This is a genomic window from Shewanella benthica KT99 (assembly GCF_000172075.1).
GTDB lineage: Bacteria > Pseudomonadota > Gammaproteobacteria > Enterobacterales > Shewanellaceae > Shewanella > Shewanella benthica_A.
In genome coordinates this window covers 1-51,996 of the sequence record NZ_ABIC01000031.1, presented here as the reverse complement: position 1 = coordinate 51,996, position 51,996 = coordinate 1, and the positions used below count along the sequence as shown (strand labels likewise).

Genomic DNA, 51,996 nt, shown 5'->3' with positions numbered 1-51,996 from the left:
TAGACGCGATCGCTGTTGCTGGAAAGCGCATGGTCTGCAAATCTAGATGGACAGGTCTTTGCTTTTTCACGTTCTGCTCACTCTGCTCTATTGAGCTATATTTTTGTTATACGAACCACTTTTGTTCAAACATCGAACCGAGAATGGTTCACACTTCGATGCTGTTACAAAAGAAAAGTTTAAACAGACACTTAACGTTTTAAAGACAAGTTATCAAGTTATCGATCAACTGCTCTCTAAACGGCAATATCTGCGGCTCTTCTGAGCCGAAGCAAGTATACCCGCGGCAAATGTCAAATACAAACATCACATTATGCAAATATTGTTTTTTTGGTAAAAAATCTGCCAAGTACCTGTTCTGTTATGGGGTTTAGGCTAAATAAGACCATGGTCTAAGAAATTTAAACGCTTATTTAAATTGAAATGTGATCTGGATTCACTGTAAAGTGTTGGCGTTTGATAAGCCGCACTCACATAAGAATGAAGTAAGGAGAACGGGTATGGCTGAAAATATAGCCAAGTTGGAACTGCCAGGAAATGACTCAATCGATCTGCCAATAAAAAAAGGAACGGCAGGCTTCGATGTCATCGACATCAGCAAATTAGGTAGTACAGGTTACTTTACCTTCGATCTAGGATTTCTCGCGACAGCCTCCTGCGAATCTGCGATTACCTATATCGACGGCGCACAAGGAATACTGCTTCACCGCGGATACCCTATTGGTGAATTAGCCGTAAATTCAGATTATTTAGATCTGTGTTATTTGCTGCTGTATGGAGAGCTACCAACCAAAACTCAGTACGAACAGTTTGTTCATACAGTTAAGAACCACACCATGGTTAACGAGCAACTAGTCGCCTTCTTTAAAGGCTTCAGACGTGATGCTCACCCCATGGCTATGTTATGTGGTATTACTGGTGCACTTTCTGCATTTTACCAAGATTCACTAGATGTTAACGATGAGCGTCACCGCGAAATCGCCGCTTTCCGTCTAATCTCTAAGATGCCGACAATTGCCGCCATGTGTTACAAGTACTCGATCGGCCAGCCATTCGTGTATCCACGTAATGACTTGAGCTACGTGGGTAACTTCCTCAGCATGATGTTTGCTGTGCCCTGTGAAGAATACGAGGTTAACCCGATTGTTGAACGTGCCATGGATCGCATCTTTATTCTGCATGCAGATCATGAGCAAAACGCATCGACATCGACAGTACGTATGGCCGGCTCTTCAGGTGCTAACCCATTTGCATGTATTGCAGCGGGTATTGCATCACTTTGGGGACCGGCTCACGGCGGCGCTAACGAAGCGTGTCTGACCATGCTCGAAGAGATCGGCACAGTGGATCGTATCCCTGAGTTCATCGCTCGCGCTAAAGACAAGGAAGATCCTTTCCGTCTGATGGGCTTCGGACATCGCGTCTATAAGAACTTCGACCCTCGCGCTAAAGTTATGCGTGAAACCTGTCATGAAGTCCTTAAAGAGCTTAATGTTAACGACCCACTGCTCGATGTTGCCATGGAACTCGAACGTATCGCCCTTGAAGATGATTATTTCGTCTCTAAGAAGCTATATCCAAACGTCGACTTCTACTCAGGCATCATCATGAAGGCTATCGGTATACCGACTAGCATGTTCACTGTACTGTTCGCTTTAGCGCGCACAGTGGGTTGGATTGCTCATTGGAAAGAGATGTTGGATCAACCTGGTCATAAGATCAGTCGTCCACGTCAATTGTATACCGGTGCACCTGAGCGCTCTTTTGTCCCACAAGACAAACGTGAATCTTAACGTCTCGGCACTAGGTTCTAGAACCTAGTGAGCAGGAACTAAAAAAAGGCACTCATCGAGTGCCTTTTTTTATATTATTAATTTGGTAAGCTTCTATCAACTGCAATACTCTTGTATCAAATGACGTTTGAATTGTCACAAGATTAATCGTTAAATTCCTCTTAGTCAAAAACATCAACCTTTAAACCTTTTCGCTACATAATATTTAGCCATTTTAACCAGAGCAAAAACATAAGCACTAAACCACTGTATTTAAGACGTTCATTATTTGGAATATTTTGTGCTTATTTAATCACAATTGCAACAAACAACTTAGGTGTTTTACATGGACTCTTTAAATACACTCGCTAACAGTCAAGTCATTCACTCACAAAAATCTAGCATTCAAACTCGCCCACTCAATGGTTTCAAGTTTGCACTTCCTCTCCTCATAGTATCTGTACTCTCAGCGTGTAGCGGTGAAGAGCCTCCTAAAGAAGAGGAGAAGTATGCCGTCCCTGTCGAAACGACGACCGTGATTCAGGGGGATGTCTCTTCTTTCTACAGCACAACTGCCACACTGGAAGCTCCGGAAGAAGCCAAGGTGGTCACTCGCATCTCAGGCTTGATTGAAATCATCAAGGTGGAAGAGGGTGACAGAGTCACTAAGGGTCAATTACTGGCGGTGATCGATGCTAAGAGACAGAGAAAAAATTGATGCCGTGAGACACCTGCTGCCAAAAGATGTTGAGCGGGTCTTTATCAGGCAGTTCTCAACCGCAGATATGCCAGTGCTAAATTTAAGAATATCCAGTGACCGTGAGCTATCCGGCGCATTTGACCTACTCGATAAGCAGCTTAAACGTCCTTTGGAGCGAGTCGAAGGTGTTTGATATCTCTCATTATCTTGGCATCCACAGCCCTGCCCTGCCCTTGAGCATGGTCAATCAAGATCAAGCCGATGGTGAGGGCAACAATAAACTCTACATCAACTACCAGGTTGAAGGACGACACAATCTCAACGTCACCGAGGCGATGATCACTAAGATGGAGACCTATCTCTACGCCAATAAAGATAAATTTTATATCGACTCGGTATGCTCCCGACCGCGGCCAATCTACCCTGTTCCTTAAGCAAGATACTCAAATTGACATGAAGGAGTTAAAGAAAATTATACGTGAAGGCTTCCCTAAATTCTCCATCGCCAAGCCTCAATTTGGTTGGGGCGGCGGTAACAATGGCCTAAGAGTGACCCTGACCGGACGCTCCACCAGTGATCTTATCGAAATAAGTCACCGAGTGATCCCGCTGCTGTCTGAGATTGAAGCCTTAACGGATGTGAGATCTGAGCTCAGCGGTGCTCAGCAGGAGGTGGTGATCCAGATTGACAGGCAGATGGCCGCCAGACTCGATCTCAAGCTCAATGAAATCGCTTCCAGTATCTCTATGGCCTTAAGAGGCAGCCAACTTAGATCTTTTCGTCATGATCCCAATGGCGAGTTACGCATCGAGATGTCCTTCGAACGAGAATGGCGCTTGTCGCTAGAGAGATTAAAACAGCTACCGGTGATCAGAATCGCTAACCGGGTGTATACCTTAGATAGCTTAGCGACTATCACCATCTCGCCAAGGTTCGATACCATTCGCCACTATGACAGACAGACGGCCTTGTCTATCGGCGCAAACTTAGATGATCTCACCACAGAAGATGCACAGGAAAAGATAACTCGAGTGATGGAGACGGTGAATTTTCCTGCGGGATATGGCTATTCACTCAGAGGAGGCTTCGAGAAACAAGATGAAGATCAGGCCGTAATGGCGACCAACATGCTACTGGCCTTAGCCATGATCTACATAGTGATGGCGGCTCTGTTCGAATCTTTATTGCTACCGACGGCGATTATCACCTCGATCCTATTTTCCATCACAGGCGTATTTTGGGGCTTGCTATTTACCGGCACGCCCATGGGCGTCATGGTCATGATCGGCATATTGATCTTAATGGGAATTGTGGTGAACAACGGCATAGTGCTGGTGGATCAGATAAACCAGAAACAGCCAGCACTCGACAAGCTGTCGGGAGAAATCAGTCCGGTGTGTATTTCACGTCTTCGCCCTGTGCTTATGACTGTCGGCACCACAGTACTCGGTTTACTGCCACTGGCACTGGGTAACACTCAGCTCGGTGGAGGGGGTCCATCATATTCACCCATTGCCATTGCCATCATAAGCGGCTTAACATTCTCTACCGTAACCAGTCTTTATCTGGTGCCCCTGTGTTATCAGGCCCTGTATCGAATGCGCTACAACGCAGCCGTACGCTTAGGTCGTGCAAATAGTCTTTCGAGAAGACTTATGCCTTGGGCATATTGAGCAAACTATTGAGACAATGATATTTGCTGGGTAACTTTGAATGAGGGGCTGCAATTGCAGCCCCCTCACAAGATATTGATACGTCTTATCGGAAGATTTCAACTCTACTCAACATCTATCGAGGCATAAACCGCCAAACCCCAGAGAGATTGAGTTTCAATGCCTAATAGACACAGAGAACGTAACACAATAAAACTTGCAAAAACCAACATCCATCCTAAAATTTGTATACTCAATAACATTAACGCGCATTCGATATAAACGTCAGAAATGACTAAGAGATCGATATGGAAAAACCAATAAAGTTTAGTCCGGCAAAAAAACGATCTGTGTTATTACTCAACTTAAATAATGAAGAATGCCATTGGGAAGCTCAATTTAGCGCTTTTAACTGGCATTGCATTCACGCGACGAGTGTGGCGCAAACCATTAAACACATACACAAATACGATATCGATGTCGCCATAGCGCTGATATCAGCACCCTATCAACATATTGTTTTTAAAGCACTAACCAGACTGCGTGAAGTAAAAAGCAGCATCCTGTGGATCGCCATATCCAGCGATAATCAATTTACTCAATATCCACAGACTCATCAGTTCCCAAGCTATTTTATCGACTATCATCATCAGCCTCTAGACTGGCCTAAGCTAAGTCATACCTTAGGCCACGCCCACGGCATGGCGGCATTGCAACTCGAGAAAGCGGCGGAGCTAAATAACCCACAGAATAATCACGTCATACTAGGAAAATCGGCTACCATAAGACGATTTAAAACTTCACTCGAAAAAATTGCCCGTGCTGAGGGTGCCGTGCTTATCAGCGGTGAAACCGGCACAGGTAAAGGCCTCAGTGCCCATCTTATCCACGCTAAATCCAGCCGAAAAAATGGTCCCTTCATCACCATAAACTGTGGCGCCCTACCGGCAAGCTTGATCCATTCCGAATTATTTGGTCATGAGAGAGGCGCCTTTACCGGCGCCGAAAAACTGTATATCGGCCATATAGAGAAAGCCAATAAGGGCACCCTGTTTCTCGATGAGATCGGCGACTTATCGCTGGAATCCCAGGTAAACCTGCTGCAGTTTATCGAAGATCATACTATAGAGCGTCTCGGGGGCAGCCAGACGATAACTATCGATTGCCGGATAATATTCGCATCCCACGTTAATCTGGAAGCCGCCATCGACGAGGGACGATTTCGAGAGGATCTCTATCATAGACTCAATATTTTGCGAATTCATGTACCTAGCCTGCGGGAATACCGTGAAGATATTGAGCTATTGGCGAATGCATACCTGCGGATATATCAGCAGGGCAACAACAAGCTGATATTGTCACCGGCAGCACTCGAGATCATGCTCAGATACGAGTGGCCGGGTAATGTGCGCGAACTGAAGAACCGTATCCAACGCGCCGTCGTCATGGCCGAAGGCAAACAGATATACCCAACGGATTTAGGCATTAAAATCGTTAACTATCAATCGCAACGTGACTTGGTGCAACATAGGCTAGAGATAGATACCGAAGTTTTGCTCGATGCCATCAAGCGCAACAATCACAATATATCCGCCGCCGCCAGAGATCTCAATATTTCCAGAACCACTTTCTATCGACTGATAAAGAAATGCAAAATAAAACTCTAGACCAAATGAACCACTAGCTGCTGGAGTTAGCTCAGGTAGTTAGCCAACAGCAATATTAACCATATTCGTTCACAGAGGAACCACTAATGTCGACACGACTCCTACAGATCATTGCCATCGTGCTGGGCGTCCAGCTTATTATGGCTTGTGAGCCAAACTCAAGTGCTAAATTGGAGCAGGAACTGGCGTCAATCAAGCAAGATATTAACCAGCTGAGACAAGACATCACCAAGATAGGCAGCCAGGTAACAGACATACATACCATCGCCATGAGTTCGCAACAACCGCAACACAAGACCCTGCCGACTCAGGAAAATATCGATGCCGATGGCCGCCTGCCCTCTATAGGCAGCGCCGGAGCCGAGATAGCCATCATAGAGTTCTCCGATTATCAGTGCCCCTATTGCAAACGCTTTATCGACCAAACATTTACCCAGCTGAAGCGCAAATATATCGACACTGGCAAGGTGAGATACCTGACCCGGGATTTCCCGCTAAGCTTTCACCCCAAGGCCAAGGCCGCCGCCATCGCCGCCAACTGCAGCCTACGCCAGGATGCCTACTGGCCGATGCGGGACTCGCTGTTTAACAATATGGGTCAACTCGGTGACGAGCTGTACCAACAGACAGCCTCCGAGCTAGCGTTAGATATGACCCAATTTACTGAGTGCCTCACAGACGAGAGCGTTCTGGGTAAGATTGAACAAGATATGGCCTATGGCTCCCAGTTAGGCATCCGCGGCACGCCCAGCTTCGTCATCGGCCGGGTCGAAGGCAATCGGCTCATCAGCCCCAGGCTCGTGGTCGGCGCCCAGAGCTTCGAGAGCTTCGCGGTGCTGTTAGACGAACTGCTGGCTAACGACAAGAAGTAAGGATTAATCGGCTGGCCAGTTAACCAGGCCAGTCAGTTTACGCCCCCCTCCCCCGCAAGCAACACCAGCACTTCCATCATTTTTTAATCTATCATCCTCGCCAAAAATCGACTGCTGTTATTAGCTTAGTATTAGCACCTGTATCAGCCATGGACAGTGACATAAGCTGTTACAGGCTTGCAGTTAATCACAAAAAAGATATGAATCAAACTGTTAACCAAACATAGACCCTATCCGTGTGCCACAGATGACACAGATGACACAACAAAGCCTGCCACGCCCGCCAAATTTAATTATATACCCTTATTTATCAGCATTTTACAATCATGGTGCGAAGTTTGCTTATTTAGTGTGTCAGACGCTTGGATGCGACCCTATGAAGCCGGTGATTTATAACCTGCTGCAGACGGGTAGCAAGCCAGCTCTAGCGGCGATATGCCGACAGCGGCCTACGAAGATATCGGGCCAATTATCGAAAAATCGCCCTCTACGAATCTTGCAGCTCTTAGCGGCTCGATGTAGATCTAGCGACAGATGAATCAAACAGTAATAAGCACGTTTATCCAAATTCACTTATAGGATGGTAAATATTATGAAACTTTTTCAATTTAGCCGGTTTATCGGGGCGCTGGGTATCGCCCTGATAAGCATGGCCAGCCTCTATGGTGTGACGAGCCTGACGCCGGCCAATGCCTCATTCTTCCCACAACTGAAATCTCATGCCTGTCTAGCCGAATTTTCGGGTACTCATTTAACCTGTAGAGCCAACGATATCCGGGTCAGTGAAGTCACTAATGTCACCAATCCCGACGGTTCGACCCCAGTGGAATGCGTCGAGGGTCAGATGTTCGAATTTAAGGCCGATTTCACCATCTTAACCACAGCCACCAGTCGCTACGGCTATGGCATCTGGTTACCCGAAGGCAAATGGAGTGCGCAGGATGAGAGCACAACCAACACCTGCTCAGTGTTAACCGGTAAAACAGACGGCCCGGGTGTCGACCTCGATGGTGATGTCTGCGCCGACATCAGCAAGAAGGCGGGCTTCAATCCAGAACACGTCTACGTCGGCGAAACAATCACCATGCTTTGCCGCGACGATGATAATTCAGGTAAGGCAGATTTTAACTACTGCGCCTCCTGGAACCAGCAAGAATACGGTATCTGTGACGGAAATAATCCGACACCGGCCGGTTCGCCATCGAAATGTCGTTGTGAGACCTTCGATATCGATGTATTTATTCAACCCGATCCACCCGCTATTTTCAAGACGCTAACCAGCTCATCTTCTCACAGTGAACCGGGCGGCACATTCAGTTATACCGTAAGCTTCACTAACACTAACACTTCAACCTCACTGTTTATCACCTCGCTCAGCGATGAGATAGATATCGGCGGCGAGGGTACGTTCGATGCATCCCTAGATCTATGGGGTAGCCTAGATACGGTATCGCCTTTGATAGACGGCGTCTATCTGACCGCGACCAACTGTTCACAACCCGCAGATATAGGCGATGGCCCGGGTGAAATTCTGCCTAGTGGTACATACAGTTGTGCCTTCACGGTGCATATCGTCGACAGGGACCTACCCGATGATCAGAGCCCCGAGCTTTATGATAACTTAGTGATTCTGGCACTCGAAGACAAGAATGGTGATGAAGTTCCCGACGTTCCCAACGTTCCTAGCAGCTGTGCGGCCATCCCCTATAGCATAGTCGGCGATCACTGTAGTAATGAGATAAGGGTGCAGATCACCAACTTGGCACCGACGATCACCGTGACCAAGACGGCTAATCCAACGGAAGTGTTGGAACCTGGCGCCAATGTCGAATTCACCATTACCGTCAAAAATGATGCCGCGTTCTGGGATTCACCACTGAACCTGACCATGTTGAGTGACACAGATTTCGGCGATCTTTTAGTCGACGAATGTTCCGCAGAGTCCACCAGCATAGCCTTAGGTGCGACCTATAGCTGCGTATTCACTAAGTTCATTTCTGGCGATGCCGGCGATCAGCACTCCAATACTGTGTCTGCGACGGCTAGAGATGATGAAAACGATGAGGCCACGGGTAACGACTCGGCCATGGTAGACATCCGCGATGTGCCATCGTCGATCACCCTGATTAAAACGGCGACCCCGACCAGTGTACTGGAAACCGGCGATAATCCAGAAAACTACAGCGATGTCAGCTACAACTTCGAGTTTGGAGTTAATGCTGCCGGCGTGGACGAAGTGACCTTCACCAGTCTGATTGATATCCCATTCGGAATCCTAACCGGTGATTGTTGGGTGGATATGAAGAATGGTGCCCCGATCACACCGACTGCCCTCAACGGCTTCATGCTGCTTCCAGGCGACTATGCAAGCTGTGACATCATCAAGGGACTGCGAGGTAACTCGGGCGATACCCATCTCAATACGGCCACCATCAGAGGTGTCGATGAGGACGGTCAGGACGTGGATGCGACTGATAATGCTCTGGTGACCTTCACACCGCAAGCCCCCGATACTGATATGGCTTTTGCCACCAGTATGCTAGTGGTGCTTGAGTTAACCAATGCAGGTATCGAAAATGTAACCTTAACTGAGCTCACGGTACTAGGTGTAACGGTTGCCGACGGTAACTCTGACGCTAATGATATCTTTACCATTCTGAATACCATCGGCGGTTACCATGCCGGCGTGGCATATTCAGCCTGTACTATAGGAACTGTACTGGAATACAGTAGCTCTGGCAGCGAAACCTATAGCTGTGCCTTCACCATAGAGCTCCAGCCTGGTATTGAGAATACCGACGCGATCACCTTCCTCGCAACTGGAGTTGACGGTATCGTCGCGATAGTAGAAGACGATGAAGGAGACCAAGTTGTCAATGGCGTAGCGGTTGAAGTTAATACTGTCGAGTAACTGATAGCACTCGAATGTTAACCCTGCTACAAGCTTGATATAGCAAAGAGGGCGACGGTAAATACCGCCGCCCTCTCTATATCGCAATCGATAAAAATTGATTTGCGATTAACACCATAGCACTAACTATTTTTTACCATTACCATTACCATGACCCTTGCCACCACCGCTCAAGTTTAGACTAACCGAAGCCGTTGCCGTCTTATCACCATCGCTGATGGTGTAGCTGAAGCTATCGCTGCTCTTAAAGCTCTTGGCCGGCGTGTATAACAGCTGACCACCGCTAGCGATTTGCACGCTACCCTTGGCGCCTTGGCTCACCGCGACGATAATAAGCTCATCACTTTCCGCATCGAAGTCATTGGCTAGCACATCGATAATGACCGAATTTTTAGAGGCCATACTCACACTATCATTGACCGCGACAGGCGCCGTGTTAGTGGCCGATATAACCGTATAACTGACACTGTCACTGCCTAAATAGCTTGTTTCAGTGGCATTTTGTGCATTAACTGCGATGTTAAATGAACCTGTTGCCGTAGCGGCATCAGACGTGACGCTAATATTCACCACAATACTGGCACCCGGTGCTAGGTTCACTTTGGTATTACTCGCGCTCCAGCCAGTAGGCGCATCGGCAAACACATCAAAACTGGCTGCTAAACAAGCCTCGCTATCTTGACGGGTCACAGTGGCAGTGTAATTAACCTGAGTCCCGGCTACCACTTCAGCTCCCTGAGGATTCGACACCACAATCGTAGCCGCTGCAAGCGTACATGTCGGTAGTGGGTTTACTACCGTATAACTGGCTACATCATTGCCGGTATAGCTATTGTCTAGGCGATTTTGAGCACTTAGATTGAAATCATAGATACCATCTTGAGCCACCGTGGATGACGCCACATTCAGGCTAATTTCTCGGCTTTCACCCGGTGCTAAACTCACATCAAGACTATCGGCACTCCAATCCGCAGGCACATTAGCCGTCACATCGAAATCACTGCTCGCACAGCTGCTGCTATCCTGACTGGTTATGGTGCCGCGGTAGGTTGCAACTATCCCCGGAGCCAGCTCACCACTGTTGTCGACTGACAAAATAAATCTTGGGCTCGCCATTACACAGGCCGCGACAGGAGAATCCACTACATAGCTTACGATACCTGTCTGAGCGTAATCGCTATTACTGCTGTCTGCTGCACTTATTTCGATATCATAGAAGCCATCGGCAGCGGTATCTGATGAGCTCACATTCAGCATCACCATGCCAATCATCCCGGGCGATAGACTGAGAGACTTATCTGTCGCCGTCCAGCCACTAGGCACAAACGCAGACACATCATAATCAGAGGTTGCACAATCAGCACTGTCCTTGTTGGTCACAATAGCGCTATAGATCACTGTGGTCCCAGCCTCTACCCAGGCACTCTCATTGGGCAGCAATAATAAACTTGGATTAGCCTTAATACAGCTCAGACCCGAATAGCTTACATTCACGCTAGCCCCGGTTGTATCGGCCCACTCGGTGGTAATGGTCACACCGGCATCGAGATCGGTATAACTGGTGCCAGCCAACAGAGCGGCATCATCAAAATCATTAAGGCCGCTGTTGGGTGTCATATCGAGTAACAAGTTACTCTGCATGTCGTTCTCAGTCGCCAGATGCAATACCACACCATCTGTTATACCGCTTTTGCCTTCGAGGAAACTATCGAAACCAATTGCCTGACGATACTCGAGGTAATACCACAGAGGTAGCCCTGTATCAGCATCGGTACCTCGGCGTACCTTTATTCCCTTAGCTTTACTAGCAGGCGCCGTTTCATAGGGTTCAAGTTGATAACTGCCATCACTTTCGGCAGTGATAACTTCACCCGCAGCAGACGTGATCCAACCGAGTTGTTGCTTACTAAAAGCATTGAAATGGCCTGTTACTCCAGATTTACCCATGATGTCCATGGTATCGCCATATTCAAATGACAAACAGCGACCAGCCAATACCCCATCAGAACAATCAAGATCCTTAGCATGGTGCAATCCAAGGTTGTGGCCCAACTCATGTCCAACAGTGCGGAGTGTCATTGAACCATTGATGAACGCACGCGAAGGGCTTCCACCAATTGTCCCCTGCCCCGTCCAGCCACAATCGCTGTTCTCGGGATAGATATACACCCAGCGATCGTAATTTTCAACATCGATACCACTTTCGACGACCGCTTGGCGTCCGTAATTGTCGATTGCGTTAGTACTACAAGTCGCATCAATTGGTAAGGTGAAGTAGCCTTGTACATCGCCGCTTAACCAGGTGCGGCCATAAGACGCTTCCTGGTAATAATCATTAACCGTGCCGAACACCAACTCTTGTGCCTGCGCCACAGTCCATGGCTGGCTGGTATTATCCTGAAAATTGACCAGCAAGACTAAGGTACGTTGCTCGCCCAGGGTATTGACCAAGCTAGTCGCTGTGATGGCGCTCGCGCTTATCTCGGTGCCGTCATCTGCCAGCAGCATCAGGTTTTCTGACTCATCAAAGAGCACTAACGCACTGGAGTTACTATCGTCTTGACGACTGTCGTTAAACATCCAGCCCTTGGCCTTCACCCGAGCGCCAGTCTGCCAGCTTGTGGCGTTGGCAGGAAGATGCAGCTCGACCCGTCCCGAATCGGTGATCAGGGTATGACGCAGATGACTCTGGCTGACATCTTCATAATCCACATACGCCACTTCAAGCTCGCCCTTAAGCTCACGCTTCTGGGTCAACATGGCCAGCACGTCATCCGGCATGCCGGCTCTGGCCGATATGGGTAGCACGGCGCGGACCGCCGCCGCGGGATCAGTTTTAACCAGATCGCTGAGTAATGCCTGACGCGCCCGAGTTCGTGCGATCAGTTGTTGCTTCAATGCTTGTTTATTTGATTTCACCCCATGACGATAATCAGCCATCAAGCCGGCGAGTGCCAGAGTCTGTTTCTCGGTCTCTTGCTTGTGAGCCTGTTTGGCTCTTCTGGCGCTGGCATTGTCTCTGCCTTTACCATCAGCCGCAACGCCTTGCTGGGCCGTGGCACTGGCGGCTGAATTGTGGCTCCATGGTTCGGCGGCAGAGGCGGAAGAAAAACTGATGGCGCAAAAAGCCATCAGAGCAGTGACCGAGAGCCTGAAAAAATTGGCAGCCGAGTTCGATGTCCATATGACATTTTCTTTGTTCAAAATCATTTCCCCTAAGAGTCAAACTTACAAAATTAAACCGTTCTAATGACAGATTTCAATTTTTGAATTTTCTGGTACAAGGATTATTAAATAATCGCCAGCAGAGAGTCGCAGCGCATACCCGCTCTGGACGAACCAATTAAATCAGCGGGCATATTAGCAAACAGATTGATGTAATTACAAACACTAATCGATCAAAAAGTGATCGATCGCGCGCTTTTTAACCACTTCTTCACCAAGCGCTTGAAAGTTAAATACCGGGATAATAGATAAGGCGAATTGAAACTAGCGCTCCAGCACGAACAAGAGCTCAGAGCACATATAAATGATGATACAAGTTGCAGGTAAAATAGACTCGAACAGGTCTTGCACCTCCAAGATAGAAGGATCCAAACATTATAGGGGGATTTACAAACCAGTTAGCTGCTTTTATTTTTTATAACATTAAGGAGTGCACTCATGTGCACTCCTTAATGAGCCTATATCCACTGACGTTTAGCTCAACAAGAGTAAAGTCAACTAGCTATCGACCATCCTCGGCGCGTCTGGCTTTAAAATCTGAGTCTTCGAGCCACCTAGGCCAAGCTTGATCATTAGCGAGACGAGCCAAAATATCTCCGATTAGCTGTAAATCTTGTCTTACGCCCCCAAGAGACCAAGTATTGTCATAATCATCTTGGCCTTTATGGTATTTGTGAGCGATATAGTCGGGATCAGTATCGCCTAAACTCATAAACAGCAGGCCAGGAACGCCTTGCTGAGCCAATGCAAAATGATCAGAACGATACATCAAGCCATTTTGCGGACGAGGATCGGCTTTAACATGGCGTTTCAGCGTTGCGCTGGCCTCTTTTAAGTAGTTTTCTAGTTCAGATACACCTTGGCCATAACCTAAGATGTAATCCACGCCATCGTTGACATTCATGCCATCGATATTGAGGAAGGCAACGATATTTTTAGTGGCTACCGGCGGATTTTGGGCAAAATGTTGGGCACCTATGAGTCCGGTTTCCTCTGCCGTGAAGCTGGTAAATAAAATATCTCGTCTAAAAGGCATTTTATCAGCCTTTGCCTTAAAGGCCTTGGCTAAGGCGAGTACACCGGCGACGCCAGAGGCATTATCAACAGCGCCATTAAATATCTGCTTATTTCCTTGTGCATCTAGCTTAGTGCCCAGATGATCCCAATGGGCATGCATGACAAGTGTCTCGTCTCCCTTATTGCTGCCGGGCAGTTTGGCAACAACATTGAAAGACTCGGCCATCACTAAGGTATTTTTTAGCAACAGGTTGGCTTTCATGTTGAGATCGACGGCTTCGAAACCTGGCTTACTGGCCGCTAGCTTCAAGGTTTCATAATTGAGATCTGCCTTAGCAAAAATTTGTTTGGCTACGTCATGCTGCACCCAGCCCATGACCCCGACTTGGCCCATGTTGTTGTTATCGTCAATGAGAGTAAACTTACTGCCGGTATTCGAGTTTTGCACCACCCCCCAACCATAGGCTGCCGGAGCGGTTTCATGAACGATAAACACCCCAGCGGCGCCTTGTCTGGCGGCCTCTTCATACTTGTAGGTCCAGCGGCCGTAATAGGTCATGGCATTGCCTTTAAACAAGCCGTCATCTTGAGTCGCAAAACCTGGATCATTGACTAAGACGATGACAGTTTTGCCCTTCACATCTATACCTTGATAATCATCCCAAGCATACTCGGGGGCATTAATGCCATAACCAACAAACACCAGTTCACTATTCTTGAGTTCAACTTGGTCGACTATTCTCTGGGTTCTGGCAGTAAACTGATCGCCTTGGCTAAATGTCATCCCCTCTATACTGAGAGTCATATCCACATCGGCGCGGATCTCGGCCAAGGGAACAGCTTGCAAATAACTGCCCTTATAACCCGGCTCCAATCCTATCTTCTTAAATGAGTTAACCAGATAATCTAAGGTTAAGGCCTCTCCTGCGGACAAGGGCGCCCTGCCGCCAAACTTATCGCTGGCCAACACCCGAACATCTTGTCGATACTGTACTGCGTCAAACGAGAACTCATCTTGCTGTGATATGGCCGAAAACGCTAACAAAGACGAACAACATATGGTTGCTAAAATGTATTTTTTCACCAATAGTCCCTTTTAATTTTAATAATCGGTATTATAGACAAGGTGAGTTTAGGATATCGCCCTAACCAGAACAATAGCTCAGGGCACAAATGATTAATTCAAGGAAGATTGTTGATGGGAGTGAGTTTGGGGGCTGATGACATTCCCCCTAATACTAAGCAGGGAAGCTGAGTCGGGAAATTGGGCTAGAAAACTTAAGCCGTGAAATTGAACCGGGACATTATGCTAGCTGCCTAAAGTGCCATAACAACCAGAACATGGGCCGCAGATCTTTGCCGCCGATATCTTTAAACAATCTCAAACCCGGATAAATCCACTGCCAGGGGGTGAGCCATTGTTTTGCATCTAGCCAGATAGCTTCGCCACCCGCATCACGATAGGCTTGGATAGCCGGGGTTATCATCTCGTGATCCGGTCCCATATATCGATATAGGCTATGAATATACACGAGTAGATCGCGTCTCTGCTGATAGGCGATATCTTTACTGTTCTGACTGGCTTCAAAATCGATAAAATGTACCTGACCTTCACTCCAGCTGATATCTCTCAAGGCCGGTCGACCGTGAGCGAGCCCTAACTGATGTAGATTAGCCAAAGCAGTCGCACTCGCATTTAATATCTGCTGTTTTTCATCCTGACTCAAGGTCTTATCACTGAGCCAGGCACTGATCGTCGGGCCGACATCGGCAATAACAAAATAATCTGGGGATGAACACATAAGCTGAGGAACTTGCGCACCTTTACTGGCGAGCATGACTAATGTTTCAACTTCAATCTGCAATGCCTTAGCAGGACTCTGCTTGAGAAATCGCATTGCACCCGTCAGTTTCTCCGCTTGTTTAAGCCAATAGAATTGACCTTGATGCTCAAACTTGAGAACTCTGGTCCCTTGGTTATCATTCAATATTTTTCCAACGACAGCTTCGAAAGTTTGTTCAGACACGCGGTAGCTCCAAAAAAGTGACAGATGATTATGGAGATTCGGGTTAATTAAAGCAATGTGAATTAGTGAAACTCAAGCAAACAACATCTAAACGGGCTTAGAGTAAGGGAAACGCCATAAAAAAACGCTCCATATAGGAGCGTTAATATTGCCTAGGCAATGGCTTATTTAAGTTTATGCCTCGTCCTGCCAAGGCTCAGCCTTGTTTTCCAGCAGTACAGGGATGCCATCGTTAATGGCATAGGCCAGACGGTCTGCCTTGCAGATCAACTGTTGCTTGGCTTTATCGTAATCCAGCTTTCCTTTACAAATCGGACAAGCAACAATTTCTAATAATTTTCTATCAAACGCCATCTGATTTTCCTTGTTTCTTTTTCATGGCTCCATGAACCTTATCCATGAGATCCGCTTCAAATCTTGTGGGTAGCTTGGCATCAACCGCAAGATACCACCAGTTATCTTTTGCAAAATCGCGACACTTAACTGCATCTTTCTCTGTCATCAATATGGGGTGTTCGCCCGCCACCTGCATCAGGGCATCGAGAGTAAACTGCTGATGATCCTCAAAACCATGTGTCTTAATGACGCTATACCCTTGCTCATCTAAGGTATTGAAGAAGCGTTGCGGGTTACCTATTCCAGCGACGGCAACCACGGGAGTAGGCACATAAGTATGCTTGGAAGATGGCGATACGGGAAAGATACCTTGAGGCAGGAGCTCCATCTGAAACTCATCATCCCGTGCTTGGCCGTTGACTAAGATGAAGTCAACAGACTGAGCTCGCCAGCATCCCTCTCGTAGCGGTCCCGAAGGTAACAGCATGCCATTACCAAATCTGCGCGCACCATCGAGAATAAGTAATTCTATGTCACGTCCGAGTCGATAATGCTGCAAGCCGTCATCGCTGATGATCACATCAACTTGGCTATCGGTAAGCAACTTTTTTGCCGCCATCACTCTGTCGGCCCCTATCACCATAGGCACGCCAGTTCTGGCGACTATCATGGCAGGTTCATCCCCGACTTCCGCTGCAGGCATCTGTGGCTCGACTCTTTTTACGCCGTCAAACTTAACCCCGTAGCCACGACTGATCACGCCTGGCTTTAGGCCATGTTTCCGTAGCAAGTCGATAAGATAAATGACAGTGGGCGTCTTACCACTGCCTCCCACTGTGATATTACCGACAATGATAACTGGCACAGGGAGGCTATGACTCTGTTTCAGACCCGACTTAAACAGCGAGCGCCTGATAAGGCTCACCAGCCAAAACAGTAAGGTCAATGGCAATAAAAGATACTTAAGCAGCCTAAAGACCGGATGAGCATCCTTGTCCGGATACCAAAGTTTATTGACAAATGCTTGCATGACTTAACGACTAAACTGCATTTTATACAAGTTAGCGTATACGCCATCTTGAGCTATCAGAGACTGATGATCGCCACGCTCTACTACCTCACCTTGATCTATCACTAAAATCTGATCCGCAGATTCGATAGTCGACAGTCTGTGAGCAATCACTATCGAGGTTCGGTTATGACGCAAGTTATCCAGTCCCAATTGAATGGCTTTCTCTGACTCGGTATCCAGAGCCGACGTTGCTTCATCGAGTATGAGTATCGGCGAGTTACGTAAGATAGCCCGAGCGATGGCAATTCTTTGTCGCTGACCACCGGAGAGCAAGACGCCATTCTCGCCCACTTGAGTATCTAGCCCTTCAGGCAGTAACTCGATAAACTCCATGGCGTGTGCCAGCGTTGCCGCCTCAATGATCTGCTCTTGGGTCACTTCCCCTGGGTAAGCATAGGCGATGTTATTCCCTATGGTATCGTTAAACAGGGTCACCTGCTGCGAAACCAGTGCAACTTGACTGCGAAGGTTCTTGAGCTCGAAATCATCTATGTTGACACCATCAAGCTCGATACTTCCCGCTTCGAGGCCAGTATAGAAGCGGGTGATCAGACTCGCTATCGTCGACTTACCCGAGCCGGAACGCCCGACTAAGGCGATGGTCTGGCCCTGCTTGACTGAAAAATCAATTTTATTCAGTGCAAGCTTCTCTTGATTCGGATAGCGAAAACTCACCTGATTAAAGCTAAGCTCACCTTTAACTCGCGCGACTTTATAGCTGCCATTATCGACTTCTGGTTGAGTATCTAACAGTTCAAACACTGTGGTACTCGCGGCAATACCTCGTTGAAACTCGGCATTGACACGAGTCAGACTCTTGATTGGCTGTAGCATGGCCAGCATGGCACCGAGAATGGTGGCGAATGTTCCCGCCGTTAGCTCCTCTTGCATCCCCTCGAAGCTCGCGGCATACAGAACGAAGGCCAGAGCGAAAGAGCCTATCACCATAACCAGAGGTTGGCTGATGGATTGCGCCAGAGCCAGTTTCATATTTTGATACCGGTTTTGCTCATTAACCAGAGCGAAACGCTCAGATTCAGTTTCCTGACCGCCAAAAGCCAGTACATTTTTATGACCTTTGATCATCTGCTCAGTTGCTGCGGTCACACCGCCCATCGCGGCTTGTATTCGCTTAGAGACTTTGCGAAAACGTTTACTGACGATGGAGATGATCAAACCTATGATAGGAGCGATGACAAAAATACACAGAGATAACTTCCAGGAGTAGAAGAACATGATAGCGAGCATGCCGACCACAGTGATGCTGTCTCTGACTATGCTGATCAGCGCGCTACCTGTAGCACGCGCTATCTGCTCGGTATCATAGGTGACACGGGAGATGAGATTACCTGAGTTCTCCCTATCCATGTAACTCACAGGCAGGGTGAGGTAATGCTCGAATACTTCTTGGCGCAAATCCATGATCAGGCGTGCACTCATGAAAGAGATACAGTAGGTAGATAGAAAATTAGCCAAGCCACGCAGGCTAAAAAGCACGATGACGACGATAGGCGCCATCATCAGCACATCATTCGATGCGCCAAAACCATCACTAGTACCAAGATCAATATTGGCGACAGCCGATGACGAAGTCACCTGACTGACTTGACCGCCGAAGCCGCCATCGATAAAGGGCTTAATCACGGCGATAAAGGTGGCATCGACTGCGGCATACATGAATAAGCCAAGAACGGCAAAGCCAAACACGACTTTCAATGGCTTGATATAGCCCATTAGGCGCTTAAATACGATCCAGACTTCTTGATTTGAAGAGTTTGTCATTAACGAGTCTATTCATAATTCAAAATAGGCATTCTACTCTGTATTGTTATTCTCACCAAACCTAAACAAGCTGTTGTACCAAAAAGGCGACAGATCGCCGCGGTAAGTGCTGGCACGCCGTTCATCATGGTGAAAAAGCACACTAATCTGCCCCTCACTCCCGGTCACTAACACCTGTGCGCCCGTTGACAGATAACGTTCGACAACGTCTTTCTTAGGGAAGCCATAGCGATTATTAAACCCAGCGGGAAACAAGACCAGTTGCGGGGAGACTCGATTGATAAAAGCTGCGGTGGAAGAGGTACGGCTACCGTGATGAGGAACCACTAAGACTTCACTCCGCAAAATTTGCTGGCTATCTAACAGCAAAAATTCTGCCTCTTTCTCGATATCACCGGATAACATCAATTGATGTTTACCATCACTCACTCTTAACACGCAAGAGCCATTATTGCCATCTACGGGGATCATAGGCGCCAATATCTCTAGCTTGAGCCCTTGCCATAGCAAAGACTTAGGTCGGCAGTTGAGCTGCGAGTACTCAGGCATATCAGTAATGACGCGTGCATAGGGAAAGCTATCCACCAATAGCTTAGCGCCGCCCGCATGATCGTTATCACTATGACTAAGCACCAGATAATCGACAGAATCGAGTCCTCTAAATCTCAGAAACGGCAGAATAACCCTCTCGGCATAACTGAAATTAGTGCCATAGGCAGCACCTGTGTCATATATCAGCGCCTTACCTGATTTCTCAATCACGGCGCTGAGCCCCTGCCCCACATCCAGTAGATGAAGTCGCCACTCATCCTGGGGTGGCGTGACCAGCCCAAACAGTACGCTGAGCACCAGAGGCATGCACAAGCTTATTGAGACGAGTCGCCATCTCTGCTGTGAAACCCGAAACATCAGCAGCCCCAACATAAAAAAAATCAGGCAAGCTATGGTCTGACCCGAAACGCTTATCCATGCACCAGGCAAAGATTCAATCAAGCCAAATCCCAGGCTCATGGGCATTAAACTCAGGTCTACTAAAGTAAAAATTTGCGTCAATTCCATGAAAAAAACGTGTCCACCCGCCCATATCAAGAAGCATAAAAATGAAACTGGGATAACCACCAGACTAAACCAAGGTACCAAGACAAGGTTGAACAGCAAGCCATAGGCGGAAACCCCCCCGAAGAGCAAAGCCTGGATCAGCCCTAAGCCCAAGCTTAAACGCCACTGTACGGACCAGAACATGGCGAGTTTATTCTTCACATTCAGCAGCGGGCCAGTGTCAGCCTCCTGAGCCGATTCACGCCTTGTCCATTGAGATAACGAGAGGAAAATAATCCCCAGAGCTGAAAACGACAACCAGAAGCCGGCGCTCATGCAAGCCAAAGGGTCGAAGAGTAAAATAAAAAACAGGGCGTAAAGCAGACGTTCCCAGGGAGAGGAGAAACGCTTCATCAGCCCCATGGTAAGCAAGAGGAGTAACATGATGAGGGCACGTTGTGTCGGCAGGGAGAATCCAGCGAGGTAAGCATAAAATATGGCGGCGACGGCCGAGAATAAGCCCGCTATCAATATGTTTTTCCGACTCAGGCTAGGCTTAAAACGTGTCAGTAAAAACAGAGAGAAAAAAAATACCCAGGTGGTGACGACAGAAAGATGCAGTCCAGAGATGGCAATCAGATGCCCAGAGCCTGATACTCTTAATGAGCGCCACCTTTCGCTATCGATTAGGCTCTTATCCCCGAGCAAGAGCGCTAACATCAGATCCCCATGAGCAAAATGTGCCAGCTCAGGTTTCAATTTCTTGATTATTTTACTGCGAAGGGACAAGGCCTCTCCGAGCTTAATGCCTGATTTTACACTCCCTTTCATCACTATGTGTCGACTCAGAAAACTTCGTTGCTGATTATAGCCCCCCTGATTTAATACACTGGTGATAGGCTTGGGCTTTATCACCCACTCCCATTGCTCCCCAATTGCCAGTTTAGGGGCTTGCTTCCAACTCAGTCTGAGTACTTTAGATAAAATAAATGCACTTTTTAAATTTGATTGGCGAATATCCATACTAAGCCAGTCGCCGTTTGAAGCAACTAGTGCTATGATTTCGCCCCTCACGATGATGTTTTGTACTGAGTTCGGTGGTTCATCAACCAATAAGAGTTGCACAAAAAGTGAAAACCACCCGACCGCGAGTAGTGCTCCAGCAATAACAGGAGTTCGTTTCAACACAATTAAACCCACCACAACTGAGGCTATATATACAGGTGTTGACGGTAACACCGGCCACAAGAGACTGGATAAAATGGTAATACTGAAGCCAAACATGAATCGATTCATACTGAATAAGTTAAGACAGTAATTGCAATCTATGCCAAAAAAATTCATCGAAAAGTTTATGCCTAAACCCGAGACTCTGCGGAATCACAAACACTTGCAGATGTTCGGCAAGCTGTTACATAAAGAGAATCTATGGGCCCTCAATCGTCGCTCAGCCCCAACGGCCTTCGCCGTAGGCCTTTTTGTCGCTTGGCTCCCCATGCCGTTTCAGATGGTACTGGCGGCAGCACTCGCCATTGTTTTCAATTGTAATTTACCTATCGCTGTCGCATTGGTATGGATAACTAATCCGGTTACCATGCCCTTCATGTTTTATGCAGCCTATCTGCTGGGAGCCAAGATACTCAGCCACCCGCCCCAAGAATTTGCATTCGAGGCGACCTGGCGATGGGTGGAAGCCTCCGTGTTTACCATAGGTCCGCCCTTCGTGTTAGGCTGCCTGGTATTAGGAAGTGTGTTTGCCTTAATTGGCTATTTTCTGATCAAGACGCTGTGGAAATATTCCATCTTGCTCAAATGGAAGAGCAGAAAAAGTTTGAAGTGAGCGCCATTCATTACAATCTGAGTCTGACTCGCCTTCCTATTTAACGCCCCGCCAGCGCCATTGCTGGCTGAGTCTTACTCGCCTGCCAGGCAGGGTATATAGTCGCCAGCAGGCTCATGATAAAGGCGAGCAGCAACACAGTAACCACATCTGACAAGATCAGCTCTGAAGGCAGAAAATCGATAAAGTAGACATCCGCGGACAGTAGTTTTATGCCTAATATGTTTTCGATACCTTTGGCAATTGTGCTCAGATTATCTGCGATTATGGCTCCAAACACACCGCCCAATACACAACCCAGGACACCGTTAAGGGCCCCCTGAACGATAAATATCATCATGATAGAGGCCCGTTTCATGCCCATGGTCAATAATATTGCTATCTCAGACTGCTTGTCGCGAACTGCCATCACCAGAGTCGACACTATGTTGAAACAGGCCACGGCGATAACCAGGGCAAGCACCAGATACATGACGACCCTGACTAACTGAATGTCTTGATAAAGGTTACCTTGCGTCCGTGTCCAATCGCTGAGGTAGAGATATTGGTCTTGGCTATAGCCAAGCTCTCGAATCAACCTGGGCGCTTCAAATACCTGCTCAACCTTAATTCTGACACCCGATACCCCCTGCCCCATGCCTAAAATCGAAGCTGCATACTTCATGGGAATATAGGCAGTGGTAAGATCCAGCTCACCTCCGAGTTCAAACACCCCAGCTACCACGAAACGATGACTCTTAGCCGAGGCAATCCTTGTGCTTTCTCGACTCTGATGCGAGACATCTGGCATATAGAGACTCAAGGAGTCCCCGGCACTCAGATCCAGACTGTCGGCCAAGCCCTTACCAAGCACGATATTATTTTCATCACCCTTGGCTAATTTCGACCAGGTTTCCTTAGACATAAAGTCAGAGATAACAGAGACCTTCTGTTCTTTCTCTGTGTCTATGCCTAAGATGCTCAGGCCTTGAAATCCACCGGGTTTCTGCACCAGGCCCTGGAGTCGAATGAAAGGAGCCGAGGCCAATATGCCTGGTATCTTCGCGGCATCATTGGCAATGTTCTGCCAATGAGCAATGGGCTCATTCACGCCAGTAAGCTCGCCATGAGCCACCACGCCGAGTAATCGGTTCTCTAACTCTCGCTCGAAACCATTCATCGCCGATAACACGACGATTAATACGGCAACACCTAAGGCTATTCCAGCGGTGGATGCAAAGGAGATAAAGCTGATAAAGCTATTGGATTGACGAGCGCGATAGAAGCGCCATCCCACCCAAATTGACAATAAACGATTCATGCAGCCTCACCTACGACGTGATCAGATTGACCAGCGCGATAGCAGCGCCACCCCACACAAAATAACAATAAACGATTCATGCAGCCTCACCTACGACGTGATCAGATTGACCAGCGCGATAGCAGCGCCACCCCACACAAAATAACAATAAACGATTCATGCAGCCTCACCTACGACGTGATCAGATTGACCAGCGCGATAGCAGCGCCACCCCACACAAAATAACAATAAACGATTCATGCAGCCTCACCTACGACGTGATCAGATTGACCAGCGAGATAGACACAAAATAACAATAAACGATTCATGAAGCCTCACTTGCTAGGTGATTTATGTCTAAAACGCACAAGTTGCCATCTTTCATGTGTAACTGTCGGTCCATTCTGGACGCGAGCTTACTGTCATGGGTCACCACGACAAATGCCGTGCCAAACTGAGTCGCCAATTCATGGATAAGCTCATAGACCGCCTCGCCGCTGGCGGCATCCAGATTACCTGTAGGCTCATCGGCTAACACGAGTTTGGGCTTATTGATCAAGGCTCTGGCAATGGCCGTGCGTTGTCGTTCGCCGCCAGACATCTCCGATGGTGTGTGATCTAGCCTATGGCCTAACCCCACTCGCTCGAGTAACACCTTAGCATCTTGGTGCGCCAGCTCTCGTTTCACGCCATGAATTAGCGCCGGCATGGCAACATTCTCCAATGCGGTAAATTCCGGTAGCAGGTGGTGGAACTGATAGATGAAACCTAAGTCTTGATTGCGTATCTCCGATTGTCGCCGACTCGATAATGCATAGAGGTCTTCGCCTAACATAGTCACGCTGCCACTCGTGGGGCGGTCTAAGGTTCCCATAATGTGCAGTAAGGTACTCTTACCCGAACCCGATGTGCCTACGATAGCCAGCTGCTCGCCTTTAAATACCTGTAAATCCACATTGTTAAGCACTTGAGTATCGACGCTGCCCTCTTGGTAGCGCTTAGTCACACCTTTCACTTCCAGTAATAACTCTTGCATCTTGTTCAACTCTTCAATTCATTCAAGCCACGTCATTGACTACGCGGCATCTAAGGTGTGTTAACTTGAACACCCGTGTTTACTCATGCCTTAACGCATCGGCTGGCTGTACCCCGGCAGCTCTCATCGCCGGATAGACGGTGGCAAAAAATGAGATGAGTAAGGTGCCTAAAACAATCAGACTCATCTGGCTCCATTCCAGTTGCACCGGCAGAGACTGACCCGCTCCGAGCACTGAGATGCCAAATGTATTTAAGATGGTATTGAGATTCAATGTAATTGCTATCCCCACGACCAGACCGCAGACGAGTCCTATGATGGCATTGAGCGATCCTTGGATCATAAATATCCCCATCACATCGGATGTCATCAATCCCTGAGTCTTGAGCACGGCGACGTCGCTAGTCTTGTCGACCACCATCATCACCAGGGCCGATACAATGTTAAATGCAGCGACGGCGATAATGAGGCTCAGCATAAGAGACATCATATTCTTCTCCATCTTCACCGCACCGAAAAGATGACCATAGGTTTCACGCCAATCCGAGGTGGTGACCTTCAGATTATCTTTGCTAAACTCGGCTATCACATCAGCGCTCAGATTGGCGGCATTGAAGGGATCATCGAGGTAGAACCTCAGATGCTTTACCTCACCGGGCTTTTGCCGCATCAGTCTCTGGGCATCTTCATAATGAACATAAGCCAGATTCGCATCGACTTGAGATCCCATCTCAAACACACCGGCAACCACAAAATTTCTCTGACTCGGCACCGGGCCTAAGGGAGAATAGATGACACCTTCGCCGCTCAATAGTCTCACCTTATCACCGGATGACACATCCAGGCGTCTAGCAAGCAATGAGCCTAAAACGATGCGATACTGGCCCGCTTCAAGCTGTTCGAAACTGCCGTTAAAACTGCGCTGCATAGTGGCTAAGAGATCATGTTCAAAATCCGGATAGATGCCGTAGACCTGGATTGCACTTATGTTGCTGCGGGATTGAATCATGGCCTGATTGGCTATGCTGGGAGTGACACCGATAACACCCGGGAGTTTGCTCAGTTCGGTGATCTTACTCTGCCACTGCTCGATAGGTGCAGTCGAATGCACCGTCAACTGAGGCACAGCGCCTAATATACGCTGTTTCAACTGACCTTCGAGTCCATTCATCACAGAACTGACGATGATCAATGCAGCCACACCGAGTAAGATACCGGAAACGGCAAAAAAAGTGATGAAAGAGGCGAAGCCATTAGCCTTTCTCGCATGCCAATAGCGAAAGCCTATATGTGAAGATAATGCAAGATTCATAGTGTCCTACAGGCCCAATAAATAATCAGCCTTGCTAAATCATTAAGATGCGCACGATAATAGGGGTAATAGCTATATAAAAACAAGAGGAAATCCCTTGTTCACAGACTCAACGCCCTATTTTAGTGTGCAGCATGACTTTAGCGCCTATCTTTCTCCCTGGCCAAAAGAGCAGGCTCTGCCCACAGAACACGAATTAAGAGCCATGTTACCTATAGGTTTACTGCTCATCAACGAAGTCAAAACCCTGGAATCAGACTGTTTACTGCAACTGAGACACTTAGACGACGAGGCTAAGACTGTGGTGGATTACCTTAAACTCCAGTCCCGTAAGATAGATCTGGTTCTACAATACGTATTAGAGCGTGAGCAGCATGAAGGAGAAAAATATCGAGGCGCCTACTTTGGCGGCAGTGGCATTCGGATAATCAGCGATACTCAGCTGGTTGAAAATGAGCAATTTAAGATCACTCTGCACATTAGAGATGAGTTAGTCGCCCTGTTATGCTTCGTAACAGTCACCGTCTCTGAGCCGTTAGATCCAGATGACAATCGAGCTAGCGGCCAATACATCAGCAGTCTTGAATTTACTCAAATACTGGAGACGGATGTGGAACAATTGGTCAAAGCCAGTCTAAGCGTACAACTAAAGCAGCTTAAATTGCGTAAGCAGGCGAAAAGCAGCTCATAAGTTTTCTCTAGCACAAGAGGCTGTAAGCCTCTACAATATCAGCCATCTTTGACGCTACTCTTTTGCCACATCTGAATGAAATCTTTCTCAATATTGACTCCCCCCACAGTCAAAAATGCATCAAAAGCGCAAACACTATATACATTAGGGGGTGCCTCTCAAGCCATCACCTTAGCGAACCTGGTGCAAAACCATGTAGGCATCACAGTTGCAGTGACTCACGACACACCCACGGCCCTGTTACTCGAATCTGAACTGGATTATCTGCTCAAAGGTACCGATTTTCCGGTGTGGCTTTTCCCGGACAGAGAAACCTTGCCCTATGACAGTTTCTCTCCCCACCAAGATCTGGTATCCCAAAGATTAGAGACCTTATCTCGGCTGCCCAATGCTAAACAGGGACTGGTTATCGTTCCCTTGAGCACCTTGATGGTGCGCTTACCGCCTAAATCTTTCTTAGCCGGCAATGTGCTCATGTTGAAAAAAGGCGATAATTATTGTCTTCAGGATGTCAAACAGCAACTGGTGAACACAGGCTATCATCTGGTCGAGCAAGTCTATGAACATGGTGAGTTTGCCGTCAGAGGCTCGATAATCGATCTATTTCCTATGGGCTCGGAGCAACCCTTCCGTATCGAGTTATTTGATGATGAAGTCGAGTCCATCAGACACTTCGATCCGGAGAGCCAGAGATCCAGTGGGCAAATTGATGCGATACGTTTACTGCCTGCAAAAGAATTCCCAACCGATGATCAGGCAATTGAAGGCTTTAGACAAAGATACCGTCGACGCTTCGAACGCTTGGTTAAAGAGCCTGAATCTGTCTATCAGATGGTCAGTCGAAAAATCTTTCCTGCTGGGATCGAGAGCTATCTGCCACTATTTTTCGACGAGACTGCCAGCCTGTTCGATTATCTGCCAGAACATGCGCAACTGGTCAATATCGGCGACCTTGAGGCCGCCTCTAAGGCCCATCTAGCCGAAGTGGAACTGAGATATGAAGATAAGCGCGTGGATCCTTTACGCCCATTACTGGAACCTAAAGAGCTCTATCTGCTCACGGAGCAGATGTTCGCTCATTTTAAGACCCGACCAAGGAGCCTACTCAAGATTGGCGAGGACTCGGATAAGGTCTCGGACAAGGGTCATCAGGCTAAATTGGAAAAACTGCCCGAGTTGACAGCCAATCACAAACTAAAACAGCCACTGATCCAGCTGCAAGAATATGCGACTAAAGAGACCAGCATACTCTTCAGCGCGGAATCCGAGGGGCGCCGGGAAGCCTTACTCGAGCTACTCGCTAAAATAGATATCAAGCCGAAACGATTCGACAGTTTAGAGCAGTTTACCGCCTCGAAGACTAAGCTTGGACTCATCGTCTCCCCTCTCTCTAACGGCTGCATCATAGAGAAAAGCCGAGGTGGAAAATTTAGCCTGGTCTGTGAAACCGAACTATTCGGTCATCGTATATCTCAAAAACGTCGCCGGGACAGACAGAAACAGATAAGCAGTGACGCCTTAGTCAAAAACTTAGCCGAGCTCAAAGTCGGCCAACCCATAGTCCACTTAGATCATGGAGTCGCAAAATATCAGGGACTGGAAACCTTAGATACCGGTGGCCTTGTCGCCGAATACCTCAAGTTAGAATATGCCGGCGGTGATAAACTTTATGTACCTGTGTCATCACTTCACCTTATCAGCCGTTACAGTGTGGGGCCGGACGAGGAAGCTAACTTAAACAAACTGGGCAATGAAACATGGGCCAAGGCGAAGAAGAAAGCGGTAGAGAAGATCCGCGATGTTGCCGTCGAATTGCTCGATGTCTACGCACGAAGACAGGCGAGGCCAGGCACGGCGTGTAACATCGATGAACAAGAGTATGCCCAGTTCGCCAATAGTTTTCCCTTCGAAGAGACCGTCGATCAAGAAACCACTATCAATGCTGTGTTAACTGATATGTGCTCTCCCATCTCCATGGATAGACTGGTCTGTGGCGATGTCGGCTTTGGTAAGACAGAGGTGGCAATGAGAGCCGCCTTCGTTGCGGTCAATGATGGCAAGCAAGTCGCTATTTTAGTGCCTACGACCTTACTGGCCCAACAACATTTCGAGAACTTCAAAGACAGATTTGCCGATTGGCCGGTTAAGATTGAGGTGATATCTCGCTTCAAGACGGCTAAAGAACAAAAGCTGATCATGGATGAACTCAGTAAGGGTAAAGTCGATATCATCATAGGCACCCATAAATTACTGCATTCAGAGGGTGATTTTGACAACTTAGGCTTGCTGGTCATCGATGAGGAACACAGATTCGGTGTTAGGCAGAAAGAAAAAATTAAGGCGCTGCGGGCTAATGTAGATATCTTAACCTTAACGGCGACGCCTATTCCCCGAACCCTAAATATGGCGATGTCAGGCATGCGGGATCTGTCGATTATTGCCACACCACCGGCCAAGCGGCTCGCGGTAAAGACTTTCATCAGGGAGTACGACACCACCACCATACGCGAAGCCTTACTGCGTGAAATTCTCCGTGGCGGACAAGTTTATTTTCTACATAACAAGGTCGAAACCATAGAGAAACGCGCCAACGAAATACGTGAGCTCCTGCCTGAAGCTAGAGTCGTGACGGCTCACGGACAGATGCGGGAACGCGACTTAGAAAGAGTCATGTCTGACTTTTATCATCAAAAGTTCAACGTACTCGTCTGTACCACCATTATCGAGACCGGCATCGATGTGCCCTCGGCGAACACCATAGTCATAGAGAGAGCCGATAAGTTTGGCTTAGCCCAGCTGCACCAACTGAGAGGACGTGTCGGTCGCTCCCATCATCAGGCTTATGCCTACATGATGACGCCGCATCCCAAAAGCATTTCATCCGATGCACGCAAACGTCTGGAAGCCATCGGAGCCTTAGAAGATTTAGGCGCAGGCTTTTTACTGGCCACCCAAGATCTTGAGATCCGCGGTGCCGGCGAGCTATTAGGCGATGAACAATCTGGCCATATCTCCAAGATAGGATTCACCCTCTATATGGAGATGCTGGAAGATGCGGTTAAGTCGCTTAAAGAGGGTAAAGAGCCCTCCCTCAGTCAGATGCTCAGACGTCAATGTGAGATAGAACTGCGAATTCCGGCCTTACTTCCCGATGATTTCGTCCATGACGTCAATATTCGCTTGTCTCTGTATAAACGCATTGCCAACTGTGATTCTGAGAATGCCATCGATGAACTTAAAGTCGAACTTATCGATCGCTTTGGCATGCTGCCTGACGCCACGAAGAACCTGATGGAGCTAACCCTGTACAAACATCTGGCCACCAGTCTCGGCATTAAGAAACTGGAGATGCATGCTAAGGGTGGTAGCCTGGAATTTAATGACGATCATTGCGTCGATCCGGGCTTTATTATCGGTTTACTGCAAAGTCAGCCACAAAACTATCGAATGGATGGCCCGAGTAAGTTAAAATTCCTCATTCCAGCCGAGTCATACAAGGATAGACTGGCACTGGTAAAATTGCTGTTAGGACAATTATCACAACATCGTCTTGGAGAATAATGTGTTAAAACAAACTTTTTTAATCATTGTAGGCCTACTCTCTCTGTCGCAGCAGGCTTACGCCCAGGATGAGCGTTGGTTTGAAGTTGAGGTCTATCTCTTCGAGAGAACCAATGGCCAGTCTCAAGAGCAAGCACCTGAACAAGTTTCTTTGCAAAACCCAAAGAGGATGGTGGATCTGATTTCACCCTTGTTCAGCACCAATATTACCGCTGCCAGCCTAGGTTTAGATGCTTGTTCAGCACATGATTGGGCCACTAAGGCCGATGAATGTAACCAACAACTCAGTTCATCCACCCAAATGAATCACCCTTCGCAGATCCCATGGAGTATCGCTGCCCCATCGACACAATATGGTGTACCCGATGGCGCTCCCGTACTGTTAGCCGGTGAGCAGAATCAGTTCAAAGACATCATAACGAAACTGTCCAGAGAAAGAGGCTATAAGAGTCTGTTGCACATGACCTGGCAGCAGGCGATGCAACCTAGACGCAGAGCCATACCCGTTAGAATCTTCTCGGGAAAGGATTACTCTTCACAATTTAAGCTTAATGGTCAATCGACTCTCAGCCAAACGACTCAGTCGGAGGTGCCTCAGTTTGACTTTCTCGGAGGAAGTTTTGGCGTCGTTGAACATAAGCCTGTCTGGACACTCGATGGCACAATCAACATCTACTTAGACCACTACCTTTATGTTGAAACGGCATTAAATTTAAGAGAAGAAGGCACTAAAATCTTAGACGTGATGCGGGATAACACCCGATATAATTCGAGTGAAGTCAATCTGTCTACACCCTTCCTGTATTCCTTCCCTATGAAGCAAAACAGACGGATAAGAAGCGATGAAATTCATTACTTCGATCATCCCAGAATGGGCATGATTCTGCAGATAAGAAAGATGCAGCAACCCATAGACAGGCTTAACAGCCACGCCTCGGAAAACGAATAATCTCCGGCAAACCTCACGTCAAGGAGCATAATCCCTATGGCTTCGGCTCCTTGATGTGAGATGTAATTTGTCTCATTAAGATTGAACAATCGAGAAATCTAAATAGATCTCATCGGCTTCATCTTCTTCAACAAATACTCGAGAAACATTGGATTGAGGTGAGCCTATTTTGCACCAATCGATCAGGTAATTCACCGCGGGAAATGCCCCCTGAGCTAAAATAGTGACATTACCATCATCGTCATTTGAGACATAGCCGGTTAAGCCTAAGGCTTTGGCTTTCGATAAGGCGTAACGCCTATAACAGACACCTTGCACCTTTCCTTGAACGCTAATCTTGACTCTTTTCATGCTAAAATCCTCAAGTTCCCTCTTTTGAAGATAACGCAAACCCGTCGACTAGGCAAAATACAGACAAAAAAAACAGCTAACTAAAGTTGGCTAGCTGCATCGGGCGACATACGCAAATTGGTGAGTCTTCAACAGACTAATGCTTTAATCGTATCAATTTGTATCATTTGTACTATCTCGACACTCTACACTGACAAAGATCACATTCAAACAAAAATCAGCTTTTTCATCTAACTTTCACATTAGACGTGATCAAGATCACCTAAAATAAGGAAGAAATTAGTATTTTATACCAGTTAACTATTTTGTCTGTACAACTAACCTAGCTTGAAAGCGACTATTTGTGCTAGATGGCTCGCCAATACCGGGAATTTATGAGGTTGTTCTTCATCCCAAATCACTTGGTAATACTCACTCATAACGTCACAAACCAGAGCGTTGTTATTCACATCATCCGCACGAGAGAGAATAACTAAGGCATTAGCTTCATTTTTAGATCTGAAGCTGGCAATACATTTACTGGTAATATCGGCATATTCTTCGGGCCTGTCTATCTTGCCAACCATGTCAATCTCTGGTGACAAGTTAGGGTTAATTAACACCGCTCTGAGCCTATTTAAGAATCCGATACGCTCGGCCCAAAATGCGCCTAAGCCCACCCCCATAATTAAGGGCGCGGGATCATCTGACTGTTGGAGTTGACGACTCACTTGATTGAGTAACTGCTGCATATCGTGCTTGGGATGCTGAGTGCTATAACTCACCAGACGCACATCCTTATCGATAAATTGCAATTGACGCATCTTTTCATGATTACCGGGGCTCGTCGCATCGAAGCCATGTAAATAGAGGATCATTTTGCTACCTGTAATAATGTAGAACATTCACTTTAGCTAACTTAACTCGTCAATGAGTTGAGCTATATCAAATTCTAGGAGATTGGTATAAGTTAACTTTACTGATTAAATGTTTCAGCCAAGGCTTTAGCCTTTTTCCAGCGCTCTTCTTGCTGTAATGCTTGGGCGACGATAATGGCATCGGGTTTTAACAAGTTAGCCGCTCTATGTGGCTCCTCGTTAGGCCAATCGAGTTCATTCAGTACCTCTGTTGCGCCGGCAGCATCGTTACACACCAAGATCATGTTGCAACCGGCATCTAATGCCGCTTTCGCTCTTTGTTTGTAGCCTCCGACTACGCCCGCACCTTTCATGCCGAGATCATCCGAGAAGATCACCCCTTGGAAATCCAGCTCGCCTCTCAACACTTGCTTGAGCCAGTATGATGAGAAACCTGCAGGGTTGGGATCGACTTTGGGATAGATAACATGGGCAGGCATCACGCCTTGAAGCTTCTGCTGCTCGATAAGCGTTTTAAAAGGCAGCATATCCAACGCTCGTATGTCGGTCTCACAGCGCTCATCTATCGCTTGGGCCAAGTGTGAATCTGTCTCTACACTGCCATGACCAGGAAAATGCTTGCCCACAGCAGCCATGCCGGCTTGATTTATGCCCGAAATAAAACGCTCGGCTAAACTCGTCACGATTTCCGGCTCAGAGCCAAATGCCCGTTTCCCTATGACTCTGCTTACTCTGTCCAGATCCAGTACTGGGGCGAAACTGAGATCGATATCGCAAGCCAATAGCTCAATTGCCATGAGAAAACCTAATTCAACAGCCCAGATTTTGGCCTGTTGCATATCCCCTCCGGCGTGGGACAATATATCGCCCATAGCGGGTATAAGAGTGAAACCTTGTCGAAACCGCTGCACTCGCCCGCCCTCATGATCTACGGCGATGATAAGATCGGATCTCACCTCTCTTATCGACTGTATTAACGCGATCAATTGCTCTCTATCGACAAAGTTGCGCGTAAACAGGATCAGGCCACCCACCATGGGATGCTTAAGTTGTTCAAGCTCGGCTTCACTAGCTTGGGTCGATAAAAGATCTAACATTAAATAGCTCACGCTTACTCCTCAAGGTACCTAATAACAAGAATGCCTTATCTCTCTAACCATAAGAAATAATCCAAATAAACCCAGTACAAAATGCTCAGCCGATGGTGACCAACATGAAATCATTGCCTTAGCTCAGCTAATCTGAAACTTTCGATTAAAAAAACTCATGATAAGTCATTTAGCAAAGTATGGGATACTTTCAGTGTCATGGATTTAAATTCAGAAGAATCGATTTAAACAAGCAAGAGAAGAATAACATATCAGGACTTAAATCCATTGAAACTTGATGATTCCAATGGATTTAAGACTAATATTAATAGTAGATAGTAGATAGTAGATAGTAGATAGTAGATAGTAGATAGTATTGTAAATACAACAATAACAAACAGGGTGTTAAGCATGATAAGTGTATTTGATATGTTCAAAATCGGCATTGGGCCATCTAGCTCACATACTGTGGGTCCAATGAAAGCGGGTAAGATCTTTATCGACGATCTCGATAAAGCAGGCCTGCTTGAACGTACAGATGAACTACGCTCAGAATTATTCGGCTCCCTAGGACAAACGGGCAAAGGCCACGGCACAGGTAAAGCCGTTATCTTAGGTTTAATGGGCGAAGCGCCGGCTACAGTCGATACTGATAGCATAGATGGAATATTAAAGGACGTGAGTCAAAACCAGCAACTGCTGATGGCAAATGGCAAACACGTTATTTTCAGTCGTGAATCTGGCGTTATCTACCACAGACGCAAAAGTTTACCTGCCCACGCTAACGCCATGACCCTATACGCCTATTCTGCCGGTGAATGTATCTATGAGAGAACTTACTACTCAGTGGGTGGTGGTTTCATCTTAGATCAGGATGAAATTAAAGCCCAGGATGCATCCCCAGCCCTGCCAATTGAGTCTGCACCTTTTGATTTTAACAGCGCGGATCAACTACTCGAATTTTGTAATAGCAATGGTTTGAGCATTTCAGCCTTGATGATGGAAAATGAGTTGAGTATCGCCAAAGAGGCTGATATTAGAGAGCAGTTATGGCATATCTGGCAGACGATGAAAGATTGTGTTGAACGTGGCTATCACAAAGAGGGACTACTGCCTGGCGGACTCAAACTGAGGCGCCGAGCTCCAGCCATGTATCGCAGACTTATGGCCGAAGGAAAAAACAGTGTCGATCCCCTCACGGTATTAGATTGGGTCGATCTATTTGCCTTGTCAGTTAATGAACAAAATGCGGCCGGTGATAGAGTCGTCACGGCCCCCACCAATGGAGCCGCAGGGATAATTCCGGCCGTTTTATGCTACTACGACATGTTTGTTCAAGAAGTAGATAATGATATCTGTTGCCGCTACCTGTTAACTGCTGCAGCCATAGGTATTCTCTATAAGAAGAATGCCTCTATCTCAGGTGCCGAAGTCGGCTGTCAGGGTGAAGTTGGGGTAGCCTGCTCGATGGCCGCCGCGGCATTAACCGAGATCATGGGCGGCACAGTCGAACATGTGGAAAACGCAGCGGAAATAGGCATGGAACATAACTTGGGATTGACGTGTGACCCTGTTGGCGGCCTAGTCCAGGTTCCTTGCATCGAACGTAATGCCATGGGCGCGGTAAAAGCCATTAACGCTTCTCGAATGGCGCTACGTGGCGACGGTAATCATAAGGTATCCCTGGATAAAGTGATCAAAACCATGATGGATACAGGTAAAGATATGCGCAGCAAGTATAAGGAAACCGCCAAGGGTGGCCTGGCTGTGAATATCGTTGCATGCTAAACGATTCTGAATAACTCTTCAGACATAAAAAAACTCGCTTAGGCGAGTTTTTTTATGTCTTTCATCTACTAGCCCAGGCTCAGATAAATGTTACCTTACTGGCAAGTCAATATCGGCAAACATATTTTCTATCGATTGAGGGTCCCTAAGCGCAACAGCTTTTTCGACCACCTCTTTAGTCAAATGAGGAGCGAAGCGCTCGATGAACTCATACATATACGTTCTTAAGAAGTTGCCCTTTCTGAAACCAATCTTAGTGGTGCTATGTCCAAAAAGATGGCTGGCATCGATAGCCACTAAGTCTTTGTCCATAATAGGATCGATGGCCATAGAAGCAATCACACCGACTCCCAAACCGAGTCTCACATAAGTCTTCAACACGTCGGCACTGGTTGCACTAAACACCACTCTAGGCTCTAATCCCGCGTGCTTGAATGATTTTTCAATTTCAGATTCGCGATCGAAACCAAAAACATAAGTCACTAAAGGAAAACGGCCAAGATCTTCAATGGTAATATTACTGCGAGTGGCTAACGGATGATCTCTATTCACTACAATCGAGCGATTCCAATGGTAACAAGGTAACATGATCAGATCGGAATAAAGATGCATACCTTCGGTCGCAATAGCGAAATCGGCAGCTCCTCTCGCCGCCAGCTCACTGATTTGAGAAGGCGTCCCTTGGTGCATGTGCAAATTAACCTTAGGAAAACGGTCAATAAATCCGCGAATTATTTTAGGCAGCGCATATCTCGCCTGGGTATCTGTCGTTGCGATATTCAACTCACCCTCATCAGGCTTAGTGTACTCTTCCGCAACCTTCTTGATGCTCTCAACTTTACCTAAAATATTATTTGCTATACTTATGACCTTCTCGCCAGCCGGAGTCACATGAGTTAAATGTTTGCCGCTACGGCCAAAAATTTGTATACCAAGTTCATCTTCCAACATGCGAACTTGTTTACTGATCCCTGGCTGAGATGTATAGAGGTTTTCAGCGGTAGCCGAAACGTTGAGGTTATGATTTACCACCTCTGCAATGTATCTGAGTTGCTGCAGCTTCATCTTTTATCCTTCAATTCGACCTCTGTTTAATACTTTTAATGGGTCTTGAATGTGAGATTAAGTATAAGAAATAGTTATAGTACAACGTGAATATTAAATCAATATGGAATATAACATATAGTTCACACCATTCACACGACATTAGTGAAAAGCTAGTTTAAGAAAACTATGCTAGAGTGTTGATTTATAGTAGTATTAATAGAATTGTATAATTAACGGTAGCCCTATGACATTTACTTTGGTTCTGATCTGTATTGGCGCACTCTTATTACTCGTAATCGGAATTAATGTCATACAGCAGCAGAAAGAACGGGCCGAAGCAGAGCGCAGAACTGAACTAGCCAGACAAAGAGCCATTATAGATGAAACCGAAGAAGTTCTTTCTCACACAGGTATGTTTCCCTGCTCCTCGCAGATAATTCTGGTGTTATATAAGCGTGTCGAAGATGCCTTGAGCTTAGCCGTTAACTATGCCGCCAATCAAGCCGGTGATTACCAAAGAAGACAAGCCGACATCAGTACTCAGGTCAAAAACTTAGCTTCGAGCCCTAAACTGGCTCCTTCAATAGAAAGCTTCCGTCTGCCCGATAACGATAAGCAAATATTAACCTTGGTACGGGTACTCAAGAAGCTAAAAGCCATTCTTCGCGCAGAACATAACAAGGGCAAGGTCGACCCCACAATATTCAGTGAAGAGGAAGGCAGAATAGATAGCCTCCAATTAAGGATTAATGTTGACTCCATGCTATCCAGAGCAAGAGCAGCCTGTTTTATGAAGCAATACGGCTCCTCGAAGCAGATGGTGACTAAGGCCCTTTCGACCTTACATGCCATCAAGGCTCAAACCCCTAATGACCCTTTTATCGCTAGAAAAGTCGATGAAGCAAAAGCTATGTTAGATGAGATCATGGACGCACAGAAACTGTCATATCCAGTCGTTAAACAAGCAAAAGAAGAGGAAGATATTGACGTACTATTCCAGCCGAAGAAGAAATGGTAATAGCACAAGAATCCTCGCTGGCATTTGCTACATACTCCAACAAGGCTCTTACATAATATATGAGAGATTTTTTGTCTTAAGCTGACCTGATTACCCACTATCGTCAGCCATTGTTATACTGTAAGTAATCCCAGTTGTGTTTGAGGTGCAAAATGGCCAAAAACAAAGTGCAGTTCCAAAAAGGGTATAGCTTAATTGAGCTATTTAAAAACTACGGCTCAGAAGAACAATGCTCCGCCGCCTTGTTCAACTGGAAGTGGCCACATGGCTTTCAATGCCCGGATTGTGGGTCTTCAAAATACTGCTCGTTAAAAAGCAGAAAACTTTATCAATGCAATCATTGTCACCACCAAACTTCTCTGACCAGCAATACGATTTTTGCCAGTACTAAACTTCCATTGCAAACGTGGTTTATTGCCATCTATCTGATAACACAATCAAAGACTGGTTTATCAGCATTAGCGTTAAAAAGGCAAATTGGCGTTTCGTACAACACTGCCTGGAAAGTAAAGCAAAAAATCATGCAGGTCATGAAGGAACGTGATGATACTAAGCCACTATCTGGCATAGTCCAGCTCGATGATGTGTATTGGGGTGGCGAACAGCATGGAGGTAAACCGGGAAGAGGTTCCAGCAACAAAACACCTTTCGTAGTAGCCATATCGTTGACCGATGATGGCCAGCCATTACACATGAATATGAATGTTGTGAATGGTTTTAAGACCCAAGAAATAAAGAACTGGGCAGATATGCATCTATCAGATGGGTGCACTGTAGTATCGGACGGATTGGCGTGTTTTCGAGCAGTGACAAAGTCCCACTGTGCTCACGTTAGTCTTATTACTGGAGGAGGGGCGAGTTGTGTAGAGATTGAAGCTTTTCGTTGGGTCAATACAATGATAGGTAATGTTAAAATGTCCCTGCACGGTGCTTACCACTCGATTAGCGCCGAGCATCTACCGCGATATCTTGGCGAGTTTTGTTATCGGTTCAATCGGCGTTTTAATCTAACTGAATTATTGCCACGATTTATGAGTGTGGCAGTTAGAACGCCACCTATGCCATATAGACTGTTAAAGATGGCTGAGCCTCATGGGTAATCAGGTAAGCTGATAAACCACCTCTAGCTCCCCCTATACCCTCAAGCATTCAAGCTGGATCCTGAAACAAGTTCAGGATGACGGCGAATACTAAAGACTCAACTCAAACTTCAAACGTGACCCCGTGTCCACTTTACCGGGTCATATCACACTTATCACTTATCACTTAAAACTTACCACTCTGAGATTCTAACTCGAGTCTCGTAAACAGCAGACAATAAAAAGCCTCGATAAATCGAGGCTTTTTATTGTCTAATATGTACTGAAGTATTCTGCTCTATGCTTTAGTCTTTGCAGCCGCTTTGGGCTTAGCTTTAGTTGCCGTAGTCGCTTTCGCTTTTGGCTTGGCTTTCTTCTTCGCCTCTGTCACCCATTTACCGTCGATAAACTTAGAGATCCAGCCCGTTGCCTTACCATCGACATCGGTAGCAACGTATTGCTCCTTCGTCTTACGGCTAAAGCGAACCGATGCCTTATTACCATCACCGTCTTTAACTGGTGCATCGGCAAGATAGGCATACTTAGGCCATAATAGCTCACGATACTTCACCAACTCTTCCACTAATGGCGCGCGAGTTTCACGTGATTTAGGGAAAGTACTGGCAGCCATAAATATCCCTGCGGCACCATCTCTAAGCACGAAGTAACCATCAGACTTAGTACACTTAAGCTCAGGGAGATGAATCGGATCCTCCTTAGGAGGTGCAGCTTCACCGCTCTTTAACAGCTTACGGGTATTCTTACACTCGCTGTTAGTACAACCGAAGTACTTTCCGAAACGACCATTCTTGAGTTCCATGTCATTGCCACAGCGATCACACTCAATAATGGGGCCTTCATAACCCTTAATCTTGAATTGACCGAGTTCGACCTCATGACCAGCACATATCGGGTTATTACCACAAACGTGTAGCTTACGAGTCTCATCGATAAGATAGCTGTCCATGGCAGTACCACAGATATCACAACGATGCTTAGCACGTAACGCATCTGTTTCAACATCTTCACTGTTCTCACTCACGGCTTCTGCGCCAGGAGTCAGATTCATGGTGGTCTTACAGCGCTCTTTCGGCGGTAAGGCATAGCCGGAACAACCGAGGAACACACCTGTGGTGCCAGTGCGGATCCCCATAGGACGCTCACAAGTTGGACACTTGATATTGTCGGTAAGTACCATTTCGTTCGGACGCATTCCGCCCTCTTCCGGTGGCAGCTCGGCCTGTTCTATCTGCTTAGTGAGATCTTTATAGAAGCCATCAAGCACTGCTTTCCACTCGAGTTCGCCCTTGGCGACATCATCAAGTGTCTGTTCCATACCCGCGGTAAAGTCATAGCTCATTAGCTCCTTGAAGCTGCCAACCAAACTTTCACTGACTATCTCACCCATCTTTTCTGCATAGAAACGACGACTTTCAACGCGCACATACCCACGGTCCTGAATAGTCGAAATAATCGTCGCATAGGTTGATGGACGACCGATACCACGTTTTTCAAGCTCTTTAACCAGAGACGCTTCACTGTATCTCGCTGGCGGCTTAGTAAAATGCTGCTTGGGATCCAACTCTTTAAGATCTAGCTTATCGCCCTGATCAACATGAGGCAGCGTATTGTCTTCCTCATTTTTTTTCTTAATGCTAATTTGAACTCGAGTCCAACCGTCGAAACGTAGCGTACGACCAGTCGCTTTGAGTTCATACTCACCGGACTTAACCGTTAAACGAGTCGCATCATATTTTGCAGGAGTCATCTGACAGGAGACAAACTGACGCCAAATCAGCTCATACAAGCGCTGTGCGTCTCTCTCCATGTCATTCATCAAAGCTGCCTGCACTTTGACATTTGATGGACGAATGGCTTCGTGAGCCTCTTGCGCCCCGTCTTTACTGCCGTAACGAATAGGTGCATCTGGCAGGTACTTATCGCCAAACTCTTTAGCGATCATCTCGCGCACATTATCTAAGGCTTCCTGACTCAAATTGGTCGAGTCGGTACGCATATAGGTAATATGACCCGCTTCGTAGAGACGTTGAGCCATCATCATGGTCTTCTTGACCCCAAAGCCCAAACGGGTACTCGCCGCTTGTTGCAGGGTCGATGTGATATACGGTGCCGAAGGCTTGCTCTGAGTCGCTCTGTCATCACGAGCAGCAACCACGAAGCTTGACTGAGACAGAACTGAAACCGCTTCTAGGGTTTGCTGCTCATTGACAGGATTAAATGCCTTGTCCTGAAACTTAACCACCTGCATGTTAAGCAGATCATTAGTCTGGGTATTCAATTGCGCATGAATATCCCAAAACTCTTCGGGAACGAAAGCCTTAATCTCGCCTTCTTTATCAACCACTAAACGCGTTGCCACAGACTGAACTCGACCGGCGGATAATCCACGAGCGACTTTCTTCCATAGTAGAGGTGATACCATAAAGCCTACGATGCGGTCGAGGAATCGACGAGCTTGCTGGGCATTGACCATATTGGTATCTAAATGTGCGGGTTTGCTAAATGCGTCTTGAATAGCAGTCTTAGTGATCTCGTTGAAGACGACGCGCTGAAAACGGGACTCATCTCCACCTATGATCTCCTGCAAGTGCCACGCAATTGCCTCTCCCTCTCTATCCAAATCGGTCGCGAGATAGATTTTGTCAGCCTTCGCGGCTAACGCCTGCAGCTCTTTAACCACTTTCTCTTTACCTGGGAGTATCTGATACTTGGCTTTCCAGCCGTTCTCAGGGTCTACTCCCATACGAGCAACAAGCGCTTGTTTCGCTTTCCTGCTCTTATAGATGGCTTTCTCTTCCGGAGCCATTTTCCGAACTTCTGCCGGCGTTTTAGTCGCCACTTTAGAATCAGGACTGGATGATGTTGGTAAGTCTCTTACGTGACCTACGCTCGATTTAACAATGTAATCTTTGCCGAGATATTTATTAATAGTCTTGGCTTTGGCCGGTGATTCGACAATAACTAGCGATTTACCCATAGAATGATCTGCGCCAAAAAGTCTCAAAATACTGTAATTTGGCTCCATATATAGAGGTTTGTCTCGATTTTTTCAAGCTAATCCCTCTTTTTTTTGTACTGGTGAGCCATTTTTAACCATTTTGGAACTATTTCTAAAAAAAGTGTGAAAGAAATAAATGCTTAATTAAAAATTTATATTCCATTATTAGTCATCTAGCAAGGAATTCATCTGCATTTCGATGCAAATATCACAAACTTAGCCCATTTCGCCTCACTTGTGAACAATTGAAGCTTAAGTATACTGAGCTCATTTCAGCCTCACATCACATATTAGCTTAACTCTAGTGGATCTGACGTGACTGGCAACACCAGCAGCCAATTTCATGGATGAAGCAAAAAAATAAAACCAGTGATTAACTAATAAAAGGGATCGCTACCCTAACTTAAGGAAAACTAATGAAGCATTTTGAAGCTAATTTCGATGGTCTTGTTGGACCGACCCACAATTACGCGGGCCTCTCCTTTGGTAATGTGGCATCACTGAGTAATGCAGCCGCCGTTTCAAATCCAAGAGCCGCAGCCAAGCAAGGATTAAAAAAAGCCAAAGCACTCGCCGATATGGGTATGGTTCAGGGCATGTTAGCCCCTCAAGAGCGCCCAGACCTTCATACGCTGCGCAGAATTGGTTTTACAGGCTCTGACGCCGAAGTATTAAATAAAGCCGCCAAACAGGCTCCAGCTTTGTTACGTGCCTGTTGTAGTGCATCGAGCATGTGGACCGCGAATGCGGCAACAGTCTCACCCAGTGCCGATTGTCGTGATGGCAAGCTGCATTTCACGCCAGCAAATCTTGTCGACAAGTTGCACCGCAGCATAGAACCTATCACTACGGGTAATATCCTGGCGGCGACATTCAATAACGATAAGCATTTCAGCCATCATCAACATCTGCCTGAGCACGCCAGTTTTGGTGATGAAGGCGCGGCGAACCATACCCGTCTCTGCAGAGAGTACGGCAAACCGGGTATAGAGTTATTTGTCTATGGCCAGCAAGCGACCAATCCAGCGGCTCCTAAGCCGACAAAATACCCGGCAAGACAGACATTAGAAGCCTCTCAGGCCATCGCTCGCTTGCATCAACTCGATGATAACAACACGGTTTATATCTCACAGAACCCGGATGTGATCGATCAAGGCGTGTTTCATAATGATGTGATCGCCGTCGGTAACCAAAATGTGCTCTTCTATCACCAGCAGGCATACTTAGATACAAAGAACAAACTAGCTGAAATAAAACAGAAGTTTGGTGACTCACCACTGCACTTCATCGAAGTACCCACAAATAAAGTTGCCATTCAAGATGCGGTGAAGACTTATCTGTTTAACACGCAGATCATCACGCTGCCCTCCGGTGAGATGGCGATTATCGCGCCGACAAACTGTCAGGAGAATGAAGCGGTGCACGCTTATCTTCAGGAAGTGGTCACCCTTGGCACCCCAATCAAGCAAGTGCATTACTTCGATGTGAAGCAAAGCATGCAAAATGGTGGCGGTCCGGCTTGTCTGAGACTACGTGTCGCCATGAATGACACCGAAGTAGCTGCCGTTAATCAGCATACCTTAATGAATGATGTGTTATTCAGTGAGCTAAATAACTGGATAGACAAGCACTACCGCGATCGCCTCAGCGTCGAAGACCTAGCCGACCCACAGGTGCTTATCGAGTCTCGTACCGCACTGGATGAGCTGACCCAGTTGATGAATTTGGGCAGTGTTTACCAGTTCCAGAAGTAAATTGCAGCCACAGCTGTTTTTATATAGTCCCATAAAAAATGCCGCTTAATAGCGGCATTTTGTTTGTTAACCTGCTAACTAACCATCATCTCTAACATTGACCGAAAAGGTTACAGGATCACCATACTTAGTAGTAACAGTAATCGATAACAACCCCGAGGATTTTTTATTTGGAGTCGATTCTCGACTAACTGAGAATGCGAATATCAGTGGTTTGTTAGAACTATTGTTGCCAATTGTATATGACTGAGTAGAGCTTGATAAATCACCATTATCGGTTCTTGCGGTGATTGTCGTACCATTCGACAATGTGTTGTTATTTAAATCCGATAGGAACAAATAAATAGTTTTTGATGATAATCTCTGGTCTACTTCAGGTGTCGTTGGATCACTATCATCATCGACCAAATTAACTGTTAAATCAATTTCAGTGACAGGTATGATATTGCCAGCATCATCAATATCAACGAGTCGGCCATATGGCGTAGAACCAGACATCACTAGGGTCAGGTTTCTAAATACATTTAGCTGCGCTTGAGAGTTATCAATTCCAGTTTGAGTACAGTTTGCTGAAGAGGACGTCGCACACAACAAGCCAGTATAGAAACCGTCTTCATCATCAAAGCTACCATTACTATTATAATCGATAAATTCTTCCTCGACTGCCCCTGCTGGAATAGAAACACCACGATATTCTCCATCTTCATTGTGGTCAGTAAAGGCCTCTGTCAAATCGGTCCAACCCTCACCGAAATCATATTGACCATTGCCGTTCAAATCGACAAAGCTCTCTTCACCTATTGCATAAGCCGTTATAGTTGTTCGACCCGGGCTAGGCTCTGCAATGACAAAACCGGTACCATCTGTGTAATTAGCTAAAGTACTTCCAATACAAGGTGGTGTCGTTGAACCGTCAAACCCGGCAGGACAGGTAACAATGGTATCCTCGAATGGGCGAGGATTTTGACTCGTCCAATCAAGAGTACAAGTTCCAGTTTTATCAACTGTTTGACAACTTCCGGCAACATTGCCACCCTCAGTTCTAAAGTTGATAACCGTACCCGCTGGAACTGGGTTATTGAAGTGATCTGCAGAACGGATAGTAATTAATGCAGATTCGCCATCATGCTCCCAACCTTCAACATTTAATACGGTAGATGAAAGACTAAAGCTATTGAAATCCGCCAGACCTGTGGTGACCGTTAAACTATCTGACACATTTGCGACTATAGGATTACTTATATCAGCACTGTCTTGCCATACCGCAAAGACCTTCACGGGTGTAGACACTGTGCCCGAACGCACGGTGACTGCCACGTCGCCATTTGCATTAGAGTAAGCAACTGCATACTTATTTGGTTCACTGATATCTGATGGATATTCGGAATCTCCCGATTTAGGGAAATTTGGACAATTAACATAATCATCAGCTAATGGCGCTGGCGTTAACGTCATTCCTCCAACATCAGTTGATAGTTCGAAACAAACCCGTTCAGATCCTGCCGCTTGTCCTACCTCATTTAATAATTTAAATGAAACGAGTGATGTTTCAGAACGAGACCCTGTACCACTTAAGCCACCAGATACCTTTATTGCTAGCTCTGTCGGTGCAGCACTGACAAACTCAATTGCACCTACCTGAACGGGGCTAACGGTAATATCTGCTGTTGCATTAACAGTCGAAGCACCAGTAATCGCTGATACTGTTACAGTATCAGTCCCTTGGCAGTTAATACTTCTATAGGTAGCAAAACCTTTACCAGCATTGGTCACTACCGGAGAATCAATTACAGAGGATCCTGCGGCCATACACTGTGACGTAAATTCAAGCGTAAACGGCTGACTAGTTTCTATTAGTCCACTTGAATCTTTTACTGTCACTTCAATTACAGTTGAACCACCAGCAGGCAATGTACCTGAGCCGATATAAGTTGAAATGTCAAGGCTAATATCTACCCGGCCTATTTCAAATGCTTTGGTAGAAGTAACTTGCTTCACTCTCAAAGACACTTCACCAGCACCCACATCTCCATTTGAATAAAGATCTAAAACAGCTTTGCCATCCGCATTAGTAATAGCAGTGGCAGAGTTAGGGCTAATTGCACCAAGGGTGGTACCCGCACTGACTAAAACTTGTTTGAGAGGTTGATTAGAACCTTCGAGCTTTACCGTTACCCCTAAAATACCAGGACGCTGATTAGTGATATTATCTGTGACAGGACAAAGCTCAAAGTTCTTCAATGCTTTGTCGAAGCCTGCAACCCCATTGCAATCATAAATTTCAAAACTAATTGAAGGGTCTGCCGCTACAGGGTCAATATCATCTCCCGCAGTCACAAAGCTTAATGACGCAACGGTAGAGCCATAATTAGCATTAACTGTCGCTGCACCTCCAACAGTACCTGCTGTAATTAATAATTCGGCTTTACCTGCACTGTCTGTTAATGATGTACCAATAGAAGGCAAGAACTCACCTAAAGAGCTAGTAAATGATACTAATCGTTGAGCAATTGGGTTGCCATCTCTATCAGACAAAAATACTTGAACTTTACCCGGGCTAGCCTGGCTTATATTTGAAGTTTGATTTCCGCTTAAATCTAATAATGTGATCGCTAATAAATTATTCTCACCATCACCACCAGGGGCATCACCAGCCACACTATAGTTAAAAGTCTCAGAAATGTTATCCGTTCCTAATGCGAACGAGACTTCAGCAGTACCTGCTCCCTCAACGGTACCGGTCAACAATGTGACTTTCGCAATACCGTTAGCGTCCGTTAAAGCATTACCTGAGGTTGGATTTATCGCCCCTTCACCTATTAAGGAAAAATTAACGACTTCATTTGAGACCGGTATTCCATTTTTAAGCAAAATAGATTTTACTGTACCAGGTGCAGTAAGCGTAATGTTTCTATGTTCATTTCCAGCTGTATCTTCAATAATTAGAGTGATCGTATAGGCATCAATTGGCCGAATGATGACTTCATCACCCAGGGTTTCAAATGAAATACTTGCAGTCGAACTGCCAATAGACACTTTAACTGAACCCGCACCAGCTACATCACCCGCATTGAGCTGCACTATTGCCACACCCGATGCATTGGTCAACGCACTGCCTGAGCTTGGTGCTAAATTACCCAATGTACTTGTAAACGTAGCAACCTTACCCACTAGCACATTGCCATTGACATCAAGGTAAGTCGCTTCTACCTTAGCTGGCACCGCATTACTCACTTGCGTAATATCGCCACCCGCCGCATCTAATAACTTAATCGATACACGATTAGTGCCGACTGCAACGCCATCTCCCAACAAGTAGAAACTAATAGATGTCGATAGACCAATTCCTGAAGATATATTGACCGTCGCGGCCGTTTCAACGTTTGCAGAACGCACTTTAATTCTAGCCATACCATTATCATCGGTAAGTGCAGTACCATTTAAAGGTTCGAAGCTTCCTAATGAGCTATCGCTAAATGAAAAGTTGATCACTTCGTTGGGTAAACCTACCCCAGATGAATCGGCTAAAACGACTTCAATATAAGCAGGTATTGAATCGCTGACATTTGAAGTACTGTTGCCATTTACATCGACTAATAAAGCTGAGAGGCTCGAAGTTCCCGATATGCTAGCGTCACCTTTAGAATGAAAATTAATAATTATCGGATCTTGTTCATCAATGTTCACTTCAACAAATCCCGCACCCTCTTTATTTGCAGCGATTATTTTTATTTTTGCAAGACCTTCATTATTAGTGAGCGCTGTACCACTATTGGGAACAAATGATGCAAGTTCTGTATCATTTAAACTAAAAGCGACAAGCCTGTTTGGAATTGGATTTCCTGATGGATCTAGATATTTGACATGAACATAACCTGGTGAATCGAAACTTATATTGTGTATTGCATTATCCGCTGCATCTTTTAATAAAATCTGGATGATATTTCCGCCAATAACCGCCCCATCGCCAGCCATTGTCACACCAGTGGAAGTTGACTCACCACTATCGATGGATGCTATTACAGTCACGGCCCCTGGTTTTGTGGATGTATTCAGCGCAATCTCGGCAACTCCATTTGAATCTGTCTTTACGGTTCCAGATTCTGGAGAGAAAAATCCAAAAGATTCATCTGTTAAAGAGAATGTCACTACTCTATTGGCTACCGAGCCTGCAATTGAGCTTTCAACGGTTGCTTTAAGAATTGCCGGTGAACTTGCTGTAATAGTATTAGAAGATATTTCCATTACTATCGATATAGTCTCCTCATCCGGTGTCGAACCGGGATCTAGCGGATCCACTATATCTCCTCCGCCACTACAGGCAACCATGAAAAACGACCATAAAAATACGATAAAATACTTGTAAACTGACTTCATGCCAGACTCCCTGTTACTCAGTATGTAATTTTTAAGCGAGACGCTTATTACTTATAGGCTAACATTACATAATTTCCCTGCTACTTAGCCATAACTATCTTGATTTATTCTGCTAAAATCACGAAAAGGTTTAACTATCGTACCGTTTCATCAATCTTAGTTTCTTGCTAGGCTTACATCGAAAATCGAACAGGACAATAATCATACAGGAAGCACTATGGCTTTAACTCAAGCAAAAAAACTCGGACTCACGAGTAAAATTCTTATTGGTATGGGTGGCGGTATCCTATTGGGATTGCTACTCAGAAACTTTTTCCCCGAAAGCACCTTTATCGACGAATACATCACCCAAGGTTTCTTGCATGTTATCGGCACGGTATTTGTATCCGGGCTGAAAATGTTGGTCGTGCCTTTAGTGTTTATTTCATTGGTGTGCGGCACATGCTCATTGAGTGACCCATCGAAATTAGGCAGACTCGGCGGTAAAACTATCGCCTTCTATCTATTCACCACGGCTATTGCGCTGTCTATGGCAATCTTGATTGCCATCATGATCCATCCGGGTAACGCGTCCATGGTCAGTGAGGGTCTTAGCTTCAATGCCAAAGAAGCCCCAAGCCTGGCTGAAGTGATCATCAATATAGTCCCCACAAACCCAATGCAGGCGATGAGTGAAGGTAACATGCTCCAAATCATCCTGTTTGCGGTTATTTTTGGTTTTGCTATCTCTCATATCGGCGAGCGCGGTAAACGTGTTGCAGCGCTGTTTAACGACCTTAACGAAGTGATCATGCGTGTAGTTACCCTTATCATGCAGCTTGCACCATATGGTGTGTTTGCCTTGATGGCAAAACTGGCACTCACTTTGGGTCTCGAAACCTTCAGCAGTGTAGTGAAATATTTCTTCGTCGTCTTAGGCGTATTGCTGCTGCATGGCTTCCTTGTCTATCCGATTTTACTTAAAGTGTTCTCAGGATTAAACCCGCTAACCTTCATCCGTAAGATGCGTGATGTGCAGCTGTTTGCTTTTAGCACAGCCAGTTCAAATGCGACTCTGCCAGTGACCATAGAAACAGCGGAGCACAGACTGGGTGTCGACAATAAAGTCGCTTCATTCACCTTGCCTCTTGGCGCAACCATCAACATGGACGGTACGGCCATCATGCAAGGTGTTGCCACGGTATTTATCGCTCAGGTTTATGGCGTTGACTTAACCATCACAGATTATGCCATGGTCGTTATTACTGCGACGCTTGCATCTATCGGTACCGCAGGCGTGCCAGGTGTTGGTCTTATCATGTTAGCCATGGTACTTAACCAGGTCGGTCTTCCTGTCGAAGGCATCGGGCTGATCATAGGTGTCGACAGACTCCTCGACATGGTCCGCACCGCAGTCAATGTCACCGGCGACACGGTTGCCACTGTGGTCATCGCTAAATCTGAGGGCGCGCTCAATGAAGAAATCTTCAACAATACTCAAGCTGGTAAGACAGCCGGTAGCTTCAGCGGCCAGGTGAAGGGACAGGAAGCCTAGTCATTAAGGTGCTCTAAATATGCGCTCCATAAGGAGCGCATAAATATTCCAGACACAACGTAAGTTTCTTGCCATGACCTACACGGAAGTAGGAAATGCCGAAACGATGCCGGGAGCATCGTCGGCACTTGGCCTCTTTAAGAAAGAGTACATAAGTGTTCCAGACACAAAAAGGCGTCCAATTGGACGCCTTTTTTATGTTTGCTTGTTAAGAGGGTTATCTCTCCCAGTACGACTCTTCTAAGCTATCTTCACGCTCTGGCAAGCCACGAGAAAGACGCGGGCTGTGCTGTGCCAGCACTTCATAAGCGACGCGATTAGCATACTTACAGATCTGTGAGAATGAGGAGTAACATAATCCATCACGCTTGTGTTTGCTCGAACCCGGCACATTGGCCTTATGGAAGGTGTTCGATGCGAGATCGTGCAGTAGTGCAGACAGTGCACCATCACCGGCACCATTGGTGTTACGGATCTTCTCCGGACCGCCCATGTAAGGTGAGATGTGAGCATAGACCTTAATCGGCTCATCACAGGCAGATTTAAGCTTAGGACGCGAAAACTCATAGCGGTTAAATTCAGGAATAGAGCCGGGTAACAGGGTATTACTGGTCTCACGTTTCTCTGAATTTTCGGTATAGCCTGCGGTATAGAGTCCGATAGGACCCGCTGTGGTCAATACCATATCACACAGTTCAAGGGCGGCTTCACTGGCCTGAAGCGGATCTTTAAACCCAGTAAGGGCTTCGCCTTCATCCTCATTCATTGCCAGAATAGTCACATTCTCTTCGATGAATGCTCTCCACCAGCTTGGATCTTCTTCGATCAAGAATCGAGTGCCTAACGTCAGTACCACAGGGACCCCGACCTCTTTGGCATATCCTATTGCTGTTAATGCCGCCTCGGTCATAGGATCGCCGCCGCTGGCTCTCATCAAGTAAGCCGTTAACACCAGCGCCGACGCTCCTTGAACCAGGTCTTTATCTATATATTCTGGGGTTAACTTATCCATCGACCCCTTACTGATAGCAAAAGTACGCTCGCCGCACTCAGATATCAGGGTGAAGCAGCGACCTATGGCACCTTCTACCGGCTGTAGATAGTTAAGGTCGACTTTCGAAGAAGTGTTACACAGATAACGATAGGCGTAGCTACCGACTTCGATATTATTACTCATTACGCCAAACAAGACAGATCTGTCATCGGCAAGAATCGAATAGTTGTGCACCGTATTACCTATGGTGCCACCGGCGAATTCACCACTGATTAAATCATGCTGCTTCAATTCTGAATACAAGGCGTGAGCATTGACATCATCAATCAGCGTCGAGTTGCCTTTGGGAAGTTTATATCGTTCGAGTAGTTCATCGGTTACCTTAGCTTCTATGTCTACCAAGGTTTGATCGATCCCGGTGATATAAGTAGGAAAACGAAGCGGTTGCTGAGTGAGCTGAGCCAATAGCGGGTCACGGTTTTGGACAGGGAAATAGTGTTTGGACTTTCGTTGACCTGGAAACTTCATTGTGTGCTCTCAACCTTTGGCAACATACTGGAGGCCGATTAAATTAAATCAGCCATAATGGCAATATAGTGCAAAACAATTGGCCCTATCAAATAATGGCCAATATAAATGGCCGCAGATCCTACCACACGCAGTGATATACGTCAGTATCTAGTGACGTATTTTGTCCTTTTCAGAGACCGATGTTGAGCGTCAAATGCAGATTGCTCACTTCTAACACAAAGTTAGCACCAACCTTGACTCTGCTGCTTCACCAATTCCACTAACAGCGCTATATGAGCGGGATCAGTATTGAGACAAGGAATAAACTCATATCTCTCCCCGCCCGCGGCAATGAACCTCTCTTTGCCACCAATAGAAAGCTCTTCGAGTGTTTCCAGACAGTCTGCCGCAAAAGCCGGGCTGATAATATCCACTGACTTCACCCCTTGAGTCGGTAAAGAGGTCAAGGTCTTGTCGGTCTGTGGTGTAAGCCACTCCTCTTTGCCAAATATTGACTGATAACAAAGCTGCCATTGGTCACGGTTTAACCCCAACGCTTTGGCCAAGAGTTCAGAGGTTTTCTCGCAATGCCCTTGATAAGGATCGCCTTCGGTCACATATCTGACTGGGATCCCATGAAACGACATCAATAGTTTGTCGGCTTGGCCATGTCGCTCCCAATGAGCTTTTACCGAACTGGCCAGGGCCAAAATATAGCCAGGGTGTTGATAATATTCTTTGTTTATACGGGTTTCAGGAACTTCTCTCCATCCCTTGTACTCAGTGGCAATGGCATCTGAAACAGCCGCAACAGTCGAGCATGAGTATTGAGGGTAAAGAGGCAGAACAATAATTCGTTCGACCCCTTGAGACTTGAGCTTATCCAGACCCAGAGCCAGTGAAGGGTTACCGTAGGTCATACCCAACTCGACGGGTATGCTTTGCCCGTACACTTGCGCTAACATGCCCGCAAGTAGCTCTCTCTGACGTTGACTCACCACCATCAAGGGCGATCCTTCATCCCACCAAATAGACTGGTAGAGTTTTGCCACCTTAGACGGGCGAAAATTAAGTATGACGCCGTTGAGAATAGGCTTCCAAATAAGGGGGTTAAGGTCAACGACTCTTGGATCACTCAAGAACTGCTTTAGAAATGAACGTACATCTTTTGTCGTGGGTGTATCGGGTGTGCCTAAGTTAACCAGAAGCACACCGAATGCTGGGGTAGTTTTGCTCAAAATTACTCTCTTATAATGTTGATACGAATTAGGCTAACATTCATAACCATATAAAAAAAGCCCACCTAAGTGAGCTTTTCAAAATATGAGAACTAGATCATATACTGATAAAGATCAGATACCTTTAACCTATCGCGGCAACGATCTCTTTACTGACTGCAGCCACTGTCTGTGTACCGTCAAACTTGTTGTATGTAGCCTGACCAGAAGCTGCTACCTTACGGTAATATTCTACCAGAGGTTTAGTCTGCTCATGGTAGACCTCCAGACGCTTGCGTACCGTAGACTCTTCGTCATCGGGACGAATAGCCAGGTCTTCACCAGTGACGTCATCCTTACCTTCAACCTTTGGCTGGTTGAAAACAATATGATAAACGCGGCCAGAACCAGGATGAACACGACGACCAGCCATACGCTTAACAATATCTTCGTCGGGGACATCGATCTCTACTACGTGATCGATATTGATGCCACAGGCAGCCATAGCATCGGCTTGTGGGATAGTACGAGGAAACCCATCAAGCAGAACCTTTAGCACATCATCTGAGCGACACGCTCTTTACTAAACATGATGAGCTCATCTGAGACACTGACAGCATCAT

The 51,996-nt window shown here is 46.5% G+C and carries 32 protein-coding genes and 4 pseudogenes; 16 read left to right on the top strand and 20 right to left on the bottom strand.

All coding sequences use genetic code 11. The features are described from left to right. Positions 1-91 (bottom strand): annotated as a pseudogene (locus KT99_RS20960) (succinate dehydrogenase cytochrome b556 large subunit); the annotation flags it as partial. A gap of 409 nt (positions 92-500) precedes the next feature. Between KT99_RS20960 and KT99_RS13995 the strand changes: the two are divergent. The 7 genes and pseudogenes from KT99_RS13995 (at position 501) to KT99_RS13970 (ending at position 9,575) form a co-directional block, all read left to right on the top strand. Next, positions 501-1,793, top strand: coding sequence for a citrate synthase (locus tag KT99_RS13995; protein ID WP_005501216.1), 1,293 nt, complete (start codon positions 501-503; stop codon positions 1,791-1,793). Between the two features lie 325 nt (positions 1,794-2,118). Continuing rightward, positions 2,119-2,481, top strand: a pseudogene (locus KT99_RS13990) (efflux RND transporter periplasmic adaptor subunit); the annotation flags it as partial. Then, complete coding sequence (locus KT99_RS22330) at positions 2,465-2,665, top strand: efflux RND transporter permease subunit (protein ID WP_005501209.1); 201 nt, start codon at positions 2,465-2,467, stop codon at positions 2,663-2,665. The pseudogene KT99_RS13990 and the gene KT99_RS22330, both read left to right, overlap by 17 nt. Before the next feature lie 25 nt (positions 2,666-2,690). After that, positions 2,691-4,146, top strand: a pseudogene (locus tag KT99_RS13985) (efflux RND transporter permease subunit); the annotation flags it as partial. A 287-nt stretch (positions 4,147-4,433) separates the two neighbouring features. Beyond that, entirely contained in the window at positions 4,434-5,792 is a 1,359-nt protein-coding gene (locus tag KT99_RS13980; protein ID WP_005501206.1) for a sigma-54 dependent transcriptional regulator, read from the top strand. Between the two features lie 86 nt (positions 5,793-5,878). Continuing rightward, a complete protein-coding gene (locus tag KT99_RS13975; protein ID WP_005501205.1) occupies positions 5,879-6,664 on the top strand; it encodes a DsbA family protein in 786 nt (261 codons plus the stop codon). A 592-nt stretch (positions 6,665-7,256) separates the two neighbouring features. Then, on the top strand, positions 7,257-9,575 hold the full coding sequence (locus KT99_RS13970) for a hypothetical protein (RefSeq protein ID WP_005501204.1): 2,319 nt from the start codon (positions 7,257-7,259) through the stop codon (positions 9,573-9,575). Positions 9,576-9,701: 126 nt separating this feature from the next. Here the strand turns inward: KT99_RS13970 and KT99_RS13965 are convergent, their stop codons facing one another. From KT99_RS13965 to KT99_RS13935, 7 genes are all read right to left on the bottom strand, one after another. Next, positions 9,702-12,785 (bottom strand): Ig-like domain-containing protein, encoded by a 3,084-nt coding sequence (locus KT99_RS13965; protein ID WP_005501203.1) that lies wholly within the window; start codon positions 12,783-12,785, stop codon positions 9,702-9,704. A 517-nt stretch (positions 12,786-13,302) separates the two neighbouring features. Continuing rightward, the gene (locus KT99_RS13960) at positions 13,303-14,901 is read right to left on the bottom strand and encodes a M28 family metallopeptidase (RefSeq protein WP_040572018.1); all 1,599 of its coding nucleotides are present in this window, start codon (positions 14,899-14,901) and stop codon (positions 13,303-13,305) included. Between the two features lie 220 nt (positions 14,902-15,121). Then, positions 15,122-15,844: a lipopolysaccharide kinase InaA family protein gene (locus tag KT99_RS13955; protein ID WP_005501199.1), complete on the bottom strand. Its 723-nt coding sequence runs from the start codon at positions 15,842-15,844 to the stop codon at positions 15,122-15,124. Positions 15,845-16,018: 174 nt separating this feature from the next. After that, positions 16,019-16,198: a Trm112 family protein gene (locus KT99_RS13950; RefSeq protein WP_005501198.1), complete on the bottom strand. Its 180-nt coding sequence runs from the start codon at positions 16,196-16,198 to the stop codon at positions 16,019-16,021. Next, positions 16,188-17,210, bottom strand: a complete 1,023-nt coding sequence (gene lpxK, locus KT99_RS13945; protein WP_005501197.1) for a tetraacyldisaccharide 4'-kinase — start codon at positions 17,208-17,210, stop codon at positions 16,188-16,190. Before lpxK ends, KT99_RS13950 begins: the two co-directional genes overlap by 11 nt. A gap of 3 nt (positions 17,211-17,213) precedes the next feature. Then, positions 17,214-19,034 (bottom strand): lipid A export permease/ATP-binding protein MsbA, encoded by a 1,821-nt coding sequence (gene msbA, locus KT99_RS13940; RefSeq protein WP_005501196.1) that lies wholly within the window; start codon positions 19,032-19,034, stop codon positions 17,214-17,216. Between the two features lie 33 nt (positions 19,035-19,067). Next, positions 19,068-21,368 (bottom strand): DNA internalization-related competence protein ComEC/Rec2, encoded by a 2,301-nt coding sequence (locus KT99_RS13935; protein WP_040572017.1) that lies wholly within the window; start codon positions 21,366-21,368, stop codon positions 19,068-19,070. Positions 21,369-21,399: 31 nt separating this feature from the next. On the opposite strand from KT99_RS13935, the gene KT99_RS13930 reads away from it, so the two are divergent. Beyond that, on the top strand, positions 21,400-21,912 hold the full coding sequence (locus KT99_RS13930) for a DUF2062 domain-containing protein (RefSeq protein ID WP_005501192.1): 513 nt from the start codon (positions 21,400-21,402) through the stop codon (positions 21,910-21,912). Positions 21,913-21,952: 40 nt separating this feature from the next. Here KT99_RS13930 and lolE read toward each other — a convergent pair whose 3' ends face one another. The 3 genes from lolE to KT99_RS13915 form a co-directional block, all read right to left on the bottom strand. Beyond that, positions 21,953-23,212, bottom strand: a complete 1,260-nt coding sequence (gene lolE / locus KT99_RS13925; protein WP_005501190.1) for a lipoprotein-releasing ABC transporter permease subunit LolE — start codon at positions 23,210-23,212, stop codon at positions 21,953-21,955. Between the two features lie 304 nt (positions 23,213-23,516). After that, entirely contained in the window at positions 23,517-24,227 is a 711-nt protein-coding gene (gene lolD, locus KT99_RS13920; RefSeq protein ID WP_005501188.1) for a lipoprotein-releasing ABC transporter ATP-binding protein LolD, read from the bottom strand. Between the two features lie 79 nt (positions 24,228-24,306). Continuing rightward, positions 24,307-25,539 carry a lipoprotein-releasing ABC transporter permease subunit gene (locus tag KT99_RS13915; RefSeq protein ID WP_005501178.1) on the bottom strand — a complete coding sequence of 411 codons (1,233 nt, stop codon included), beginning with the start codon at positions 25,537-25,539 and terminating at the stop codon, positions 24,307-24,309. A 97-nt stretch (positions 25,540-25,636) separates the two neighbouring features. On the opposite strand from KT99_RS13915, the gene KT99_RS13910 reads away from it, so the two are divergent. The 3 genes from KT99_RS13910 (at position 25,637) to KT99_RS13900 (ending at position 30,740) form a co-directional block, all read left to right on the top strand. Next, entirely contained in the window at positions 25,637-26,230 is a 594-nt protein-coding gene (locus KT99_RS13910; RefSeq protein ID WP_040572016.1) for a hypothetical protein, read from the top strand. A 75-nt stretch (positions 26,231-26,305) separates the two neighbouring features. After that, positions 26,306-29,791, top strand: a complete 3,486-nt coding sequence (gene mfd / locus KT99_RS13905; RefSeq protein ID WP_005501176.1) for a transcription-repair coupling factor — start codon at positions 26,306-26,308, stop codon at positions 29,789-29,791. Between the two features lies 1 nt (position 29,792). Continuing rightward, on the top strand, positions 29,793-30,740 hold the full coding sequence (locus KT99_RS13900; protein WP_040572015.1) for a peptidoglycan binding protein CsiV: 948 nt from the start codon (positions 29,793-29,795) through the stop codon (positions 30,738-30,740). Between the two features lie 75 nt (positions 30,741-30,815). On the opposite strand, the gene KT99_RS13895 is transcribed toward KT99_RS13900, so the two are convergent. The 3 genes from KT99_RS13895 to nagZ all read right to left on the bottom strand — a co-directional run bounded on the left by KT99_RS13895 (position 30,816) and on the right by nagZ (position 33,057). Next, the gene (locus KT99_RS13895) at positions 30,816-31,091 is read right to left on the bottom strand and encodes an acylphosphatase (RefSeq protein WP_005501174.1); all 276 of its coding nucleotides are present in this window, start codon (positions 31,089-31,091) and stop codon (positions 30,816-30,818) included. A 317-nt stretch (positions 31,092-31,408) separates the two neighbouring features. Next, positions 31,409-31,948 (bottom strand): alpha/beta hydrolase YcfP, encoded by a 540-nt coding sequence (gene ycfP, locus KT99_RS13890; RefSeq protein WP_005501173.1) that lies wholly within the window; start codon positions 31,946-31,948, stop codon positions 31,409-31,411. Positions 31,949-32,046: 98 nt separating this feature from the next. Continuing rightward, entirely contained in the window at positions 32,047-33,057 is a 1,011-nt protein-coding gene (nagZ, locus tag KT99_RS13885; protein WP_040572014.1) for a beta-N-acetylhexosaminidase, read from the bottom strand. A 390-nt stretch (positions 33,058-33,447) separates the two neighbouring features. Between nagZ and KT99_RS13880 the strand changes: the two genes are divergently transcribed. After that, positions 33,448-34,824 (top strand): L-serine ammonia-lyase, encoded by a 1,377-nt coding sequence (locus tag KT99_RS13880; protein WP_005501171.1) that lies wholly within the window; start codon positions 33,448-33,450, stop codon positions 34,822-34,824. Between the two features lie 90 nt (positions 34,825-34,914). On the opposite strand, the gene cysB is transcribed toward KT99_RS13880, so the two are convergent. Next, positions 34,915-35,889 carry an HTH-type transcriptional regulator CysB gene (gene cysB / locus KT99_RS13875; RefSeq protein WP_005501170.1) on the bottom strand — a complete coding sequence of 325 codons (975 nt, stop codon included), beginning with the start codon at positions 35,887-35,889 and terminating at the stop codon, positions 34,915-34,917. A 226-nt stretch (positions 35,890-36,115) separates the two neighbouring features. On the opposite strand from cysB, the gene KT99_RS13870 reads away from it, so the two are divergent. Both KT99_RS13870 and KT99_RS13865 read left to right on the top strand, forming a co-directional pair. Continuing rightward, positions 36,116-36,889: a hypothetical protein gene (locus KT99_RS13870; protein ID WP_005501169.1), complete on the top strand. Its 774-nt coding sequence runs from the start codon at positions 36,116-36,118 to the stop codon at positions 36,887-36,889. Between the two features lie 152 nt (positions 36,890-37,041). Continuing rightward, complete coding sequence (locus tag KT99_RS13865) at positions 37,042-37,989, top strand: IS1595-like element ISSbe1 family transposase (RefSeq protein ID WP_005501167.1); 948 nt, start codon at positions 37,042-37,044, stop codon at positions 37,987-37,989. A gap of 277 nt (positions 37,990-38,266) precedes the next feature. On the opposite strand, the gene topA is transcribed toward KT99_RS13865, so the two are convergent. Further along, positions 38,267-40,966 (bottom strand): type I DNA topoisomerase, encoded by a 2,700-nt coding sequence (topA, locus tag KT99_RS13860; RefSeq protein WP_040572020.1) that lies wholly within the window; start codon positions 40,964-40,966, stop codon positions 38,267-38,269. A 437-nt stretch (positions 40,967-41,403) separates the two neighbouring features. Between topA and astB the strand changes: the two genes are divergently transcribed. Then, positions 41,404-42,741 carry an N-succinylarginine dihydrolase gene (gene astB / locus KT99_RS13855; protein WP_005501164.1) on the top strand — a complete coding sequence of 446 codons (1,338 nt, stop codon included), beginning with the start codon at positions 41,404-41,406 and terminating at the stop codon, positions 42,739-42,741. A 78-nt stretch (positions 42,742-42,819) separates the two neighbouring features. Here the strand turns inward: astB and KT99_RS13850 are convergent, their stop codons facing one another. Continuing rightward, positions 42,820-47,118: a beta strand repeat-containing protein gene (locus KT99_RS13850; protein ID WP_083804851.1), complete on the bottom strand. Its 4,299-nt coding sequence runs from the start codon at positions 47,116-47,118 to the stop codon at positions 42,820-42,822. A gap of 217 nt (positions 47,119-47,335) precedes the next feature. On the opposite strand from KT99_RS13850, the gene KT99_RS13840 reads away from it, so the two are divergent. After that, positions 47,336-48,652: a dicarboxylate/amino acid:cation symporter gene (locus KT99_RS13840; protein ID WP_005501156.1), complete on the top strand. Its 1,317-nt coding sequence runs from the start codon at positions 47,336-47,338 to the stop codon at positions 48,650-48,652. 217 nt (positions 48,653-48,869) lie between these two features. Here KT99_RS13840 and KT99_RS13835 read toward each other — a convergent pair whose 3' ends face one another. From KT99_RS13835 to KT99_RS13825, 3 genes and pseudogenes are all read right to left on the bottom strand, one after another. Further along, entirely contained in the window at positions 48,870-50,174 is a 1,305-nt protein-coding gene (locus tag KT99_RS13835) for an inosine/guanosine kinase (RefSeq protein WP_005501155.1), read from the bottom strand. A gap of 224 nt (positions 50,175-50,398) precedes the next feature. Next, complete coding sequence (gene hemH / locus KT99_RS13830) at positions 50,399-51,394, bottom strand: ferrochelatase (RefSeq protein WP_005501154.1); 996 nt, start codon at positions 51,392-51,394, stop codon at positions 50,399-50,401. A gap of 124 nt (positions 51,395-51,518) precedes the next feature. Beyond that, positions 51,519-51,996: pseudogene (locus tag KT99_RS13825) on the bottom strand (nucleoside monophosphate kinase); the annotation flags it as partial.

Excerpts from the sequence above, each read along its gene's own strand:
- KT99_RS13970 (WP_005501204.1), top strand. The coding sequence starts at position 7,257 with ATGAAACTTTTTCAATTTAGCCGGTTTATCGGGGCGCTGGGTATCGCC.
- KT99_RS22330 (WP_005501209.1), top strand. The coding sequence starts at position 2,465 with ATGCTAAGAGACAGAGAAAAAATTGATGCCGTGAGACACCTGCTGCCA.
- cysB (WP_005501170.1), bottom strand. The coding sequence starts at position 35,889 with ATGAAGCTGCAGCAACTCAGATACATTGCAGAGGTGGTAAATCATAAC.
- ycfP (WP_005501173.1), bottom strand. The coding sequence starts at position 31,948 with ATGATCCTCTATTTACATGGCTTCGATGCGACGAGCCCCGGTAATCAT.
- lpxK (WP_005501197.1), bottom strand. The coding sequence starts at position 17,210 with ATGCAAGCATTTGTCAATAAACTTTGGTATCCGGACAAGGATGCTCAT.
- KT99_RS13930 (WP_005501192.1), top strand. The coding sequence starts at position 21,400 with ATGCCAAAAAAATTCATCGAAAAGTTTATGCCTAAACCCGAGACTCTG.
- lolE (WP_005501190.1), bottom strand. The coding sequence starts at position 23,212 with ATGAATCGTTTATTGTCAATTTGGGTGGGATGGCGCTTCTATCGCGCT.
- KT99_RS13975 (WP_005501205.1), top strand. The coding sequence starts at position 5,879 with ATGTCGACACGACTCCTACAGATCATTGCCATCGTGCTGGGCGTCCAG.
- KT99_RS13965 (WP_005501203.1), bottom strand. The coding sequence starts at position 12,785 with ATGATTTTGAACAAAGAAAATGTCATATGGACATCGAACTCGGCTGCC.
- astB (WP_005501164.1), top strand. The coding sequence starts at position 41,404 with ATGAAGCATTTTGAAGCTAATTTCGATGGTCTTGTTGGACCGACCCAC.
- topA (WP_040572020.1), bottom strand. The coding sequence starts at position 40,966 with ATGGGTAAATCGCTAGTTATTGTCGAATCACCGGCCAAAGCCAAGACT.
- KT99_RS13980 (WP_005501206.1), top strand. The coding sequence starts at position 4,434 with ATGGAAAAACCAATAAAGTTTAGTCCGGCAAAAAAACGATCTGTGTTA.
- lolD (WP_005501188.1), bottom strand. The coding sequence starts at position 24,227 with ATGCAAGAGTTATTACTGGAAGTGAAAGGTGTGACTAAGCGCTACCAA.
- KT99_RS13880 (WP_005501171.1), top strand. The coding sequence starts at position 33,448 with ATGATAAGTGTATTTGATATGTTCAAAATCGGCATTGGGCCATCTAGC.
- mfd (WP_005501176.1), top strand. The coding sequence starts at position 26,306 with ATGAAATCTTTCTCAATATTGACTCCCCCCACAGTCAAAAATGCATCA.
- KT99_RS13895 (WP_005501174.1), bottom strand. The coding sequence starts at position 31,091 with ATGAAAAGAGTCAAGATTAGCGTTCAAGGAAAGGTGCAAGGTGTCTGT.
- msbA (WP_005501196.1), bottom strand. The coding sequence starts at position 19,034 with ATGACAAACTCTTCAAATCAAGAAGTCTGGATCGTATTTAAGCGCCTA.
- KT99_RS13870 (WP_005501169.1), top strand. The coding sequence starts at position 36,116 with ATGACATTTACTTTGGTTCTGATCTGTATTGGCGCACTCTTATTACTC.
- KT99_RS13935 (WP_040572017.1), bottom strand. The coding sequence starts at position 21,368 with ATGAATCGATTCATGTTTGGCTTCAGTATTACCATTTTATCCAGTCTC.
- KT99_RS13835 (WP_005501155.1), bottom strand. The coding sequence starts at position 50,174 with ATGAAGTTTCCAGGTCAACGAAAGTCCAAACACTATTTCCCTGTCCAA.
- KT99_RS13950 (WP_005501198.1), bottom strand. The coding sequence starts at position 16,198 with ATGGCGTTTGATAGAAAATTATTAGAAATTGTTGCTTGTCCGATTTGT.
- KT99_RS13915 (WP_005501178.1), bottom strand. The coding sequence starts at position 25,539 with ATGAATCTTGCATTATCTTCACATATAGGCTTTCGCTATTGGCATGCG.
- KT99_RS13995 (WP_005501216.1), top strand. The coding sequence starts at position 501 with ATGGCTGAAAATATAGCCAAGTTGGAACTGCCAGGAAATGACTCAATC.
- KT99_RS13850 (WP_083804851.1), bottom strand. The coding sequence starts at position 47,118 with ATGAAGTCAGTTTACAAGTATTTTATCGTATTTTTATGGTCGTTTTTC.
- KT99_RS13865 (WP_005501167.1), top strand. The coding sequence starts at position 37,042 with ATGGCCAAAAACAAAGTGCAGTTCCAAAAAGGGTATAGCTTAATTGAG.
- KT99_RS13840 (WP_005501156.1), top strand. The coding sequence starts at position 47,336 with ATGGCTTTAACTCAAGCAAAAAAACTCGGACTCACGAGTAAAATTCTT.